The organism is Pedococcus sp. 5OH_020 (assembly GCF_027812955.1).
Lineage (GTDB): Bacteria > Actinomycetota > Actinomycetes > Actinomycetales > Dermatophilaceae > Pedococcus.
This window is the reverse complement of record NZ_JAPYZV010000007.1, coordinates 165,544-223,214: the sequence shown is the minus strand read 5'-3', so window position 1 is coordinate 223,214 and position 57,671 is coordinate 165,544. Positions and strand designations below refer to the sequence as shown.

Sequence of the window (57,671 nt, the reverse complement as noted above, 5' to 3'; positions counted from 1 at the left end):
ACGCCCTCAGTGTCGATCGTGACGCTGGTGCCGATGGCGGCCGCGTCCTTGTCCAGCTGGTAGTGCGTGGCGGCCACGCCCGAGAGGTTGTCGCCGGCGGTGAGCTTGACCGTGACGGCGCTGTTGCTCCAGTCGGAGACGTCCGAGACTGTCGTGGTCGGCGCCGTCCGGTCGATTTTCACCGGGGCGCTCTTCGCGGAGGTCACGTTGCCGGCCAGGTCGCGGACCGAGGTTCCAGCGGTGAGGGCGGTGCCCTCGCCACCGATGGTGCTGTCGGCTGGTGCGGCGCCGCCGTCAAGGCCCGAGAGGGCGTCCGCGGCACTCCACTTGACGGTGACGTCGTCGTTGTACCAGCCGGCCCCGTTGGGGTCGGCGGTGGCGGCGCCGCTCAGTGTCGGGGCCGTCTTGTCGATGTTGATGGGACCCACGGTCGCGTTCTTGCTGTTGCCAGCCGTGTCGGTCGCCGTGCCTGTGACCGACTGTGCCTTGCCCTCGCCGAGGGTGGTAGGCGCGGGGCAGCTGGCGATGCCGGACAAGGTGTCGCGGCAGCGGAAGCCGACCGTCACGTCACCGGCGTACCATCCGTTGGCGTTGGCAGCCCGGTCGGGGCGACCGCCGATCCGCGGTGCCACGGTGTCGATGCTGACCGTGGCGTTGTCGGTGAAGCTGTTGCCAGCGTTGTCCACGGCGGTGCCGGGCACAGCCTGGTCCTGCCCGTCGGTGCTGACCTTCGCGTCGGGCGAGCAGGTCGCCACTCCGGAGAGCTTGTCGTCGCACTGGTAGGCGACGGTGACCGGGGTGTTGTTCCAGCCCTTGGTGTTCGGGGCCGGGGTGACGGTGTGGCCTACGGTCGGCGCGGTGAGGTCGACCTTCACCGTGGCGGTCTGTGCTGCCTCGGTGTTACCGGCCTGGTCCACGCTCCAGTACTTCAGGGTGTGGACGCCCTCGGTGTCGATCGTCAGCGAGGTGCCCTTGACGGCGTCCCCACTGTCGACCGCGTAGTACGTCGCGTCGACCCCGGACAGGCCGTCGGCCGCCTCGAGGCTGACGGTGACCGTGCTGTTGTTCCAGCCGGCCGGCGCGTCGGCGCCGGTCGTCGGGGCAGTGCGGTCGATGTTGACGGCGGCGCTGTCGGCGGTGGTGCTGTTGCCGGCCTTGTCGGTCACTGTGGCGGTGTCCTTCAGGCCGCTGCCCTCGCCCGTGATCGTGCTGTTCGCCGGAGCCGAGGCGATGCCGGAGCGCTCGTCGGCAGCCGTCCAGTCGATCGTGACGTCGCCCTTGTACCAGCCGTTGCCATTAGCGGCGACGGTCGGCCTGCCGCTCAGGGTCGGAGCCGTCTCGTCGACGTTGATGCCATCGACGGTGGCGCTGGCCGAGTTGCCGGCCACGTCCACTGCGGTGCCCTCGAGCGACTGGCTGGTGCCCTCCCCGAACGTCTTGTCGGGGGTGACGCTGTAGATCCCCGAGAGGGTGTCCTTGCCGTCGAAGTGGACGGTGACATCGGTCTTGTTCCAGCCGTAGCTGTTGGCGCCCGGGGTGCGGCTACCGGTGATGGTCGGCTTGGTCTTGTCGAGGTTGACGGTGGCGCTGTCGTCGGCGGTGTTGCCGGCGGTGTCCGTGGCGCTGCCGTCGACTCGCTGAGCGGCACCGTCGATGGCGACTGTCTGCGGCCCCGTGCAGCTGGCGATGCCGGACAGCCCCACCTGGTCGGCGCAGTCGAAGGTGACGGTCACGTCGGCCCTGTTCCAGCCCCTGCCGTTGGGCTCGGGTGCCTGGCTGTGCGTGATGGTGGGCGGAGTGCGGTCGATCCGCACGTCAACCGTCTGCTTCTTCTCGGCATTACCAGCCTTGTCGACGCTCCAGAAGCTGACCGCGTGAGCCCCCTCGGCGGCGAGCGTCACCTCGTTCCCGGTCTGCTGCGCACCCGAGTCGACGGTGAAGTAGGTGTGGTCGACCGTGGACAGGCCGTCGGTCGCCGTCAGCTTCAGCGTGACCTCAGTCCTGCTGACCCAGCCGTCGGGCGCGTCAGCGGTGGTGGTCGGGGCGACCCGGTCGATCTTCACCGTCGGGCTGCTAGTCGTCGTGCTGTTGCCGGCCTTGTCGGCCACCGTCGTCGTGGCCAGCAGCGCGTCGCCCTCACCGGTGATGGTGCTGTTGGCAGGAGCTGAGGCGACGCCGGACCGGTCGTCCGCGGCGGTCCACTCGATGGTGACGTCGCCCTGGTACCAGCCGTTGTCGTTCGCGGGCACGGTGGGCTTGCCACTCAGGGTCGGCGCCGTCTTGTCGACATTGATGCCGCCGACCGTGGCGCTGGCAGAGTTGCCGGCCGCGTCGACCGCGGTGCCCTCGAGCGACTGGTTGTCGCCCTCACCGAAGGTCTTCGGGGCGGTGACGCTGTCGATGCCTGACAGGGTGTCCTTGCCGTCGAACGAGGCTGTGACGTCGGTGTTGTTCCAGCCGTAGCTGTTGGGGGCCGGGGTACGGCTGCCGACGATGGTGGGCTTGGTCTTGTCCAGGCTCACGGTGGCCGGGTCGGACGCCGTGTTGCCAGCATTGTCGGTCGCGGTGCCCTTCACCGGCTGCTTGGCACCCTCGGCGGTGACGGTCTGGGGCGCGGTGCAGCTCTTCACACCCGACAGACCGGGCTGGTCGTCGCAGGTGAAGGTGACGGTGACGTCGGCGTTGTTCCAGCCGTTGACGTTCGCCGCCGGGTTGAGCGTGTGCGTGATGGTGGGGTCGGTCTTGTCGATCTGGACCGTGACGGTCTTGGCGGCCTCGGCGTTACCGGCCTTGTCGGTGCTGCCGTAGGAGATCGTGTGCGTGCCCTCGGTGGTCAGCGTGACCGTGGTGCCCGTCTGGACGTCGCCGCCGTCGACGGCGTAGTGCGTGGTGTCGACGCCGGACAGCGCGTCGTGCGGCGTCAGGGCGACGTCGACGCTGCTGTTGACCCAGCCGCTCGGGGCGGACACGTCGGTGCTCGGCGCGGTCTTGTCGATCTTGACCGGCGCGCTGGTGGCGCTGGTCGTGTTGCCGGCCTTGTCGGTGACCGACGCGGACGCGGTCTGGCCCTCACCCTCGGTCGACAGGACCGAGTCGGCGGGCTTGTCGCCGGCCAGGCCGGACAGGGCGTCGTCAGCGGTCCAGGTCTGCGTGACGTCGGTGTTGTACCAGCCGTTGCCGTTGGGCTTGGTCGTCGGGCCCACGCTCAGCGTCGGCGCGGTCTCGTCGACGTTGATGCCGCTCAGCGTCGTGCTGTCGCTGTTGCCGGCACTGTCGATGGCCGTGCCCGTGACGGTCTGGCCAGCGCCCTCACCGAGGTGCTGGGGGCCGGTGACGGTGTCGATGCCGGACAGGGCGTCCGTGCCGGAGAAGGAGACGGTGACGTCGTGGTCGTACCAGCCGGCCGTGTTGGCCTTCCGGTCCGGGGCGCCGGTGATGACCGGAGCGGTCTTGTCCAGGTTCACCGTGGCGGTGTCCGTGGCCGTGTTGCCCGCCTTGTCGGTCGCCGTGCCGTCGACCTTGTGGCCCTTGCCCTCTGTGGTCACCTTCTGCGGTGCGGTGCAGGTGGCGATGCCCGACAGGTCCGCCTGGTCGGCGCAGGTGAAGGTGACGGTGACGTCGGCGTTGTTCCAGCCGTTGCCGTTCGCAACGGGCGAGAGCTTGTGCGTGATCGTCGGGTTGCTCTTGTCGATCAGTACCACGACCGTCGTGGCGCCTTCGACGTTGCCGGCCTTGTCGGTGCTGGCGTAGGAGATGGTGTGCGTCCCCTCGGCGGTCAGGGTGATCGTGGTGCCGGCCTGCTGGGCGCCGCCGTCGACGCTGAACTGCGTGCTGTCGACACCGGAGAGTGCGTCGTGTGGCGTCAGGGTGACCTCCACGCCGGTGTTGACCCATCCGCTCGGGAGGGCGACGTCGGTGCGTGGGGCGGTCTTGTCGATGTTCACCGGCTCGCTGGTAGCGCTCGTGGTGTTGCCGGCCTTGTCCGTCACCGCAGCAGAGGCGCGCTGGCCCCGGCCCTCGGTCGACAGGACCGAGTCCGCCGGCACCGGACCGGCCAGGCCGGACAGGGCGTCGTCGGCGGCCCAGACCTGGGTGACGTCGGTGGTGTACCAGCCGTTGTTGCCGTTCGGGCCGGCGGTTGGGGCCGCGCTCAGCGTCGGCGCCGTCTTGTCCACGTTGATCCCGCTGACCGACGCGGTGGCGCTGTTGCCGGCGTTGTCGACCGCGGTGCCGGTCGCGCTCTGGTTCGCGCCCTCAGCGAGGTGCTGCGGCCCGGTGACGGTGTCGATGCCGGAGAGGCCGTCCGTGCCGTCGAAGGAGACGGTGATGTCGGCCTTGTACCAGCCGGCAGGGTTGGCGGCCCGGTCGGGAGCGCCGGTGATCGTGGGCGCCGTCTTGTCGAGGTTGACCGTCGCGGTGCCGGTGACGCTGTTGCCAGCGTTGTCGGTCGCGGTGCCGGTCACCTTCTGCGCCTTGCCCTCGGTGCTCACGGTCCGCGGGACCGTGCAGTCCTTCAGGCCGGACAGCGCGGTCTGGTCCTCGCAGGCGAAGCTGACAGCGACGTCGGTGTTGTTCCAGCCGTGCACGTTCTGGTCGGGCGACTGGCTCGGGGTGATGCTCGGCGAGGACAGGTCCACCTTCACGGTGAAGGACTTCGCGGCCTCGGTGTTGCCGGCGTTGTCGACGGAGTAGTAGCTGACGCTGTGGACGCCCTCGGCGCCGACCGTGACGGTGTTGCCCTTGGTCGGCGTGGTGGCGCCGTCGACGGCGTAGTAGGTGCTGTCGACGTCAGAGAGGTTGTCGCTGGCCGACAGGCCGACGCTCACCGGGGCGTTGACCCAGCCGCCGGGGACCCCGCTGGGGGTGGTGGTCGGCGCGGTGCGGTCGATCTTGATGCCGTCGACCGTCGCCGTGGCGGTGTGGCCGGCCTTGTCGCTGATGCTCGCGGAGGCGGAGCGGTCGGAGCCTTCGCCCTTGACGACGGAGTCGGCCGGGCAGGCGACGACGCCGGACAGGTTGTCGGCGCACGTCCAGTGGACGGTCACGTCTCCGGTGAACCAGCCCTTGGCGTTCGGCGTGCCCACGACCTTCCCGGTGAGGGTCGGGGCGGTCTTGTCGACGTTCACGACAGGGGTGGTTACCGAGGCGCTGTTGCCGGCTGTGTCGGTCGCGGTCGCGGTGTCGGTCTGGGTCGCGCCCTCGCCGAACGTGTGGGCCCGATCCTGGGTCTTGACGCCCGACAGTACGTCGGAGGCGGTGTAGGTCGCGGTGACGTCGTCGCCGTACCAGCCGTTGGCGTTCGGGGCCGGGAGCGCGTCCACTGTGATGACCGGCTTCGTCTTGTCAATGCTGACGGCAGCCGGGTCGGTGGCGGTGTTGCCGGCGTTGTCCCTCACCGAGCCGGTGACCGTCTGGGTCCTGCCTTCGGTGGTCACCGTCTGGGGAGCGGTGCAGCTGGCCACCCCGGACAGCGCGTCGGAGCAGTTGAACGTGACCGTGACGTTGCTGTTGTTCCACCCGTCTCCGTTGGCGGCAGGGTTCTGGGTGTGGCCGATCGTCGGCGAGGTCTTGTCGATACCGAAGGAAACGGTGTGGGCCGCTTCGGTGTTGCCTGCGAGGTCAGTGCTCCAGAACTTCAGGCTGTGGTTCCCCTCGGCGGTCACCGGCACGCTGGTGCCGGCGGTCTGCGCGCCGCCGTCGAGCTGGTAGAAGGTCTTGTCCACGCCGGAGAGCCCGTCGTTCGGGACGAGGGTCAGCGTCACGTCGGTCTTGTTCCACGCCGGGGGCGCCGTGACGGTGGTGTTGGGGGCGGTGCGGTCGATCTTGACCGCGGCGGACTGGGCGTTGGTGGTGTTGCCGGCCTTGTCGGTCGCCGTGGCGCTGGACGTCAGGGCCGTGCCCTCACCGGTGATGGTGCTGTTGGGAGGGTTCGTCGTGCCGGAGAGGGCGTCGGCCGCCGTCCAGGCGACGGCGACGTCGCCGTTGTACCAACCGGCTCCATTCGCCGGGGTGGTGGGGCTGCCCGACAGCGTCGGGGCGACCTTGTCGATGCTGATGCCGCTCACGGTGGTGCTGGCGGTGTTGTCCGCGTTGTCGGTGACCGTGCCGGTGACCGACTGGTTTGCTGCGCTCCCCGTGAGGGTGGTGGGGTTGCTCGAGGTCTTCACGCCAGAGGTCGCGTCAGCGGGAGCGAACGAGACCGTCACGTCGGTGTTGTTCCAGCCGTTCGCGTTCGCGGCCGGGGTGCGCGAGCCCGTGATGGTGGGGGCGGTCTTGTCGAGCTTGACGGTGACCGGCGAGCTTGTGGCCGTGTTGCCGACGTTGTCCGTGACCGTTGCCGTCTTCGTCACAGTGCCGTCGATTGTCACGGTGTCGGTGGCGGGGGTGACGGACTTGACGCCCGATCCGCCGGTGTCAGCTCCCGACCACGTGACGATCACATCAGACTTGTTCCAGCCCGCGCCGTTTGGCGCGGGGGTCAGCGCGCCCGTAGCGGTAGGTGCCGTGTTGTCCAGTACATAGGAAGGCTGGCCGGCGTACGTCTCTCCCTGGTTCGCTACGCACTTGTCCTTGCCGTTGCTGTTCTTGAAGCCGATGACACTGGTTACGGGCACCAGTCCATTCCCTGAACCGGCGGTGAATTCAGGTAGACCGCCACTGAAGACAAAGTCGGCAGTCCCGGTGCGAGTTTGTTCCACGACTCCGTTTCCGATGGTCACCCTCACGCAGGAAGTGTTGGCGTCGGCGCGCACAGTAAGAGTCAGCGCCGCTCCCTGCTTGGCGTAGACGACACCGTCTGTGGCTGTGTAGCTTCCGCCGCTGAACACTGCGCTAGTAACCGAGGCTGCTGCGTTGGCTGCGGGGGCCATCACCCCCAGTCCGGTGAGGACCAGGGCGGTGGCGCCGAGCGCCGCCGAGAAGCGGCGACAGCGGCCAGCGACGAACAGTGTGCGAGAGGGACTAGCGACCATGACACAACCTTGGGAAGAGGAAAACGAGTCGTGTCCAAGTGAAGGGCCCGCAGCTGAAGGGGCATAGATCCGGACAAGCGCGACGCCCGAACGGCACGACGCGCGAAGACGAACAGCCCTGCCCTTCTAGGGAGTTCGGTTGATGAACAAAGTGGACTTGCGTCCCAGTAGGACCACTTGCCTTCACCGAGTGGCGAGAACGGGCGCTGAACAGTGCCGACGCGGTTGTTCTACGAAGGACAGTGGCCGCCTCTAGTTGAGCCTGGAACGCGGCTTTGCCGGCGTTGGACGCCGAAAGCGGTCAAATGCCCCGAACAGCCCGGATGGGTGCTTTGTCCCCCCGGATGACGGCAACCATGTCGACTGCGCGCCTCGTGGCGCGCACGTCGTGGGCGCGGAACACCGTCGCCCCGAGCCACGCCGCGACGGCCGTCGCCGCCAGCGTGCCCTCGAGCCGCTGGTCGGCCTCCAGGCCGAGGGACTCGCCGATGAAGTCCTTCCGGGACAGCGCCTGGAGGACGGGGTACCCGAGCGCGGCCACCTCAGAGGTATGCCGCAGCACCTCCAGAGAATGCGTCGTGGTCTTGCCGAAGTCCAGCGTCGGGTCCACGAGGATGCGCTCTCGCGGTATGCCGGCTGCCAACGCCCGCGCCGCCCCTTGAGCAAGGGTCCGGAGCACGTCGCGGACGACGTCGAGCGGGTCGGGACCGTACGTCACCTTGACCGGGTCGGTCCTGGGCGGGAGACCCCCCGTGTGCGAGCACACCACTCCGGCGCCGATCCGTGCGGCGACCGACACCAGCTCGGGGTCGTGCCCCTGCCACGTGTCGTTGACGAGGTCCACGCCATACCTGCCAGCCTCCGCGGCCACGTCGCTGCGCCAGGTGTCCAGACTGAGCACCACGTCCGGGTACGTCTCGCGTGCATGGGCGAGGAAGGGGACGACGCGGTCGATCTCCTCCGCCGCACTGACCTGCTCGCCCTCCTGGCCGGCCCGGACTCCGCCGACGTCGACGATATCGGCCCCACCTTCGACCGCGTCCTCGAGCGCCCGCTTGGCCGAGTCGAGGTCGGCATGCCGGTTGCCCGCGAAGAAGGAGTCCGGTGTGCGGTTGACGATCCCCATCACGGCGGGAGAGGACGCGTCGAAGGTCCTTCCCCGCAGCACCAGCGGCGGGGTCCGCGGGAGGTCGAGGCGCTGCGGCTCAGGGACGGTCACCGCTTCATCCTCGCACCGGGAGCGGCACGTGCTCCGACGGCATACCGCTGGGTAGGGTCGGACGGTGGCCTTCGACTTCACCGTGCCCCCCACCCTCGAACGGCAACGTCAGCGCATCGCCGACTTCGTCGCCGCGGAGGTCATCCCCCTGGAACAGCAGGTTTTCAGGCAGGGCATGACGGACGAGCTGAGACTCCGTCTGCAGGGCAAGGCGAAGGAGGCAGGTGTCTTCGCCCCTCAGGCGCCGGCGCCCTGGGGCGGTGGAGGTTTCGCGTTCGACGAGTCTGCGGTGCTGCTGGAGGAGGCCGGATACTCCCTGCTCGGTCCGCTCGCCCTGAACTGCGCGGCACCCGACGAGGGGAACATCCACCTCCTCCACCTGACCGGTACGCCGGAGCAGCAGGAGCGCTACCTGCGGCCGCTGGCGTCCGGGGAGCTCCGGTCGTGCTTCTCGATGACCGAGCCTCCCCCCGGAGCGGGCTCCGACCCATCGGCGCTGCAGACGCGAGCACGCCGGACAGACGGTGGCTGGGTGCTCGACGGGGAGAAGTGGCTCATCACAGGGGCGGCCGGGGCGGCGTTCTCCATCGTCATGGCGTTGAACGAGGGCGAGGACGTCACGCCCGGCGCCACGATGTTCCTCGTCGACGCCGACAACCCGGGGTTCGTGGTCGGGGAGCATCTCAACACCATCGACGCGACGGGAGTCGGCGGCCACTGTCGGGTGACCCTGAAGGAGTGCTTCGTCGCGGACGACCGCGTGCTGGGCGAGGTGGGCCGCGGCTTCCGGAGCGCCCAGGTGCGCCTGGCACCGGCCAGGCTCACGCACTGCATGCGCTGGCTCGGGGCGGCGCGGCGCGCGCACGACATCGCCGTGGAGCGAGCCGTACGCCGTGAGCTGTTCGGGTCGAGGCTGGCCGACCTCGGGATGGCGCAGTCCCTCATCGCCGAGAACGAGATCGACCTAGCAGCCGCACGTGCTGTCATCTGGCAGGCCTCCTGGACCATCGCACGGGGCAGCCGGAACAGCGAGGAGTCCTCGCGGGCCAAGGTGTTCGCGAGCGAGGCGGTAGGTCGAGTGGTCGACCGCTCGGTCCAGCTGGCCGGGGGCATGGGAACGTCCGAGGAGCTCGTGCTCGGCAGGATCTACCGCGACATCCGCTCGTTCAGGATCTACGACGGCGCCACCGAGGTGCACAAGATGTCCATCGCCAAGCGAGCCGCGAGGCGGGCGACGGAACGGCTCGCCGCCCGGGAGGACGGCGCATGAGTGAGCCGTCCGCCCTACCGGAGGTCCCCGGACTGCCCAGGGACTCTTTCACCGCCTGGGCGGCACAGCATCTGCCGGGCCTCGGCCCCGGCTGGCGAGCGGAGGTCATCTCCGGGGGGCTCTCGAACATCACCTACCGCGTCACCGGAGCCGACGCCACGGTGGTCGTGCGGCGACCGCCTCTGGGCAGGCTGCTGCCGAGCGCCCATGACGTGACCCGGGAGGCGCACGTGCTCTCGGCGCTGCGGCACACCCCCGTGCCGGTCCCGGAGGTGCTGGCCAGCTCCTCGGACCCCGCGGTCCTCGGCGCGCCGTTCTACGTCATGGCGCTGGTCGACGGGGTCGTCTACCGGGAGCCGTCGCAGACCGAGGAGCTGACCGCGTCGCAGCGTGGTCAGCTGACGGACGCGCTCGTGCAGGTGCTCGCGTCGATCCACGCCGTCGACCTCGACGCGACGGGACTGCGGGACTTCGGCAGGGCCGAGGGGTACCTCCAACGCCAGGTGCGGCGCTGGAGCCAGCAGTGGGAGGCCAGCCACACCCGGGACCTTCCTTCGATGGAGCTTCTCATCCGGGCCCTGGAGGACCAGCGCCCGGACGGCGGCGAGGTGACGCTCGTCCATGGGGACTACCGCCTGGACAACACGCTCGTGACCCAGCACGGCGGCGTACCGATGGTGGCCGCGGTCGTCGACTGGGAGCTCAGCACGCTGGGTGACCCGTTGGCCGACCTCGCGACGTGGCTCACCTACTACAGCGGACCGGGTGAGGACGGCAGCGCCGTCCCGGTCGCCGCTGGGCTGACGGCGCATGCGGGCTTCCCGACGACGCAGGACATCGCGCAGCGGTATGCCGACGTGACGGGACGCGATGTGTCGGCGCTCGGGTACTACCGCGCGTTCACCGACTTCCGGCTCGCGGTGATCCTCGAGGGCGTCCACGCGCGGTACCTCGGGGGGCACTCCCTGGGCGAGGGCTACGACCGGGTGGGCGAGTCGGTGCCCCGGCTCGTGGAGCGCGCCCTGGGCCGGCTGCACTGAAGCTCCTGGCCGTCGCCCCCGACGCCAGGCCGCCGACCCCAGGCCCCCGACGCCAGGCCGGCGGCGCCTCCTGCCACCGACCGGCGGCCGCAAGCCCTTCCCTGGAACGCGCCGCAGGAGCACAGTGGGAGGTGTGGAGTGGCTCCCCCGGAGGTGCCGATGAAGGCGAAGACAGGCGACCGCATCATCCTCGCCGGTGAGCAGGTGGACCGGCCGACCCGCGACGGGGAGGTGCTGGAGGTTCGTGGCGACGACGGTGCACCGCCGTACCTCGTCAGGTGGAGCGACGGGCACACCGGTCTGCTGTACCCCGGGCCCGGCTCCGTGCTGCGGGTGACGGAGCCTGGCGGCCAGGGACCGCCACCGGAGACGGGCGGCGCGTCACGCGAGGGCGTGGTCCGGCAGTGGCACGTCAACGTGTCGATCTTCGAAGCGGGCGACGACACCACGGCCACCGTCGCGCTGCTGGCCGACCCGCCGGAGGAGCTGCGCAGCCGAGGCGTCGCCCATCGGAGCGCCGCCGACCACGAGGACCATCGCATCGGGGACGAGGTCGCCGTGGCGCGCGCGCTGCGTCATCTGGCCGACGACCTGCTCGACAGGGCCGCGAAGGACATCGAGGAGGTCACCGGCGAGCCCGACGTGGTCGTCCGGTCGCGCTGAGGCTCGGGAGTACCCGCGCCACCGGGAAGGAGCCCGCGGTGCGCCGGGTGGCAGCTACGCGCCGGTGTAGTACCGGTCAGCCACCTCGAGCGCTTCGTCGAGGATGGCCAGGCCTTCTCGAACCTCCTCGGCGCTCGTCGTGCACGGCGGCACCACGTGGGTCCTGTTGAAGTGCGTGAACGGCCAGAGGCCGCGCTCCTTGCAGGCTGCGCTGAACTCCGTCATGGGTGATGCGTCCGCACCGGTGGCGTTGAAGGGGACCAGCGGTTCACGCGTCTGCCGGTCGCGGACCAGCTCGAGCGCCCAGAAGACACCCAGGCCGCGTACCTCGCCCACGGCCGGGTGCCGCTCGGCGAGCTCACGAAGACCAGGCCCGATCACGTCCTCGCCCAGCGCTCGGGCGTGCTCGACGATGCCTTCCTCCTTGAAGATGGAGATCGAGGCCACTGCCGAGGCGCAGGCCAACGGGTGCCCGGAGTAGGTGAGCCCACCTGGGAACGGCCTCCGGTCGAAGGAGCGAGCCACGCGCTCCGAGATGACCACGCCGCCCAGCGGGACATAACCGCTGTTCACACCCTTGGCGAAGGTGATGAGGTCCGGCGTGACGTCCCAGTGGTCGACCGCGAACCACTCTCCACACCGGCCGAACCCGGCCATGACCTCGTCGGCGATCATGACGATGCCGAACTCGTCGCACAGGTCCCGGACACCTTGGAGGTAGCCGTCCGGCGGCACGAGGATCCCGTTCGTCCCCACGACGGTCTCGAGGATGATCGCGGCCACCGTTGCGGGGCCCTCCACCGTGACGAGGTCGCGCAGGTGCTGCACGGCTCGGGCGGACTCCTCGCGCTCCGTCTGGGAGTGGAACGCCGACCGGTACAGGTAGGGCCCCCAGTACCGCACGACCCCGGGCACCCCCGGCTCGGACGGCCAGCGCCGGGGGTCACCCGTGAGCGCGATGGCGCCCGCGGTGGCCCCGTGGTAGCTCCGGTAGGCGGCCAGCACCTTGTTACGGCCCGTATGGAGCCGGGCCATGCGCACCGCGTTCTCCGTGGCCTCGGCACCGCCGTTGGTGAAGAAGACGCGGTCGAGGTCCCCCGGGGCGAGCTCCGCGATGAGCCGCGCAGCCTCCGAGCGGGCGTCGTTGGCGAAAGCCGGGCTGATGGTCGTCAGCCGTGCTGCCTGCTCCTGGATGGCCGCCACCATCTTCGGGTGCTGGTAGCCGATGTTGACGTTGACGAGCTGGCTGGAGAAGTCGAGGTAGCGGTTGCCGTCGTAGTCCGTGAAGTACGAGCCCTGCGCCGACGCGATGGGGAGCGGGTCGATCAGGCCCTGCGCCGACCACGAGTGGAAGACATGCGCGCGGTCGTCGTGGCGGACCCGCTCCTGCGCCGACGGCTCGGGCCCGGACGGCTCGGGCGCGGACGTCTCCGGCCCGGTCAACTCGCGAGTGGCCTCCGTTGTCATCAGCGGGTCCGGGGGAAGCCGAGGTCCACCGACGAGGTGGCAGGGTCGGGCCAGCGCTGCGTCACGACCTTGCCGCGCGTGTAGAAGCTGATGCCCTCCGGCCCGTACATGTGGGTGTCTCCGAAGAGCGAGTCCTTCCAGCCACCGAAGGAGTAGTAGGCCACAGGGACGGGAATCGGCACGTTGATGCCGACCATGCCGACCTCCACGTCGAACTGGAACTGGCGGGCCGCGCCGCCGTCCCGAGTGAAGATCGTCGTGCCGTTTGCGTACTGGTTGGAGTTGATGAGCGCCAGCCCCTGCTCGTACGTGTCGACGCGCACCACGGACAGGACCGGACCGAAGATCTCGTCGGTGTACACCGTCATCTGCGGCGTGACGTGGTCCAGCAGGGTCGTGCCGAGGAAGAACCCCTCGCTGGGCAGGTCGCCCTCCCGACCGTCGACGACGACGGACGCCCCCGCGGCCTCTCCCGCGTCCACGTAGCCGGCCACCTTGTCGCGGTGCTCGGCGGTGATGAGCGGTCCCATGTCGGTGCCCGGGTCCGCGCCGTTGCCGATGGTGAGCTTGGGGAGCCGGACCGCGATCGCGTCGACGAGCGGCTGGGCGACGTCGCCCACGGCGACGGCCACGGACAGCGCCATGCAGCGTTCGCCGGCTGCCCCGTACGCGGCCGAGACGACCGAGTCGGCGGCCAGGTCGACGTCCGCGTCGGGCAGGACGAGGGCGTGGTTCTTGGCTCCGCCGAGCGCCTGGACCCGCTTGCCAGCCGCCGTGCCGCGCTCGTAGATGTACCGGGCGATCGGGGTGGACCCCACGAAGCTCACAGCCGCGATGTCGTCGTGGTCGAGGATGGCGTCGACGGCGACCTTGTCGCCGTGCACCACGGTGAAGATGCCGTCGGGCAGCCCGGCCTCCTTCCACAGCTCGCCGAGGAAGAGCGCCGCCGAGGGGTCCTTCTCGCTCGGCTTGAGGATGAAGGCGTTGCCGCACGCGATGGCGTTGGCGCACATCCACAGGGGAACCATGGCGGGGAAGTTGAAGGGCGTGATGCCGGCGACGACTCCCAGCGGCTGGCGGATGTTGTACACGTCGACGCCGGTCGCAGCCTGCTCGCTGAAACCGCCCTTGAGCAGGTTCGGGACGCCGGTGGCGAACTCGACGTTCTCCAGGCCCCGGGCGATCTCGCCCGCGGCGTCGGACAGCACCTTGCCGTGCTCCGCCGTGATGATCGCGGCGAGCTCGGTAGTCCGGCGGTGCAGCAGCTCGCGGAAGGCGAACAGGACCGCGGAACGGTGCGACAGTGAGGCCCTTCGCCACTGGCGCGCCGCGGTCACGGCGGAGGCAACGGCGCGGTCGAGCTCCTCGACCGACGCCAGGTCGACCTCCGCGGTCTGCTGACCGGTGGCAGGGTTGAAGACCGGAGCGGTGCGACCGGAGGTCCCCTCCTGAAGGCGTCCGTCGATCCAGTGCGAGATGCGTGTCGTCATGGCCCAACCATACGATCCATTCGCTGGTAATACAATGTCACTATTGCTATGGTACAAAGCGTGACGGACCTTCTTTCAGCGCTCGAGGAGCGACTGGACCAGCCCACCGCCAAGGGGCTGGCTCATGCCGTTTCCGCCGCCATCCGGGACGGGGTGCTCGTGGCCGGGGAGCGGCTGCCCCCCATCAGGACGGTCGCCACCCAGCTTGTCCTCTCGCCCACGACGGTCTCCGCGGCGTGGAGCCTGTTGACCCGCTCCGGTGCCGTGGCGACGGACGGACGCCGCGGCACGCGGGTGCTGGACCAGGGAGCCGTCGGCTCCGGGCGGTACCGGCAGGCCATCGACCACCCGACCGCCTTCGCGCTGGACCTGTCGACCGGAGTGCCGGACCCGGCCCTGCTGCCCGACCTCGGCCGGGTGCTCGCGCGCCTCACGACCGCGCCGACCACCGGCAGCTACCTGGACGACCCGGTGCTTCCCGAGCTCGTGGAGGCGCTTCGCCCGGACTGGCCGTATGACGCCGAGCAGCTCGCCGTCGTCGACGGCGCCATGGACGGGATGGACCTTCTCGTCCGCACGCAGCTGCGCTTCGGGGACCGCGTGGTCGTCGAGGACCCAGGGTTCCCTCCGCTGGTCGATCTCCTGGAGTCCGTGGGCGTCCAGCTCGTCGGCGTCCCGGTCGACGACGAAGGGTTGGACCCGGCGGCGCTCGAGTCGGCTCTGCTGGAGCCCGTGGCGGCAGTCTTCCTCCAGCCGCGCGCTCAGAACCCGACGGGCGTCACGATGTCGAGCGGGCGGGCGCGGGCCATCGCAGATCTCCTGGAAGGCACCCGCACCCTCGTGGTCGAGGACGACTCCGCCGACGGGCTCTCCACGTCACCACTGGCCAGTCTCGGCCAGTGGCGGCCCGAGCACACGGCATACCTCCGGTCGTTCTCGAAGTCGCACGGGCCGGACCTCCGGCTGGCCGCGATGAGCGCTCCCCCCGCCGTCCTGCACGCCGTGACCGCTCGCCGCCTGCTCGGCCAGGGCTGGTCCAGCCGGCTGCTCCAGCAGGTGCTGCTCGGCTTGCTCCTGGACCCCGACGCCCAGCAGCAGGTGAGGACGGCCGCCGCCACGTACGCGGCTCGGCGGGCGCACGTCGTCGACGGTCTGCGGCGACGCGGGGTCGACGTGCCCGGCAGCGAGGGCATCAACATCTGGGTGCCGGTCCACGACGAGACCGCCGCGGTGATGCGGCTGGCCAGCCAGGGCATCGGCGTCGCACCGGGGGCGCCGTTCCGGATCGGGCGGGAGCCCGGCGAGGGCTGGGTCCGCGTCACGGTGGGGCTGGTGGGCGAGGCGGACCTCGACCGGGTGACGGACGCACTGGCGGTGGCGGCGCAGGCCAGCGGGTGGAGCGGCAGGGCCCGCTGACCAGCCGCGGAGCGTCTGCCAGGGCGGGGCAGCACGAAGGCCGGGCTGCAGGGTTGCCCGGCCTTCGGCCCGCCGCCCGAAAGCGGACGCCTCAATTCCCCCGACGATGACGCTAGGTGTGGCTCTACCCCTCAAGGATCGTTCAATTCGCGTACCAGCGCAGTCGATTTCGTCTACTCGCGGAGGGAGGAAGCGCCCAGATCGGGACGACCCTCCCGATCTGGGCGCTCCAGGGTGCTCGCGCGGTCGCCGGTCAGGACTCGGTGGCGGGCACCCCCATGATCTCGCGGACCTCGATGGGCTGCCGGAGGGGCACTCCGCCAGGACCCGGCGCGGCTGACGCCTTCGCGGCGATCTCCAGCGCCCGCTCGGGCGAGTCCACGTCGACGATCCAGTAGCCCGCGAGGAACTCCTTCGTCTCCGGGAACGGGCCGTCGGAGATGACGGGCGCGCCGGTCCCGTCGGCCACGACGATCCGGGCGGACTCCGGACCCGACAGCCCCTGGGCATCGACCAGCTCACCGCTGGCCTGGAGCTCCTGGCCCAGCGAGTGCTGGAACTGGATGTGGGCCGTCACGTCGGCCGGGTCCCAATCGGTCATCGGCACGTCACAGTTCTCGGTGGCGGCGTAGCTCATCGCAAGCAGGTACTTCATGGTGGCTCCTTGGGGGCCTCGGTCGCGCCCAGGTCGGCGCGCTCATCCTTCAGTCGGAGCCAGCCTGCCGCTCTCGACATCGGCGGTCGAAGATCTTCGAGCCAGTCCTGCCGTAGAGGCACGGAGGGTGAGGTAGCGCCGTTCCTGGTCACTGCTGGTCCGCTGGGCCGCCCGCTCGTATGCCGCGTGGGCCCCGGCGTGGTCGCCGGCCAGCTCGAGGAGGTGGGCTCGCACGGCATCCACTCGGTGCGACCGCTTCAGCTGCGGATGGCCGGCGAGGGCCTCCACCTCGGCCAGTCCGGCCAACGGGCCGCGGACCATGGCGAGCGCGACCGCCCGGTTGAGGCGCACCACCGGGTGAGGAGCCACGGTGACAAGAAGGTCGTACAGGTCGAGGATGCGTGGCCAGGGAGTCGCGCCGGCGGACTCGGCGCTGTCGTGCGCGGCGGCAACGGCGGCCTGCAGCAGGTAGTAGCCCGCCGGCCCTCGGGCAAGTGCCATCTCGACGAGGCCGGTGCCCTGGGCGACCAAGGTGCGGTCCCAGAGGCGGCGGTCCTGCGCGTCGAGCGGCACCAGCGAGCCGTCCGGAGCCGTGCGGGCGGGGCGGCGGGCGTCGGTGAGCAGCATGAGCGCCAGGAGGCCCGCCGTCTCGTTCTCCTCGGGCAGGAGACGGTGCAGCAGCCGTGCCAGCCGGATGGCCTCGGCTGTGAGGTCCGTCCGCTGGAGCGAGGCGCCTGCGGAGACCGCGTAACCCTCGCTGAAGACCAGGTACAGCACCTGGAGGACCACCGCCAGCCGGCCGCCGAGCTGGTCAGGGGGCGGCAGCTCGAACGGCCCGCCGGAGTCACGGATGGTCTGCTTCGCCCGGGAGATCCGTTGGGCGAGCGTCGCCTCCGGTACGAAGAGGGCGCTCGCGATCTCCGCTGTAGTCAGACCGCCGACCGCCCGTAGCGTCAGCGCGAGCTGCGACGGGGCGGTCAGGGACGGATGACAGCAGAGGAAGAGCAGCGTCAGCGAGTCGTCCTCCGAGGGCCCGGCCGGTGAACCCGGGTCGAGAGAGGCGACGCGCTGCTCCCGCCGAGCCCGGGCCGACTCGCTGCGGACGGTGTCGACCAGGCGTCGGCTCGCCGCGGTCACGAGCCAGGCCCGCGGGTTCTGCGGCAACCCTTCTTCCGGCCACTGCCGGGCCGCGGCGATCAGCGCCTCCTGCACCGCGTCCTCACAGGCGTCGAACTGGCCATACCGCCGCACCAGTGCGCCGAGGGCCGCGGGTGCGTTCTCGCGCAGGAGGTCCTCGAGCCCGTGGTCGGTCACGAGGGTGACGCTACCCGGGGCACATCTCGTACCTCGCCGGGTGGGACCCGCACGCGGAGGGCGTGGGATTCGAACCCACGATGACGTTGCCGCCATAGCGGTTTTCAAGACCGCCGCACTAGGCCACTATGCGAGCCCTCCTGCACCGATGGTCGCGCAATCCATGCATCGGTGGCGGTGGAAGAGACCGGTCGTGCCCGTACGGAGCACAGCCGGGTCTCACACCACTGCCAGGAGAATGTACAGGCAGGTGCGAACGGGTCAGCGAGCGATCCGGAGCGTGTGGGCCCCGCGCCAGGCCTTGGCAGCCAGGTATCGCGCATTGGCCGGCGAGAGGTGCACGCCCGTGGGGACCCGGTCGGCCACCTGCACGCCGAGCCGCTCCAGCTGCCCGTGCTTGTCCGGGTTGTTGGTCAGCAGGTCGACCGTGGTGACGCCGAGGGCCAGCAGCATCTGGGCCGCTACCGTGTAGTCCCGCTCGTCCGCCGCGTACCCGAGTGCCACGTTGGCGTCGTACGTGTCCAGACCTTCGTCCTGGAGCGCGTACGCGTCGACCTTGGGGTAGAGCCCGATGCCGCGGCCCTCCTGGCGCAGGTAGAGCAGGTACCCGCCCGCCTCGGCGATCCGTTCCACTGCCTCCCGGAGCTGTGGCCCACAGTCGCAGCGCTGGCTTCCGAAGACGTCACCGGTGAGGCACTCGCTGTGGATCCGGACCAACGGGGGCGCGTCGCAGGGGTGGCGACGGTTCGCCGACGGGTGACCGAGCCCGAAGGCGACATGCTCCATACCGTCCAGCAGGCCGTCGAAGGTCACCATGGTGGCCACGGTCGTGAACCCGTCGTTGAGTCGGAGCGGCAAGGTGACCTGTCGACGCACCGTCGCGCTGGGAACCTGCGGAGTCATACTTCCTCCTTGGCCTAGCCGGGGAACCGGGACGAGAGGGCGTAGCGCAGGAGCACCACGTCACCGATCTGGCGGACCTCCTCGAGGGCGGCGCGGCGGCCGGGGTGCCACGGGAACGTCCCTTCCCCGACGAACCGGTGCGCCTGCGCCTTCCCGACGAAGAACGGCGCGACCACCACCTGGAGCTCGTCCGCCAGGTCACCCGTCAGGAACTGCGTATGGATGATGCCGCCACCTTCGACCATCAGTCGCTCCACCCCGCGGCGGTGCAGATCCTCGCTCACCGTGCGTACCTCCACCGGCTCCCCAGCGTCGACCACCAGGGCGGAAGCCCCGAGCCGCTCGCCGGCCGTCGCGACGCAGGAGGTGGCGCAGTAGACGAGCTTCTGGCCGCTGCCAGCGGTGAAGAACTGGGCTCCGGGGTCGAGGTCCGCTCCGCGCGTCAAGGTCACCTTCACCGGCGAGGGCGGGGCGCCGCGCGCGACTCGCTCCGCTCGCAACGCCGCGGCTCGCACGAGCAGCCGGGGGTTGTCCCGCCGCACTGTCGCGGCTCCCACGAGGATCGCGTCACACCCGGCCCGCACGGAGTCGACCCGCTCGAGGTCCTCGGTGTTGGACAGGACCAGACGCTCTTGCGATCCGCCGTCGAGGTACCCGTCGAGCGAGATGCCGCAGCTGAGCAGCGTGTACGGGCGGTCAGCCACGGGAGGCACCTCCCGTCGTGAGTGGCTCCGGGCACGCCGCCGCCTGACTGGACCCCGCCTGACTGGACCCCCGCTTCGCAGGCCACCAGGTCGTCAGCAGCACGACGGCGCCAGGCAGGCTGGCGACCAGGGTCATGAGCCCGTAGACGACGGCCGTCGTGACGCCCTTCCCCGCGCCCAGTCCGGCCGCTGCGAACGACCAGGCGGCCATGCCCTCACGGGGGCCCCAGCCGGCGAGGTTGGTCGGCAGCCCCATGGTGACGAGGACGAGCAGCGCCAAGGGCAGCAGCCGGCTGACCGAGGCCGACACTCCGGCCGCTCGCGCCGCGACGAGGAACGTGGCCAGATGTCCGGCAAGGGCGATGGTCGACGCGACCGCGACATCCAGCCCGAGATGTCGCCCGAGGACACCGCGCCGGGCTTCCTGCCGGGCCGTGGCCATCGCGTGGGCCAACCGTGACCCCGCCACGAGCGGAGGCCGGAGCCAGGACACCCCGAGCAGAACGAGGACCATCCCTGCGGTCACGGTGAGCCCGCGGGGAACCGGCGAGGGAAGGAGCAGCAGGACCACGGCGGCGACTGTGAGCTGCACGACCTGACCCGCGAGGCGCTCCCACAGGACGCCGCGCAGTCCGCGACCCGGGACACCCGAACGCCGACCATGGTCGAGCCCCCGGTGCACGTCGCCCAGCACGCCGCCCGGCAGGGTGGTGTTGAGGAACTGCGACCGGTAGTAGGCGCCGAAAGCGCGCCCCAGCGTGATCTCCGTGCCCAGGCCAGCGGCCACGACCTTCCACCGCCAGGCGCACGCAAGCGTGCTGGCCAGACCGAGGGCCACCCCTGCCCCAAGCGCGCCTGCACCTGTCGCCGTGAGGGCTGCCGCCACCGGCCGCAGCCCGGTGAACCGCAGCACGACGGCCAGCACCACGAGGCCGGCAAGAGGCCGCCACCAGCGCCACAGCTCGCGGCTCACGCGGCCACCGCTTCCAGCACCCGCGCCACGCGGTCGGTCGTCTGGTCCCAGCCGGGCAGCGAGGCGCGACGCTCCCGCGCCGCCCGACGTAGCGTGGTCCGCCAGCCGTCGTCCTCGAGCCACCTGCGCAGCGCAGCGGCGAGGGCGGGTGCGTCCCCGGCCGGGACCAGGAGGCCCGGCCGCCTCCCGTGGCGCGTACTCCCGAGCGCCTCCGGCACTCCGCCGACCTCGCTCGCGATGACCGGGATGCCGCGCGCGAGCGCCTCCCCGACGACCATCCCGTAGGTCTCGAGGCGGGAGGGAAGGACGAGCAGGTCGGCGGCGGCGTACGCCGCGCACAGCGCGCGTGCGGTCCTCGGCCCCGGGAACCCGAGCCGGTCGCCCAGCCCTGCCTGCTCGGCCCGACGCCTGAGGTCCGCGGCGAAGCGTGGTTCGCGACGGGGTCCGACGCAGGAGCAGCGCCAGCCCAGGTCCACAATCTCCGACAAGGCTTCGAGCAGGATGTCGTGGCCCTTCTCGGGAGTCAGCGCGGCGACACAGAGGAGCTCCCCGCCATAAGGGCTCCCCGACGCGAGCTCGGCCCTGTCGGTGCCAGGCGCGGCGACGTGCACCTTCGCCGGGTCGATGCCGTACGTGCGGGCCAGCCAGTCCCGAGTCCATCGGCTGCTCGTGAGCGTGGCGGCGCAGGAGCTCAGCACCGCCTCTTCCCGGCGGCGAACCGTCTCGTCCTCGCAGGCTACGCCCAGCGGCAGATGGAGCAGGGTCGCCAGCCTCAGCCGTCGCCCCGCCGGGACCAGCACCTCGGGGTTCGCACAGGCCACCAGCCCGTCGATGAGCACGAGACCGCCGTCCGGCACCGCGTTCAGGCACCGTGCGAGCCTGTCGAGCGCGCGGGGCCCCGGTTGCGGCCAGGACCCGGGCACCTCGACCTCTTCGACGGACCACCCCGCAGCGCGTAGGCCGTCACAGACCCGGCGGTCGTAGACATTGCCGCCACTGGGAGTCGCGGGGTCGTCGACCCCGGCGGGCAGGATCGCGTGGAGCTTGCGGTGCGCCGTCACAGGGACCGCTCGTAGCTCGCCCATGCGACTGGCGACTCGTGCAACGTCACGACGACGGACGAGACTCCGTGCCGCTCACCGAAGGCGCCCTCGCGCAGCCGCCCGGCCAGGGTGTCGGCCACGTGCCGGGCCAGCACCTCCGTCGTCGTGTTGGTTCCGGCGAACAGGGGCTCGTCGTCGAGGTTGCGGTAGGTCAGCCGCTCGACGACCCGGCGGAGCTCCTGACCGGCCAGGCCGATGTCGAGCAGCACCCCGTCGGCATCGAGGGTCTCGCCTCGGAAGGAGGCGTCAACCACGAAGGTCGCGCCGTGGAGCCGCTGCGCCGGTCCGAACACCTCCCCGCGCAGGCTGTGCGCCACCATGAGGTGGTCGCGCACCGTCACGCTGAACATCAGGCCGCTCCGGGGCGGGGCGCATGGTGCAGGTCCGTGGCGGCGTAGCTCACCGTGTGGCACAGCGCCGGTAGCTCTCCGGAGGCCATCCGCGCCAGCACCTGCGGAAGGTCCGCGAACTCCGACTCACCGCTGAGCAGCGCGTCGAAGGCCGGGTCGCGCAGCAGGTCCAGTGCCAGCCGCAGGCGCTGACCGGTGGTACGACGCCCACGCCGGGAAGCCGCGACCGTCCCCACCTGGCTCGCCTGGATGCCCAGACGACGGGAGTGGAAGGAACCCCCGAGCGACAGCTCGGTCGGCTCGTCGCCGTACCAGCTCAGCTCCAGGACCGAGCCCTCGGCGGCGAGCAGGTCCAACGAGCGCTGGAGCCCCGCCGCGGTGGCACTGGTGTGCACGACGAGGTCGAGCTCGTCGGGGGCGGCGTCGGGAGCGCTGAAGCGCACCTCCAGCGCTGCGGCGATCTCGGCCCGGTCCGGGTCCACGTCCACCAAGGTCACCTCGACGCCCGGGATCCTGGTGAGCAGCCGGGCCACGCAGCACCCCACCATCCCGGCGCCGACGACTGCGATGCGGTCCCCGACCAGGGGTCGGGCATCCCACAGGGCGTTCACCGCCGTCTCCACGGTGCCGGCGAGGACCGCGCGGCGAGCAGGGACGCCTTCGGGCACCACGCTCACCGCGGACGCAGGAACGACATACCTCGTCTGATGGGGGAACAGCGAGAACACCGTCCGGTCCAGCAAGCCCTGCGGTCCCTCCTCGACCACGCCGACGTTGAGGTAGCCGTACTTCACCGGTCCGGGGAAGTCACCGACCTGGAACGGCGCGCGCATCACGTCGTACTGGCTGCGCGGCACCCGACCCCGGAAGACGAGGAGCTCCGTGCCGCGGCTGACCCCGGAGTGCATCGTCCGCACCAGGACCTCGTCCGCAGCCGGCCGGTCCAGCGCCACGGGCCGCAGCTCCCCTGCCCCGGGCTCCCGGACCCAGAAGGCGAGCGCCTCGCTCCCCATGGACCACCTCCTCGACCGCGCCGCCCGGATGAACCGTTCTACCGTCTCCCCCGTCGTGAGGGAAAGCCGGTGCCTGCCGCACCGGCGTTGCCTGGTGAGACGGGGTGAGCGCGCCGCTGGTTCAGCGTGGCTGGTGGGTCCTGCTGATCGGCTCGGCCCGGTGGGCCGGCGCCGAACGGGTAACTCCCTGGCATGACGCTGTTCCCGCGAGGCTCCTCAGGCCCTTCCGCCGCTCCCGGCGCGGGCGACCGCGGACGGTATCGTCGCCCGATGGACAGCTACGACCGCGACGAGGAGTCCCCGGCCGAGCGGATCGACCGCAACTGGGAGGAGCTTCTCCAGGAGCTTCGAGTAGCGCAGACCGGCGTGCAGATCCTGACCGGCTTCCTGCTCACCCTCCCGCTGCAGCCGACGTTCCCCAAGCTGACCGGCTCTGAGCGGTGGTCCTACGTCTTCGCGATCACGATGAGCATCATTGCGACCTGCTTGCTGATCGGTCCAGTGGCGATGCACCGCGCCCTGTTCCGACGGCGCCGTAAGGAGACCCTCGTGGAGGTCGGTCACCGTGTCGCCAGCCTGGGGCTCGGTTTCCTCGCCGCGGCGATCATCGGGGTCGTCGACCTCACCTTCTCGATCGTGTTCGACGGGTTGGTCGGTGCCATGGCCGCCGCGCTGGGCCTGGCGATGTTCCTGGGCGTATGGGTCGTGCTGCCCCTGACGCTTCGGCGGCACCTCACCCAGCCGGAGGAGGCAGTGGGCGGTCAGTAGGCCTGTGAGCAGGTCTTTGTTAGGGTCGAAGACCCGACCAAAGGATGCTGATCATGGCCAAACTGTCCTTCCTTGCCGGCGTCGCCGCCGGGTACGTCCTCGGTGCCAAAGCGGGGCAGAAGAGGTACGAACAGATCAAGAGCCGCGCCGGTCAGGTGTGGTCGAGCGAGCCGGTCCAGACCCGCGTCGGCAGCGTCAAGGAGGCCGTCAAGGAGCAGGCCCCTGTCGTGGCCTCGAAGCTCGGGAGTGTCGCCAAGACCGCGGGCTCCAGCGCGAAGGACCGCCTCACCGGCGAGGACCTGCCGCAGACGCTGCACCGCGGGACGGACGGCCACCTCCACGCCGACACCAGTGGCTTCGGTCCGGGAGCCGACAAGCTCCCCTGACGGCCGGTCCTGCGTTCCCCCGGACGCCGGGTCCTGCGTTTCCCCGACGCCGGGTCCTGGGCTCCACCCTGACGCCGGGTCCCTCGGTCCTCTCGGAGGACCCGGTTGGTCGGTGGCTCGGACGTCGCCGGGTCGGTCGGGCCGGGCGCGTGCCAGGTCCCCCGACCAGCACCTTCCACGACCGGACCTTCCCGGCGACGTGCCCCGCAGGGCTGTCCGACGGCGCGACCCCCCACGTCGGCGGACGTGCAGCTGGCACCCCTGGGCCAGCCTCTCCTCCGGTCGAGCGATCCCGACGCCCCCTGAAAAGCGTCGGTCTGGCTGACCTGAGGTCTCCCTCCTTGCCGTCCCACCCGCTGCCCCGAACGGATGCGACACCGGACAAGAGCGTCCACCCCGGCCAGTGATACCCACCCACCGGAAGTTTTTCAGCGCAACCGCATGCCAGCCCGCGTTGCCGGTCCGAGAACGACGTAACAGCGGACGTATCAGGGCAGCTGTCACAACACTCCTTCATTCGAGCCGAGCACGTCCTACCCTGGTCCCGCAGGGGGGACGCTGGACCCTACTGAGGAGCGCGAATGAATGCGGAACCTGAGAAGCCCGCGCCCGCGGCGGCGCGGGTCACAGCCCCCCGGGCAACGCTGGTGCCGTTCCCCGCGAAGGTGCTCCAGGACGTGGGGGCCCGAACCCTCGACCCCGTGACCGCGCCGAGACTGCGGGACCAGACCGAGCTCCGTCCCACTGCGTATGTGGGCAGCGACCTCCTCATCGCAGGGCTCCCCAGCGGCGCGGCCGCGCCGGTCATCGAGGCCCTGCGCCAGCAGCTGCGCGACCGGCGCACCGGTGAGGAGGTCGTGGCGATCGAGGTCTCGCGACGCGACCTCGAGGCCGAGACCGCCATCAACAGCGTCAAGGTGGCGGCCGTGCGGGAGATGGCAGACCGGATCTGGGTCACCCGGGTGCACCTGGAGCCCGTCGAGGAGACCGGTCCCAAGGTCGACGCCTTCCTGGCGCTGCAGCAGCTCAAGGCACGTCGTGACACCTACGCGAGCCGGGCCTCGCTCAACCACGTCGTCGGCGCCGGGTCGGAGCTTCACGGCACGGCGATCACCGGGGCGGCAGCGATCGGGGGCGAGGGGTTCTGGGGCGGCCACGGCACGGGGGGCGTGGGTTTCTGGGGGGGCCACGGCGGCGGTGTCGGGTTCTGGGGCGGCCACGGCGGACCGACCGAGTACGCCGCACCCGGGTTCGGCGGACGGATGCCGGTGGCCTGGGCGGGCATCGACCCCTGCACCCATGCACCGGCTTTGGACCGTCCCCCGGTGATCGCCGTGCCTGACACGGGCATCGGCACGCATCCGTGGTTCGGACCCACCTCCCGGGCGAAGGTGGGCGCCACCTGGCACGGTCTGTCGCTGTCCGCGCCCGGGGTGGGCAACCCCGACTCGAGCCTGGCCATCGACTCCCTCACCGGAGCGCTGGAGCCCCTCGCCGGACATGGGACGTTCATCGCCGGACTGCTCCGGCAGGGCTGCCCCCAGGCGTCCATCCTGTCCCTGCCCGTCATGCGCGCCTCCGGCGCCGTCGTCGAGGGCGACCTGCACGAGGTCCTGTCGCTGCTGCTCCTGCGACACATCGAAGGCCAGGAGACCAACAACAAGGACCTGGTCGTGGACGTGCTGTCCATGTCGCTCGGGTACTACCACGAGAGCCCCGCCGACGAGATCACCGACCAGCAGTTCAGGGCGCTCATGGCGGCGTTCGTCGAGCGCGGGGTCGTCGTCGTGGCGGCCGCCGGAAACGACAGCACGGACCAGCCGCTCTACCCGGCCGGCTTCACCGCGCCCCTGCTGGGGCAGCCGGGCCTGCCCATGGCAGCCGTCGGGTCGCTGAACGCCGCACCCGGGACCGTCGCGCTGTTCTCGAACGGTGGCACGTGGGTCAACGCCTACCGCCAGGGGGCGGCCGTGGTCAGTACCATGCCGACGAACTTCCAGGGTCCGGGAGGGGCTAGCACGGAGATCCCGGCGGCTACGGGCCGCACCCGGGGGACGATGGATCCCGACGACTTCAGCTCCGGTTTCGGCGTCTGGAGCGGGACGTCGTTCGCCGCACCCATCCTCGCGGCAGAGGTGGCCGCCGCCCTGGTCCGCGAGGACGGCCTCAAGAACGTGGACTGTCGGACGATGACGGCTCGCGCCAGCGGCGTGCTAGCCAGCACCCTGGCGGAGGACGAGCCGTGAGCGCGCCGACGCCCGCCGCTCCGGCATCGCTGGCGACTCGCGCGGCGGAGGCGTTCGCCGCGTACCGCTCAGGCGACGCCGAGCGCATCGGTGAGCTCGTGGACCTGATGACCCCCATCCTCTGGCACACGGCGAGGGCTCAGCGGGCCGACGCGGCGACCGCGGAGGACGTCGTCCAGACGGCCTGGCTCAAGCTCGTCGACAGCGCCGAGAACATCCACGACCCGCAGGCGGTCATGCAGTGGCTCATCACGACCGTGCGGCGCGAGGCCTGGCGCCTGGTCCGTCGGAGCGCGCGGGACCGTCCCGAGGACGAGCTCGGCGAGCTGGCGGACCCGCTGGCCGCCGAGGACCCCGAGGCGGTGAGCATCCTCAGCGAGCGCCAGCGCGTGCTGTGGTGCCACGTGACCGAGCTGCCCGAGCGGTGTCGCGAGCTGCTGAGGGTGATCGCGTTCGCCGACCGCCCCGACTACGCCGCCATCGCGGACGCACTGAACATGCCTGTCGGCAGTATCGGGCCCACCCGGGGCCGCTGCCTGCAGAAGCTGCGCACGGCCCTGCTGGCCGATGCGGGATGGGGAGGCTGAGATGAGCCAGATGCCACTGGACCCGGGACCGCTCGACGACGCGGACGATGCCGTCCTGCGCGACCTGCGGCACCTGTGGGGACGGCTGGACCCGGCCCCCGCCGGGCTCGCCGACCGTGCGAAGTTCGCGCTGACCATGCACTCCCTGGAGGCGGAGCTGGCCGAGCTGACCCGGGACGAGCTCGTGCTGACCCGCCTGGACGACGACGTCGCGCGCGCCGAGTCGGTGACATTCACGAGCTCTCGCGTCAGCATCCTGGTCACCGTGTCGGTGCTGTCGGCCACGACCGCCAGGGTGGAGGGGTGGGTGACGACCAGAGGGGCCACCGTCCGCGCGCAGACGACCGAGGGCGAGCTCAGCGAGACCACGGATGACAACGGCCGGTTCTGCTTCGAGAGCGTCGCCCGGGGGAGCGTGAGGTTCGTCGTGTGGCCCCAGGGAGACGCCGCTGAGCGTCCGGTGGTCACGCCGTCCATCGACGTGTGAGGAGGCCGTAGGACGAGATGACCCAGACCCTGGCTCGGGCCCGCGTCCTCTACGAGCGCGGCATCCGGGCCAACGACGCGGGACAGCCGGTCGTGGCGGCCCGGGCGCTGCGGGGTGCCATCGCGGCGCTGGACCTCCCGGGCCGCCCGCTCGGACTGGAGGAGGACGACGAGTGGCAACGGCTGCGGGGACGGGTCCTGCTGGCGCAGGCGCTGGCGGAGTTCGAGCGGTCCGGGCTCGCGGCCGCACAGGTTCTCCTCGACCAGACGCTCCAGACCGCGCTGGACAACGGCGACCAGGAGCTGGAGGCACTGACCCACTCGCAGCGCGCGATGGCGCTCGGGCGCTCCGGCGACATGCACAGCGCGATGGAGGAGCTCGAACGGGGGGTGCGGCTGCTGAGCCGGCTCAGTGCCCGCGACCAGTGGGTCATGCAGATCAACCGAGGTATGGTCCGCAGCCACCTGCTCGACGTGGAGGGCGCCCGACGCGACTTCGCACGAGCCAGGGAGGTGGCTCACGCGGCTGGACTGGAGGCGCAGGAGTACATGGCCGCGCACAATCTCGGGTTCGCCGCCTATCTCGCCGGGGACATGCCCGACGCCCTGCGGTTGATGGGCGAGGCAGACACGCTGGCCGCGGAGGTCTCCCGAGCGGTCCCGTACCTCGACCGTGGCCGGGTCCTGCTCGAGGCCGGGCTCGAAAGTGAGGCCGAGGCGGTCCTCACCACGGCGTTGCGGCTCTGCACGGACCGGAGGCAGGAACAGGTGCGCGGCGAGATCGAGCTGGACCTCGCGCGGGCGCAGTGGGCGCTCGGCCGCCCGGACGACGCGCTGCGGAGAGTACGTTCGGCGGAGCGGCGCTTCGTGCGTCGGTCCGCACCCCTGTGGGCCCATCGCGCCCGCGTTCTCACGCTGCAGGTCTCGTTGGAGCAGACGAGCTCGCCGGCCCGCGTGGGCGCCGCCGCGATGCGTCTGGCCCACCGCGGCCGGTTGGAACGCGACGCCACTCTGACGGCACATGCCTCGCTGCTCGCGGCACAGGCGTTCCTGCAGGCCGGGCGCAGAGGCTTCGCCCGGCAGTGGCTCGAGGCCGCCCTGCCCCTGCGCCGGACCGCCGCCCTGTCCACCCGCCTGCTGGTGGACCTCGTCGACGCCGGTCTCGCGGCCGAGCTGGGCGACAGCCGCCGTGCAGGGCGGGTCCTCGCGCGAGCGGCGCACGACCTCCACCGGGCGCAGAGCATGTCCGCCAGCCTGGACCTCCGCACGGCCCGGTCCGTGCACGGCAAGGCCCTGGCAGAGCTGGACACCCGGCTGGCGAGCGGCCGCGGTGCCGCACAGGTTCTGGCGCGCACCGAGCGGTGGCGGGCAGCGACCGCCAGCATGCCGGTGATCACTCCCCCGGCCGACCCCGAGCTCGCCCGCCTCCTCACCGAGCTCCGTGGCCTGGAGGAGCAGCTGCGCGCCGCCGAGCCCGACGAGACCGTGCCGCTGCGCGCGGAGGAGGCGAGGGTGCGGCACCGCATCCGCACCAGGGACTGGCAGCTGCGGGTGCACGACGTGACCGAAGGCCCCCGGACGCCCTCGGGAGCCCTGCCGATGGGAGAGCTCCGCGCCGCGCTCGCCGCGCGGCATACGGACTTGGTGTCGTACTACGTGCAGGACGGTTCCCTGCATGCGGTCTGCCTCGTCGGCCGGCGCGCCCGTAGGCAGAGGCTCGGGGACGCGGCGGTCGTCGTTGCGCTGGCGGAGCGGGCTCACCGGCAGCTGCAGACCTGGGCCGTCCATGGGCAGGGGCCGCTGGGAGCCTCGGTGAAGGCGTCGCTCGACGAGTCCGCCGCCGCGCTGGAGGATCTGCTGCTGCCCACCGGGCTGGTCGACCGCGGCAACGCCCTGGTCGTCGTTCCGACCGCAGCGCTCGCCCTGCTGCCCTGGGGTCTGCTGCCCAGCAGGGCCGGGGTGCCGACGACAGTCGCGACCTCGGCCCGCGCGTGGCTGGCGGGAGCGTGCTCGCTCGAGCAGCCGCGGATGCGCATCGCCGTCGGACCGGACCTGCCGGGGGCCCTGGCAGAGGGTCGGGCCGTAGCGAGCATCTGGGGATCGTCGCCACCACAGGGGCCGCAGACGGCGGTGGAGCTCCGCGAAGCCCTTGCGTCGGCCGACCTGGTCCATGTCGCCGCGCATGGGCGGCACGAACCGGAGAGCCCGCTCTTCTCCTCGCTCCGGATGAGCGACGGACCGCTGTTCGCTCACGAGCTGTCGAACTCGGGCATCCGCGCGAGGCACGTGATCCTCTCCGCCTGTGACGTCGGGAGGTCGACCGTCCGGCCCGGCGACGAGCCGCTGGGACTCAGCGCCTGCCTGCTCTACCTGGGCGCTGCTGCCGTGGTGGCACCGGTGTGCCGAGTGCCCGACACCGTCGCGGCGGAGACCATGCAGGCATACCACCGGCACCTGCACACCGGCATGGATGCCGCGGAGGCGCTGGCCGCCGCCGCCGAGTCCGGGCACCCGCTGGGACGGGCCTTCGCCGTCGTCGGGTCACCGGTTCGGATCGCCGGAGCGCGACCGCACTGACGCCGGAGCGCCTAGCCTGCCGGGCCCCGCGACACGTCAGACGAACACCGCGGCACGACCCAACACCGCCCCGACGTCAGATCCAGATGGCGGGGTCCTTGAACATCGCCTCGTACGGGTCCTCGCGGCCCTGGGGGAACCGGATCGTGGCCGGGATCCCGGTGGCGATGGCGCCTGCGGGTACGTCCTTGACCACGACCGAGTTGGCGCCGATCTGGACGTCGTCCCCGATGTAGACCGGTCCAAGCACCCGGGCCCCGGCCCCGATGGTGACCCGGCTTCCGACCGTGGGGTGCCGCTTGACGCGCTCGAGCGACCGTCCTCCCAAGGTGACCCCGTGGTAAAGCATCACGTCGTCGCCTATCTCCGCGGTCTCGCCGATCACGACGCCCATCCCATGGTCGATGAAGAACCGCTGGCCGATGACCGCGGCGGGGTGGATCTCCACCCCAGTCACGGAGCGGACCAGCGTCATCGTGACGCGCGCCACCAGCTTGAGGAGACCGCCGCGCAGCCAGAGGCGGTGCGCGAAGCGGTAGGCCCAGATCGCGTGCAGCCCCGGGGAGTTCAGCGCCACGTCCACCCGTGACGAGGCCGCCGGGTCGCGCTCGATCGCCGCGTCGAGGTCGTCGACGATGCGGTGGCGGTTACGCCGGGTGTAGAGGCCGAGGGTCACGGGGGAACCGCCGCCGATCAGTCGAGGAGGTCGGAGAAGAGGATGGTGGACAGGTAGCGCTCGCCGAAGGAGGGGATCACCACGACGATCGTCTTCCCGGCGTTCTCGGGGCGGCGGGCGACCTGGTCCGCTGCCGCGAGGGCGGCACCTGAGGAGATGCCCACGAGCAGCCCCTCCTCCTTCGCGGCCCTCTGCGCCCACTGCACGGCGGTCTCGGCGTTGACGTCGATGACCTCGTCGTAGATGTCACGGTCGAGGATCTCCGGGACGAAGTTGGCGCCGAGGCCCTGGATCTTGTGCGGGCCGGGCGCGCCACCGTTGAGGATGGGCGACTCGGCCGGCTCCACGGCGATCATCTGCACCTCGGGCTTCCGCGACTTGAGCACCTGGCCCACGCCGGTGATCGTCCCGCCCGTGCCGATCCCCGAGACCACGATGTCGACCTGGCCGTCGGTGTCCTTCCAGATCTCCTCCGCGGTGGTCTTGCGGTGGATCTCCGGGTTGGCCTCGTTCGCGAACTGCCGAGCGAGGATGCCGCCGCGCTCCGCTGCGATCTCCTCCGACTTCGCCACGGCGCCCTTCATGCCGAGGGCGCCCTCGGTGAGCACCAGCTCCGCCCCATACGCCCGCAGGAGCGCCCGCCGCTCCTTGGACATGGTCTCCGGCATGGTGAGCACCACCTTGTAGCCACGGGCTGCCCCCACCATGGCCAGCGCGATCCCCGTGTTGCCGGACGTGGCCTCGACGATGGTGCCGCCGGGCTTCAGGTCACCGGAGGCCTCCGCGGCGTCGATGATCGAGACGCCGATGCGGTCCTTCACCGAGGAGGCGGGGTTGTAGAACTCGAGCTTCGCCGCGACCGTCGCCTCGCTCTGGATGAGGCGGTTGATCCGCACCAGAGGCGTGTTGCCGATGAGCTTGGTGACGTCGTCATAGATGGGCATGCGCGCTTCCTTGCGTTGAGGGTTCCCGGGCTGGCTCCCCGAGGACGCGGGCGTTCGCCATGGTCAGCGAACTGGACGTTATGCATATTCCAACAGATCGTTATGCCTTCTGGCAACGGACGTCCGGTCACCGACACGGGGCTCCAGCGCACGCTCGCCCCGCGCCCTGGCTGTCCCTTGCGGGTGCCTCGGTACGGTGCGGCGCTGGTCACAGAGCCTGGGGGCCTCGTGCACCGATAAGTAGAGTGACGCGCATGTCTGCGCTCCAGATCGTTGCCCTCGTCGTCTGTGTCCCGGTGGCGTTGGCGGGAGTAGCGCTGTTCGCCCGGGTCGTGAACCACTTCGTATCCGTGTTCCGGCTCGGTCAGCCGGACGCGACCCGCACCGGCGACAGGGGCGCGCGGACGGTGACGCTGCTGCGGGAGTTCCTGGGGCATACCCGCATGTCGCGGCTGCCGGTGGTGGCGGTGGCGCACTGGTTCACGATGGTCAGCTTCGCGGTGCTGTTCTTCACGCTGGTGAACGCCTTCGGACAGCTGGTGTCGCCGGAGTGGACGTTGCCGTTGGTCGGGCACTTCCCGCCGTTCGAGTGGGTGACGGAGCTCTTCGCCTGGGCGGGGCTGGCCGGCATCGTCGTGCTGATGGTCATCCGCCAGCGCAACCACCCCCGGTCGGCTGCCGGTGGGGGCGGCCGGCGGTCGAGGTTCTTCGGGTCGACGTTCTGGCAGGCCTACTACGTCGAGCTGACGATCCTGGGCGTGACGGTCTGCATCCTGACGCTGCGCGGTCTGGAGTATGCGCTGGAGAAGGCGGCCGGGGGTGGGCACGCGACCGCCCTTCACTTCCCGATGACGGGGTGGCTGGGCGGGCTGTTCGGCGGGGCCAGCGTCTCGTCGCTGGAGAACGCAGTCGTGGTCGTCGCCGCGGTCAAGATCCTCATCTCGTTCGCCTGGATGATCACCATCTCCCTGCAGCCCACGATGGGCGTGGCGTGGCACCGGTTCCTGGCGTTCTTCAACATCTTCCTCAAGCGGCACGCCGACGGGCGCACCTCCCTGGGGGAGCTGCAGCCACTGATGGTCGGCGGTAAGCCAGTGGACTTCGAGAACATCGAGGACCTCGACGAGGACGCGGCCCTGGGCGTGGGGAAGGTGGAGGACTTCACCTGGAAGGGGTTGCTGGACTTCACCACGTGCACCGAGTGCGGCCGCTGCCAGTCGCAGTGCCCGGCCTGGAACACCGACAAGCCACTGTCACCGAAGCTGCTCGTGATGGCGTTGCGCGACCACGCGCATGCCAAGGCGCCGTGGCTCCTGGCGGCCGAGGAGGACCGGCCCGCGCTGGAGGAGTCGAACGCCGCGCTGGCCTCGCTGGTCGGTGCGCCGCTGGTGGGCGACACCGGCTACGCCGCGCTGGCCAGCACGAGCACCGAGCACGACACCGAGGCCGCCCAGGGCACCCACGGGGCCGGGGAGCGCGCCGGCCTGCTGGCGGCGTACAACCCGCACGGACCCGAGGCGGTCATCGACGCCGACGTGCTGTGGTCGTGTACGACCTGCGGGGCGTGCGTGGAGCAGTGCCCTGTCGACATCGAGCACGTCGACGCCATCGTCGACCTGCGGCGCTATCAGAACCTCATCGAGAGCGCGTTCCCGGCCGAGCTGGGTGGGCTGTTCAAGAACCTGGAGAACAAGGGCAACCCCTGGGGTATGGCGGCCCGGGCGCGGCTGGACTGGGCGAAGGACCTGCGCTTCGAGGTCAAGATCCTCGGTCAGGACGTCGAGTCCGCCGACGAGGTCGACTACCTGTTCTGGGTCGGCTGCGCCGGCGCGTACGAGGACCGTGCCAAGAAGACCACCCGCGCCGTGGCCGAGCTGCTCGACGCCGCCGGGGTGAGCTTCGCAATCCTGGGTGACGGCGAGTCCTGCACGGGTGACTCCGCCCGCCGGGCCGGCAACGAGTTCCTCTTCCAGATGCTCGCGCAGCAGAACGTCGAGACCCTCAACGAGGCCGGCGCCACCAAGATCGTGGTCACCTGCGCGCATTGCTTCAACACCATCAAGAACGAGTACCCCCAGCTCGGCGGCAGGTACGAGGTCGTCCACCACACCCAGCTGCTCAACCGCCTGGTCCGCGAGAAGAAGCTCGTCCCCGTGGCCCGCCCAGCCGATGCCCCCGGGCAGCCGTCCCCGAAGTCCACCGCCAAGAACGTCGCCTCGACCGCGCCCACCGTCACCTACCACGACCCGTGCTACCTCGGCCGCCACAACGGCGTCTACGCCCCGCCACGGGAGCTCATCGGCGCCCTGCCCGGCGTGCAGCTCACCGAGATGGAGCGCACCAAGGAGAAGTCGTTCTGCTGCGGCGCCGGCGGTGCCCGGATGTGGATGGAGGAGAAGCTCGGCACCCGGATCAACACCAACCGCACTGAGGAAGCGATCTCCACCGGCGCCGAACGGATCGCCATCGGCTGCCCGTTCTGCCGGGTGATGATCTCCGACGGCCTCACCGCCGCGCAGTCCGAAGGCCGCGGCGACAACGTCGAGGTGGTGGACGTCGCCCAGATGCTCCTCGCGGCCGTCAAGCGCCCCGGAGGCGAGGCGGCTGGGCCTGAGGCCGGTGAGCCGACGCACCCCAGTCCTGACCCGGAACCCGCGCCCGTCGGCTGACCGCGGGGCGGCTCAGGCCTTGACCCGCGACGCCTGGGTGAGACCGCTCTTGCTCAGGCGAGGCCGCTCTTCGACAAGAAGTCCTTGGCCACGACGCTGGCGTCCTTCTTGTCCACGACGACCTGCGTGAGCAGCGCGGTCAGCGTCGCGGTGTCCAGCTTGGCCGACACGGCGTTCAAGGCACCCTCGATAGTTGGGTTGCTCTTGCTCTTCGTGATGAGCGGTACGACGTTCTGCGCCGCGAACATGCTCTTCGGGTCCTCGAGCGCCACGAAGCCGTTGGCCGGGATGTTCGGGTCGGTGGTGAAGAGGTCACCTGCGTCGATCTGGCCGTTCTTCAGGGCCTGAACGGTAAGGGGCCCACCGGCGTCGAGCGCCCGGAACGTCTTGAACTCCACGCCGTAGATCTTCTTGAAGCCGGGCAGCCCCGTCAGACGCGTCTTCCACTCGGGGGGACCGCCGGCCGTGAGGTTCTTCGACTTGGAGGCGAGGTCGGCGATGGACTTGACCCCGAGCTCGTCCGCCTTGGACTTCTTCATCACCAGGGCGTCCTTGTCCTCGGCAGCCGACTTGTCGAGGACCGTGAGAGTGGCCGGTAGGGCGGCCTTCAGCTCGGCGTAGACGCCGTCGGAGTCAGTCGCCTTGGCGGACTTGTTGAAGTACTGCGTGAGCACCCCGGTGTACTCGGGGATCAGGTCGATGGAGCCGTCCTTCAGTGCGGGGATGTACGCCTCACGGGCACCGATGTTCAGCTTCTTGGCGACCTTGACGCCTTTTGCCTCGAGCGCTCCGGCGTAGATCTCGGCCAGCAGTGCGCTCTCGGGGAAGTCAGCCGACCCGACGGTGAGGCCGCCGGAGGACGAGCCGCCCGAGCTGCTGCTGCTGCTCGTCGACAGGGGGTCGTTACCGGAGTTGCCGCAGGCCGCGGCGCCCATCAAGGCAGCCACAGTGGCAATGCTCAGGGTGATCTTGCTCAGCTTCACGGTCCCGCTCCTCCGAAGGTTCAACTGGCCTGGGGGTCCACCGTACGCCGCAGCGCACCAATCTCTACAACCTTAGGGGTATTTGACCGCCCCCTGGACCTGCCTGTCAGTCCAGGCGACACGGCATACCTCTGCGCCACCGCGAGAAGGAGGTCGACGAGCAGGGCGAGCACTGCCACGAGCAGGGCGCCCGCGACCATCTGGGGGAACTCTCGGATCTTCTGACCGTCGATGAGGAACCGTCCCAGTCCGCCGGTGCCCGCCACCGCCGCGATCGTGGTCGTACCGATGACCTGCAGCGCCGCGGATCGGAAGCCGGAGAAGATCAGGGGCAGGGCGTTCGGGACCTCGACCCTGCCCAGGACCTGCGAGCCGGTCATGCCCATACCCTTGGCTGCGTCGCGCGCCGCGGGGTCCACGCCCTCCACCCCCGCGTAGGCGCCCGCCATGATCGGTGGGATGGCAAGCACGACCAGAACGATGAGGCTGGGCACGAGGAACGCGACGTCGCCGCTGAGCTTGGGAAACAGCCAGAGCACCATGAGGTACAGCAGGCCCAGGCTCGGGATGGCTCGAGCGGCGCCTGCCAGGTTGACCACGAGGAACCGCCCCCGCCCGGTATGTCCGATGGCAAGGCCCGCGGGGATCGCGAGCACTGCGGCGATGGCCAGCGCCAGCCCCGAGTACCACAGGTGCTCGCCCAGCCTGGCCGGGATGCCCTCCGACCCGGACCAGTGCTCGGGGTCGGTGAGCCACCGGACGATGTTCTGGATCATGCGCGTCCTCCAGTGGCCCTGATCCAGGGCGTGAGCACCCGGGTCACGCCGATGATCACCACGTCGAAGAGCAGGGCGAGGACGATGCAGGCCACGATTCCCACGACGATGGGGTCGTAGAAGTCGCGGTTGAAGCCGTCGGTGAAGAACAGGCCGAGCTGCGGGATGCCGATGATGGCAGCGACGCTGACGATCGACACGTTGCTGACTGCGGCAACTCGCAGGCCGGCTGAGATGACCGGCACCGCGAGTGGAAGCTCGACGGCGAAGAACCGCTTGACCCGCGTGTACCCCATGGCGGTCGCGGCCTGCTGCACGTGCTCTGGGACCGCACCAAGCCCGTCCGCGACCGTGCGGACCAGCAGTGCGACGGTGTAGAGGGTCATGGCGACAAGGACGTTGACGGGGTCGAGGATCTGACGGTGGATGATCGCCGGCAGCAACACGAAGAGGGCCAGGCTTGGGATGGTGTACAGCAGCCCGAAACCCGCCGTGAAGGGCGCGTAGAGCGCCTTGTACCGTCGAGCCAGCCAGCCCAGCGGCAGGGCGAGCAGCAGGCCGAGCAGCAGCGGCAGGCCCGCTAGGTAGACGTGCTGCAGGGTGCGGTCCTGCACGTCACCGAGATGGTCCAGGAACCACGTCATGACGACGACGCACCAGGGTGGTCCGCGTCGACCAGCTCCGGGCGTGCGGTCTCCTCGATGGCTGTGAGCACCTCGTGCGCCTTGACCGTCCCGACGAGGGCCCCCGAGTCGTCGACGATGACGCCTCGCCGGCTCGGGCTGGACAGGGCAGCGTCCAGAGCACCGCGCAGGGGACCGCTGGCCCGGGCCACCGTCCCGCCGCGATGCAGCATCTCGGTGGTGACCTCCCCCCGCACGCGCTCCGCCTGCACCCAGCCCAGAGGGTGGTTGTCCCCGTCCACCACCAGGACCCAGCCGTCGTCCCGGTCGCTCACGCGTTCCCCCAGCGACACGGTGCTCTCTGCGGCCAGCGGCAGGTGCGGGGTGGGCTGGAACGACAGCGCGCGGTAGCCGCGGTCCCGGCCGACGAAGTCGGCGACGAAGTCGTTGACAGGGTGGGCGAGCAGGTAGGCGGGGTCGGCCAGCTGCGCGAGATGGCCCCCGACCTGCAGCACGGCCACCTGGTCACCCAGCTTGATGGCCTCGTCGATGTCGTGGGTGACGAAGACGATCGTCTTGCCGAGATCGCCCTGCAGGCGCAGGAACTCGTCCTGGAGCTGCTCTCGGACGACCGGGTCCACCGCGCTGAACGGCTCGTCCATCAGCATCACCGGCGGGTCCGCCGCAAGGGCCCTGGCCACGCCGACGCGCTGCTGCTGCCCACCGGAGAGCTGGGCCGGGTACCGCTTGGCGAACGCGGTGGGCAGGCCGACGCGCTCAAGCAGCTCCAGCGACCGCCTCTCCGTCTCCCGACGGTCCATACCCAGCAGCCGGGGGACGGTGCCGACGTTGTCCAGCACCGTGCGGTGGGGGAAGAGTCCCGCGTGCTGGATCACGTAGCCCATGCCGCGTCGCAGCTCGGACTCCTTCATCCGACCGGTGTCCTTGCCGTCCAGCGTGATGGTCCCCGAGGTCGGGTGGATCATCCGGTTGATCATGCGCAGGGAGGTCGTCTTGCCGCAGCCCGAGGGCCCCACGAGCACCGTGATCTTTCCGCTCGGCGCCTCGAGGCTCAGATGGTCGACGGCTACGGTGCCATCGGGGTACTCCTTGGTGACACCGTCGAAGACGATCATGGCGATCAACCTAACCCAGCGGCCTGACAGCGGGCAGCCCCCTTGCCCCCGGGTCGAGGGTGCCGCGGCGACGGTGGAGCCGTATGTCGCGTGGATACTTGCGCTGTGACTCAGGCGCTGCACCTGGACGGCCACGGACTCGACCTCGACGGGCTCCTGGCCGCCGCTCGTGGGGTCGCGGCCACCGTGTCCCCGGACGCGCTGGCGCGCGCAGAGTCCTCGCACCGTCTTGCCGCGGAGGTCAGCGCCCGGCAGCCCGTGTACGGGCGGACCACGGGAGTGGGCGCAGCGCGGGACGAGAGCACCAGCTCGTCCGTCGAGCATGGGCTGCGGCTGTTGCGCTCCCACGCCGCCGGCTGGGGTGAGGTGATCCCCGGACCGGTCGTGCGGGCGGCTCTTGCCGTCCGGGCCAACCAGTTGCTTGCCGGTGGCTCCGGCGCGAACCCGCAGCTCGCGCAGGCTCTTGCCGAGCTCGTCGGAGGGGACGAGGACAACCTTCCGGTCGTGCACCGGTACGGGTCCCTGGGCACCGGCGACCTCACGGCGCTCGCCGAGGTCGGACTGGCCCTGATCGGTGAGCGGGAGCGGGCCGATGGAGGGCGGCTCACCGACCTCAAACTGACCTCCGCCGACGCCCTGCCCCTGATGTCCTCCAATGCTTTCGCTATCGCCGAGACCGGCCTGCATGCGGCATCTCTGCATGCACTGGCTCGTGCGGCCGACACCGTGTGCGGGCTCAGCTTCGTTGCGCTGCGGGGAAATCCGGAGGCGGTGAGCGAGACCGCCGCTGCCGCCACGCCGTTCCGCGGGGCGCAGGAGGTGGCTCGGGTCCTGCGTGAGCTGCTGGATGGCCAGCCAGGGGAGCCGGCCCATATCCAGGACTTCTTCGGGCTTCGGACGTGGCCCCAGGTGCACGGCCCGGTGCTGGACACGGTCACCGAGCTCAAGTCGGTCGTCGAGGTCGCCGCCAACACCGCCTCCGAGAACCCGCTCTTCACGGTGACGCGGGGCGGCGGCGCGGTGACACACCACGGTGGCTTCCACGCGGCGTACCTGGTGCTGGCCGTGGACTCGACGCTGCTCGCCCTCACCCTGTCGGCCCAAGCCGTCCAGTCGCGGATCAGCCACATCCTCACGGACTCGGCCAGCGGGCTTCCGCTGTTCCTGTCCGATGCGACAGCCGGCTCCTCCGGGGTGCTGATCGCGGAGTACGTCGCGGCGTCCGCACTCTCGACGATCCGCGGAGTGGCCTCCACCCCGTCGAGCGTGCAGACGGCCGGGGTGTCTGCCGGCATCGAGGACGACGCGAGCTTCGCCGGGCAGGCCACGGTGCGGCTGGGCGACGCGACCACCGCCTACCGCAGGATGCTGGCCGTCGAGCTGGTGTGCGCGGTGCGAGCGCTGCGGATGCGGGGCGTCAGTCCGGTCGGCGAGCTCGGTGAGGCGCTGCGGCGTTGTGCGTCGCTTCCCGCCGGGATGGAGGACCGGGACCTGTCGCCGGAGCTCGTCCTGGCCGAGCGGATGGTCGAGGGGTTCGCCGTGACCACCCCGGAGGAACGCTAGGTCGCCCCGCGTCCTGTGCCGCGGGCCGGCCCTTCGGGGAGCAGGTGGCCAGCGAGGAACCGGGCGGACTCCTCGTGCCACCGGCCGGCCTCGCGCAGCATGGCGTGCCCCTCGCCGTCGACGGGCTTGAACGTGACGTCGACGCCCCTGGCGGCCAGCGCCGCTGCGTACCGCTGCGAGCTCCTCGGCGAGGTCATGCGGTCTCTGGTGCCGTGCATGACCAGCAGGTGCAGCCCGTCATGGGACACCGGCCGGTCCCCCGACTCGACCCAGGGGGCCAGCGCCGCGATGGCTCGGACCCGTGCGTCGTCCCCGAGATGCAGCGCGACCCGACCGCCCATGGAGTGACCCAGCAGGCCGATGGGCACCCCCGGGTGACGCGAGCTGAGCTGGTCGAGAGCCAGCCGGGCATCGGCGAGCGGACTGGCGGCCGAGCCGTTCCAGCCGCGCACGGCATACCGCAGGGCTGCGACCGCGACCTCTCGACGGCCCGCTTCGGCGACGGCGAGCTCGAACGGACGCATGCGCCATACCGCCGGCTGCCATCGGCTCACCGGCTGCTGGCTGCGCGCCTTGCCACCGTGGAGCACGAGCACGACTGCGCGCGGGCGCTCCACCGGTACGGGCCAGAGCAGACGAGCCGCGGGCATGCTTCTCCTCAGGGGTGGCGACATCGGATGTTCGAGACCGTGACGCCTTCGGATTGCCGACCCTCCGGCGAGGGCTCCGCGGGCCGAGCGGCTCGCCCTCGGACGTCAGACCTGCGTCGTGTGGAAGCTCTTGAACGACCGGCTCGCGGTCGGTCCGCGTTGTCCCTGGTAGTGCGAGCCGTACTTGGCCGAGCCGTACGGGTTCTCGACCGGGCTGGACAGTCGGAAGAAGCAGAGCTGGCCGATCTTCATCCCGGGCCACAGCTTGATCGGCAGCGTCGCGACGTTGCTCAGCTCCAGGGTCACGTGCCCGGTGAAGCCCGGATCCACGAAGCCGGCCGTGGCATGCGTGAGCAGGCCCAGGCGGCCCAGGCTGGACTTCCCCTCCACCCGGGCGGCCACGTCGTCGGGCAGCGTCACGGTTTCGTAGATGGACCCCAGCACGAACTCCCCGGGGTGCAGGACGAACGGCTCACCTGGGTCCACCTCGACCAGCCGGGTGAGGTCGGGTTGTTCCTCCGCAGGGTCGATGTACGGGTACTTGTGGTTGTCGAACAGCCTGAAGTAGCGGTCGAGACGCACGTCGATGCTCGACGGCTGCACCATCTCGGGATCCCAGGGGTCGAGGATGACCCGTCCGGCCTCGATCTCTGTCTTGATGTCGCGGTCGCTCAGCAGCACGGGGAGAGAGTAACGCGAGGACCCCCACGCCTGCGGGCGTGCGGTCGGCTGCCGTCGTCGTCAGACGTGCGGCACCGCAGCGGAGATGGAGGCAAGCTGGCGCTGCGCCACGATGACGTGCTGGGCGACTGCGCCGGCCGCCGCGAGGCCGATCAACAGGACAGCCAAGGGCATGTCCAGGCCGAGCGAGGCGATGCCGAGGACGACGACGGCGAGGGTGATCGCGGGCACGGCAGTGCGCACGTCGTGGTCCGCGGCGGAATGGAGGACGGCCAGGGTCAGGGCGTACACAGCGATGGGGACGGCCAGCGCAGTCCCAATCGCCCGTGAGGAGCCCGAGGCCTGGTGCTCCACGACATCGACAGCGGATGCTAGGGCCGCCCCGACGGCGGCTACCGAAGCGAAGATCGTGATGTGAGCGTAGGAGAAGGCCCAGGTCATCGTGCGTCCGTGGCCGATGAGGTCGACGTGGTCGCGCTTGAAGTACAGCCACCACAGGGAGAAGACGATGAGCAGACCCCCGACCGCCAGGCCCAGGAGGCCCGGCGTCAGGCCCGATCCCTGACCTGCCCCCTCCGCGGCCGGATTGCCGCCCTGCGCCGCCGGTTTCGCAAGCACGCCCTGGATGGCCTGGACACTGGCGAGAATGACCTCACCCAGAACGATGATGGTGAACAGCCCGTACCGCTCGGCGATGTGGTGCGGGTGGAACGGAGTCGGGCCGCCTCGCTGCTCGGCCATCCAGGGCACCGTCAGCTCCGCGAGGACCAGGAGGGCGAACGTCGCGTACAGGGTGCCGCTGCCGTGCAGGGCCAGCCGGCCGATCCAGAGCAGCTGCACGACGGTGATGCCGACTGCGTACGTCAGGGCGGTGGTCCGATGGTCGGGGTCGCCTGCCGCGACACGCAGCCAGAGCGCCACCATGGCCAGCCGCATCACGGCGTACCCCACGACGACCGCGACGGACTGCCCGTCGTCGAACAGGTCAGGCACGCCGGCGGCCAGGAGCAGCGAGCCGGCCATGATGGCGAAGGTCAGCAGGCGGTAGAGGACGTCGTCGCAGTCGTACGCTGACGCGAACCACGCATAGTTCATCCACGCCCACCAGATCGCGAAGAACACGAGGATGAAGCCGGCGACGGCCTCGTAGTGGGCCGTTGACAGGCCGTGGTGCAGCTGCGCGGCCGCGCTCGAGATGGCGACGACGAAGACGAGGTCGAAGAAGAGCTCGAGCGGCGAGGCGACGCGATGCGGCTCGGTCGGGTCCCGGGGGCCCATCCTGCCAGCCAGGGGGATGAGGTTGATGGCGCTCACGGACGGAGCGTACGGCTGCGTGGCGACAGGGTGGCGTCCGGTGGGGGCGCGGGTCGGTTAGACTTCCTGCCGCATCGCCATCCCAGGCGGTCTTTGCCGGTGTAGCTCAATGGTAGAGCGCCAGCTTCCCAAGCTGGACACGCGAGTTCGATTCTCGTCACCGGCTCAAACGGAGCAGACCCCCGACACGCTTTTCCTCGGGGGTCTGCTCCGTTTATTGAACGCTGCCGAGAATCGGGAGGAGGCAGGGAGCGACGCAGGAGCGACCGCGTCGCTGATGGCGCGCGATGTTGGTGTGCCGGTGCGTGCCCACGTGATGCCGAGGTACACGTCGTAGTCGACGGGGAGATGCTTGTCGATCACATGCTGTGGGGCGTCGCCGCCGACGTCGGGAAAGGCGTGCGTCTCGGGCTGCACCAGCTCGAACCGCATGTCCTACGTCGGCGCCAGGTACTGCACGGTCTCATCGATGTCACGGATGAGGTTCGCGACCTGGGTTCGCTCCTCGACGTCCGACGGGTGCGACAGAAAGGCACGGACGACGCGAGGTACTGACCCTTTGACTTGGTGATGACGGTGTCGCTCGAGGCGCCTGACCCGGCCAGAGTGTGCCACTCGTAGAGTCACGGGTAATACGCTGTTTGCGTGAGCCTCGCTGCACTTGTCCCAGCCATCCTGTGAAGACCGCGTTTGAAACCGATTGATGTGCCTTGATGTCCGAGCGGCTGTGCGGCCTAAGGAGGGAACATGGCACTCACAGAGGTTCTGCGGCCCAAAGAGAAGCGCAAGCTCTTGGCACTCGACGGCGGAGGAATTCGCGGGCTGATCACAATCGAGGTGTTGGCGGCGATCGAGGACCAGCTGCGAGGCGAGCGGGGAAGCGACTTCAGACTTGCCGAGGAGTTCGACTACGTGGCGGGAACGAGTACGGGTGCGGTCATCGCCACCTGCGTCTCGCTCGGCATGAGCGTCGACCAGATCCGCACCTTCTACCTCGATAGCGGCCGCGAGATGTTCGACAAGGCGAGCCTGCTGAGGCGGTTCCGCAACAAGTACGAGGACGATCGTCTTGCCACCAAGCTCCGGGAGGTCATCGGCGGGGGCACCACTTTCGGGAGCGAGAGCCTTCGCACCCTGCTCCTCATCGTGATGCGCAATGCCACCACCGACTCCCCCTGGCCGCTGTCAAACAACCCGCAGGCCAAGTACAACCTCGCCACGCGGCGCGACGAGGGAAGGGCGAACAACCTCGATCTGCCCTTGTGGCAACTGGTCCGGGCGAGCACCGCCGCTCCGACGTACTTTCCCCCGGAGGTCATCGACGCCGGCGGACCGGGGCCCTTCCTCATGGTCGACGGTGGCGTGACGACATACAACAACCCGGCGTTCCTCCTGTTCCTGATGGCCACGGTCGAGCCCTACAACCTGCAGTGGCCCAGTGGCGCCGAAAGGTTGCTGCTCGTCTCGGTCGGGACCGGAACCAGCCCGAAGGCCAACCAGGACCTGGCGCCCGAGGACATGAACCTCCTCTACAACGCCAGCTCGATCCCCTCTGCGCTGATGTTCGCCGCACTCAACGAACAGGACCTGCTCTGCCGCGTCTTTGGCGAATGCCGGCATGGCGACATGCTCGACCGCGAGGTGGGAACCATGGTCGGGGCCCGGGGTCCCGCGGAGCCGAAGCTCTTCACGTATGTCCGCTACAACGCCGAGCTCACTCGTGACTGGCTCGATGCTCAGGGACTGGGTCATATCAACCCCCAGGATGTGCAGGCGCTGGACTCCACATCCCACATGGCCGAGCTGGCCGAGGTCGGCCGCGCGGTCGGCCGACAAGTCCAACCCGAGCACTTTGCCGGTTTCTGACGTGTCAGCCGCCCTTCAGGTGCCCGGGTCAGCGAGCCCGGCGGCGAACCGGTTGGTTTCGGCCAACCGCACGACCGGCAAGAATCGCTCCATGTCCGAACCACGCTGTGGGAGCGCCAGGGGGGCTCTGCAGACATGAGGGCGTTCCCGATCGAGGTCGGCGGCGGAGTCGCGACCTGTGTGCGCGTTCAGCAGCCCGACAGCCTGCCGGCCGCACTTGCCCTGGCTGGTCTCGGCCCACCCCGGCCCGTGGTGGTCGTGGTGGGAGGTGCCAGCGGGCTCGGTGACGCCAACCTGGAGCGGCTTGCTCCGCTCTTCGCGGACGGACTCGTGCCGGCGCTGGAGCGGGCCGGCGCCATCGCGGTCGACGGCGGCACCAATGCGGGGGTCATGCGCCTGCTCGGCGAGGCTCGACTCGCCCAGTCACGATCGTTCCCCTTGGTGGGCGTCACGGCCGAAGGCACCGTCCGCCTACCGGGTGACGCCCAGGCCAAGCGTGATGCGTCAGACCTTGAGCCGCATCACAGCCATTTCATCCTGGTCCCCGGCGCTGAATGGGGGGACGAGTCGGTGTGGATCGCGCTGACCGCTACGCACCTCGCCAACGGTTCGCCATCCATGACGGTCCTGGTCAACGGTGGCGACATCGCCTATGCAGATGCGTTGCGCAGCGTGCAGGCAGGCCGTCCGCTTGTGGTCGTGGCTGGCACGGGCCGGGCCGCCGATGAGATAGCTGCAGCGATCCAAGGGGAGCCCGCTGACCAGAGGGCCGAGGCCATCGCAGCGTCAGACCTCGTCACCACCGTCGCAGCCGACGACCCCTGGATGCTGCTCCGGGCCGTGACCACGGCGTTGGCACCGGCGTCGGCCTGACCTACGTCAAGCTCCTAGGGAGGCGAGATGCCACAACGTCCGCTGTGCTTCGTTCTCATGCCATTCGGAGCGAAGCCCGATCCATCCGGAGGGCCCGACATCGACTTCGACCGCATCTACACCTCCGCTATCCGACCCGGCATCGAGGGCGCGGGGATGCAGCCAATCCGTGCCGACGAAGAGGAGCTTGGGGGGATCATCCACCGAGCGATGTTCGAGCGGCTGCTCGTCTGCAGCTACGCCTTGGCGGACCTCACGACCAGCAACGCAAATGTGCTCTACGAACTCGGCGTGCGGCACACGGCCCGGCCGGGAACAACGCTGACTCTGTATGCCGCGTCCACGCCGCTCCCGTTCGATGTGAAGCTGCTTCGCGCAGTCCCGTACGAGCTCGGTCCGAGGAACGCGTTTACCGATGCCGAGGCCGCGGCACTACGGTCGACAGTGGAGGCCAAGCTGGCGACCCTCCTCACGGCCAACCAGCACAGCACGATCCGCGACAGCCCGCTCTACCAGCTGTTACCCGGCTGGGATCCCCCGGAACTGTCGGGGAGTGCGGCGGAGTCCTGCCGGGCAGAGGCTCGCGAGACCCAGAAGATCAAGGATGAGCTCGACCGTCTCCGGGTGTTGGGCCTCGAGGAGGGCCAGGTCTCGAGCGTCCGCGACGGCCTGCTGGCGATCCGGTCCGGGTTGGTTGACGGCACGCCCGATACTGGCCTTTTCGTCAAGGTCATGCTGGTGCACCGGTCGATCAGCGACTGGTCGGGCATGCTCGAGGTCGGCGAACTCATGCCCGACGATCTCCAGCGGCAGGTACCCATCCGTCAGCAGCGCGCGTTTGCGTACAACCGACGTTCTGAGGCGGCGTTGGACTCCGGCGATTCGGCTGCCGCGGCGCAGGACAGGAGTCGTGCCGTCGCGATCCTGGAGTCGCTCGAAACGGAACAGGGACCGACGTCAGAGACGTCCGGCCTCCTCGGCCGGACCTACAAGAGCCAGTGGTTGCGGGCGCGGGACCAAGGCCATGATGTCCAGGCGATCCAGTTCCTCCACAAGGCCTTGGATGCCTATCGACGGGGCTTCTACGCCGACTGGAGCGACGTCTACCCGGGTGTCAACACCGCGACTCTCCTCGAGGCTCGGGGAGGGCAGGCGGCCCTCGAGGAACAGGCGAGGCTCCTGCCGATCGTCCGGTTTGCGGCTGAACAGCGGCTCCGCGCTGCGAACCCGAGCTACTGGGACCATGCGAGTCTGCTGGAGCTGCTTGTGCTCCTGCGGGCGGATGACGCCGCCGACGCCAAGGCCGACGACGTTCAGGCCGCCCACTCCGAGGGCTGGCAGACGACAACGACGGCCAACAACCTCAGCATCATCGAGAGCATCCGCCGGGACAGGGGCGAAGAGACCGACAGGCTCCGAGCCATTATCTCGAGACTCGGCTGACAATGAACGACGTCGTCGATCCTTATCCTCCATATGTCAAACGGGGGATCCTACACTCGACTCAACGGAGAAGAGTCAAAGTCGCCCTATGTGCAGCATCACCATGTGAATACCATGAAGAGGACGAACATCGGACGATTCGCGAACCCGGGCCCCCCGGATCGGTGGGCCGACCGTGCGCGGTGGAGGGTGAATGGCAACGGTCTTCATCAGCTACAACGCTGAAGCCGACGAGGCAGCCGCTCGCCGGCTTGCCGCGGACCTTCGTGCGGCCGACCTGGACGTCTGGATGGCATCGGAGAGCATTCGCGCAGGTGAGTCGTTCCCCGCGGCCATCGATCGCGGCCTCGAAGGCTCTGAGTTCGTCATCGTCCTCCTGTCGCCCAGCGCCCTGGCGTCCGACTGGGTTCGAGCGGAGGTGTACGCAGCGTTGGACCGCGCCCATCAGGGACTGACCACCCTGATTCCGGCCCGCCTTCAGCCGGTTGCCCTGCCTCCCCTCCTTTCCGGATTCCAGTGGGTCGACTTCTCCCAATATGAGCAGGGTCTGACCGTACTTGGCACCCTTCTCAGGGTTCAGATCCGGCCCGTCAGCGATGTCCCGACGGTCGAGCCGGGCCGGTCCCGCCTCGACGTCTCGCCCCCTGACGCCTTCACCGCGCGCGCACTCGGTGCCTTGGAGGCAGGAGCGATGGGTGCTGGCTACGCGATCCTTCGCACGAACCCGGCGACCGGTGGAAGCCTCGATGCCGTCATCGAGGTGGCCCTCCTGCGTATCGGCGTGATGGTCCAGCGCCGACCCGCGGCGGTCGGCGAGCTCCTGGGGAGAGTGGAGCGCGAGCTCGGCGTCAACCCCCACCGCGTGGCGGCCATCCTCGCTATCGCGCCAGGCGATGAGACGACGTTGCAGGAGTATCAGCTGCGCGAGGCGGCCACGCCCAACGCGGTCGTCATGACCTGGGCGCCCACTACCGGGATGGACGCCGTGCCCGCGGCTGTCCCGCTCGTCGTCGGACTCATGACCGGTGGCGTGCCGGCAGACATCACAGGTTCGCACCAGCCGTTCGGCGACGGTGCGCACGCCCAACACATGGAGTGAAGGGGGGAGTCTCGTGGCGAGGCAGCTGACGTGCTTCATCATCGGCCCGATGGGAGAGTCCGAGGGGATCGGATCGCGGGCTCGACTGACCAGGCTCAAGAACAACATCGTGCGCCCCGTGTTGGAGACGATCACCGCCGGGACGACGGACTCCTATGAGGTGAAGTCGCCCTTCGACCTGGGACTCGAGGGTGGGAACGCGATCATCCGGGACGTGATCTACAACATCGACCGCGCGGACATCGTCGTCGCCGACCTCACGAATGCGAATCCCAACGTCTTCTACGAGCTTGGAATCACGCACGCCCTGGGACGTCCCTGCGTCGCGGTCCTGCAGGAGGGCCAACCGATCCAGTTCGATGTCAATGCGTACCGCGTCTTCAGGATCAACCTCGATATCTCAGACGCCGGATCTGCCGATGATGCCTATGCCCATGGTCAGACTGCGCTCACTCCCGCGCTCAAGGCGGCGCACTCGGCGACGGACGACTGGTCGAGGCTGGAGAACCCGGTGATCGACTACTACCACGCCCCCATGACCTACGTGAGTCCTGCTTCGGCACTGGCGGACGGCTACTTCAGCAATTTCGTTCGCCCCGTCGTCACGTCGCTCACCCAACGCAGGGGCAATGACTACTTCTTCGACGTCAGCGTGGGCGCCGACCTCGCAACGGCCGAGCCGGGCGATGAGGACAGACTGGAGGCGCTGTCCGCGCACCAGCGCACTGGTCTCGACCTGGAGATCGTGGTGCCGGCGCGCATCGAGCTTGCCAAGCATGACTACGCGGACGACCTGCGGGCGATGGCGCGGCCAGCGAGCGTTGAGACGAGCGGCCGTGCCCTCACCCTGTGGGCGTACCCACGAAGCGACGGCCAGCTGTGCCTGGTCGACATCCCCACGACGATGCGCGGGGTGGAGCCCGCTGTCGATCGCCGGATGCGTTTCCGGGGAACCGACCACGACTCGGAGGAGTGGCGCGCGGTCGAGAAGCAGGAGGTCGACCGCTTCGTGCTGGCGCTGCGCACGAATCTCAAGACCCGGTTCGACAGTGACCGCTTCCGCCGCAGAGTGACGGTGACGCGCTCCGACCAGATCGAGAGGACGGACGATCTCGCGTGGATCAGGTCGGTCCTCCCGGCCGGCTGAGGTCGAGAAGCCATGGCCGGGCAGCTCTTCCTGACGCCTGTCCTCGAAGCCCTTGACCTGGGACCGTCGATCGATCTCCCAGCCGCTGCGTTGCGTGAGGCTGCGCCGGCATGGCTCGACCCGCGGTACCCCGCAGCGGATCGCGCGTTGCGCTACGGCCGTGGACGAGGAGGCCTGCCGTATGAGGAGATCGCCGAGCGCACCCTGGCCGCCTCCCCCATTCCTCCCGCCGTGTCCATCAAGACGCGGGCGACCGCGCGTCGCGAGCGCGAGCGGGACGCGGCCCACCGTCGCGATCCCGATGTCGACGCGCTGATCGAACAGATCGCTGAGCTGCGCCATCGAGCGCTCGACCTCCCGACAGAGAGCGGGTCCTTGGACTGGGCCGGCAGCGAGGACTCCATCACGGTGTACGTCGGGCAGCAGGAAGGGCCGGCACAGCCGTGGACGTTCTCGCTGGCGCATCCTCCGGGGCTCATCGCGCGCGACACGGTGGAGGCGCCAGCGGCGACGCTGGTCACGTCATCCCAGAGCCTCTCGCTCCCGGGCGTCTTCTGGCTGCCGTTCACCGTCCTGCTCGAGAAGGGCGCGTTCCCGAAGTTCCAGGATGCCCGCGACCGCCTGCACCCGTCGACCGAGATCAGCGGCGTCCACCTCTTCGTCTCGCACCGCTGGCTCGCGCGGGCGGAACCTGACCCCGAGGCGGTCCAGGCGCGGTTCTTCGCGTGGCAGCTCTTCGCCGCGGTCTGCGAGGCGGTCGAGATCGCAGCCGATCGCGGCCTGTCCACGGCACGACGCGTCAGCCGGTTGTTCGGAACGCCAGTCGGCAGGTTCGGCGGGGACCTCGCCGAGAGCCTGTTCGTCAACCTTCTTCAGCCCAACCTCGATGAAGCCGCGGTCGCAGCTGTCATGGCGGAGGTGGCGAGCAGCGACCCCGACCTCGATGACCGGGGCTCCGCGATGGCAGATCGAGACCACGGCCTTCAGGTTCTCCGCGAACGCCTGAAAGTCATGCCGCAGGTGCGCCGCCTCCTCGATCGCGTGCTCGTCTGGTTCGACTACTCCTGCTTGCCACAGCCGCCGAGGGCGGAGGCAGACGAACTGCTGTTTCGTGATGGTCTCGCCCACCTGAACGCAGTCCAGCTGGTGGGTGGGACGGCGATTCTGCTCGACGAGGTCGATGACTACCTCGGCCGAGCGTGGTGCGTGTTGGAGGCCATCACCGCTGAGAGCCTGACGACCCTGACGTCGATGCCGGCAGTCCATCTGGCCGGTTCGCGCCGTTCGACGAACCGCAAGGGCACGGCGGAGGTGTACAACAAGCTGTTGCTCCGCGACTCGCAGCACCTGGTATGGCGGGCGCTGCTGGACACGGAGCTCTCCGCGGATCAACCGCCCGACCGGTGCTTGGAGCGCCTCCGCCTCGATGTCACGGATCCAGCCGACCTGCCGTTCGTCTACGAGGCCCTGCGCCGCATGCAAGCGCCGGACCCACCCACAGACGACACCGAGATCGTGACCGGCTTCTTCCCACTGCCTCTTGCGGCCGACGGCGCATCCCTGTACTGGCGAACGGGGAGCGACCGCTACGTGGCCGACGAACCGTCGCCGTCGACAACGGTGGACGTCGACTGGACGTCAGCGCTGCGGCTCCCCGAACTCCGCGAGGCCGAGAAGGAACGCCGCCCGCTTGGCGTGCCGCCGCTGCTCAACCTGCTCGAGAGCCAGGACGCACTCCTTGACGCGCCAGGATACGAAGGGGTGCATCTCGCGATAGTCGGTAGCTGCGAGGGCGAGGCGATGCTGATGGCTCGGTGGGCCCGCGACCATCGGGACCAGATCGAGTCCCTGACCGCACGGCGGACGGTGTCGATCTCGTGGCTGGCCACCGACATCCTCCCGGTGGGCAAGATGGCGTTCGGCCGGCTTCAACCCTGGCCATCGCTCAGTCGACAGTGGATCATCATCTCCACCGCACACCGGCTGGCCCACTGCCACGTCACCGGGCACCTGCTCGAGACGATGCGATCGCTCGGTCGCCCGCATGGTGAACTCGCCATCGACAGCGGGCGGCAGAATCTGCGCTGGTTCGAGGCGCATGACATCGAGGAAAGCCCCCGTCAGCTGGCGCGCTATCCGATCGTGGAAGGCGTCCTCCGCACGCATCCGGGCGGGATCTACCGGGGCGCGCTGCTTCCCTTCCTGCTGCCACTGCACGGAAGGGCCGCCGAATGACCGACCCGGATGAGGAGCTCCGCGAGCGGATCGTCACGGCGAACCAGCTCTTCGAGGAGGGCGAGTTCGCGGCGTGTTACGAGGCGGCGCATGCCCTTCTCGACCAGCTCACCGCCGAGGTGATACGTTATGAAGCCTGGCGAGCACAGCTCTTCGGTCTCATCGGCAAGAGCGCACTGCAGCTCTCGCTGTCCGACGAAGCGCTTGCTGCAACCCGCGAGGCGCTTCACCGGGTCGAGGCCTTGAACGACGACGCGCTGTATCCACTCCTCGAGGGCTACCGCGAGAACCTGCTGACAGTCCTTGCCGCGCGAGAGCCTCCTGAAGACCTCGACGATCCGTCGCTGCCCCTGTCCCACCGCACGATTCGCCGCGACATCATTCGTGCCCAGTCGCTCACCGACCGCTTCCGGTTCGTCAGGAGCATCGATGTGCTTGAGCCCCTCCGCGACGGCCTCACGCCTCTTACTGGAGGAATCGGTACCTCATCGTCGGCCGAGCCCGATGACGTGCGCGTGTGCTACCTGCCACGCGTGCTCGGGCTGCTTGGCCTCAACTGGTTTCTTCGCGGCGAACCCGCACAGGCCACGGACCTGACGGCTGCTGCGCTCGAGCTGTCGCGCAGGCTCGGTGACCTGACTGGAGTCCGCGTGTACCAGACGAACCTCACTCAGATGGGTCGCGCAGACGCCCGCAATGGCGCGCCGTTCGGAGTGTCTGGGGCACCTGAAGAATGAGATGGCGGAGGGCCCCTGACCGACGTTTCCGCTGGGACCACCGAAACGTGCTGTTTGACCTGCGCGTATGTGTATGTCTGAAGATCGGAGGTTCAGTCACGCCACGGCGGTCTCCTCGATCTAGGGTTGTTGGGACAGATCCCCGCCAAGCAGGGTGTCGGCGGCGCTCCAATCCTGGTCGGTTTCGGCGCGCCGTCGACAGCGTCGCTATGGCCTCGTTTTCGAGCGTCGTCGACACTCGAGGGAACCGTTGGATAGATGCCCGCCGGGCGGCTTGATAAGACCGTCGAGCCCCATTGGCTGCTGCGGGGCAGGATGCGCCAAGGGCCCGCACATTCGGGCCTTTAGCGGACCACGAGCGCCGGCATCGACGGGGCAATAGGGGGCAGTGTCCGCTTCACCCGGCAGCATGAAATCGACTGCTACGCATACGGGAATGAGATTCCCAAACTGGACACGCGAGGTCGATTCTCGTCACCGGCTCAAACGAAGAGCCGGTTCGTCCTGGCGTCCAGCCCAGTGAGGTTGACGCGTCGATGTCCTGCCGCGCATCCGCGATCTGGAGCTCTCTGCACCTTGCTTGGCGATCGGCCGTGCTCCGGAGATCACGTTCTTGCCGCAACTCTGGACCAGGCCGGGGTGACCTCATCGTAGTGATTGGCACGGCCGCGGCGGCAACGGGTTCGCGCTCGACGGCTGCACGGTCAATGACCTTGGACAGTTCCTTCAGGCGCCCAGACCTGGTGTCGTGTAAGAAGAGAGGCCGGCGACCGTTGTCGCGGCATGTCGCATCGCCGTGGGGAGGTTACTTTGCCCGGCAAGCGACCTCCGGCCCGAGTGGTGCGCGCGCTGCCGCCACGCCGATGTTTCTCGGTCGAACACCGGGATGCGGTTCGGGATCACGCCGACCATGAAGGGTCACCGGGACCGTGGTGACCGTGGTCGCCGACGGGACGCGGTAGGTCGCGGTGGGCAAAAATGTGCTACTAACGCGCCTCGAGCTCCCGCAGGAACCCGACCAGCCCGGCGAAGTAGGTCTCAGCGTCGTCGACCAGGGCGAGGTGGCTGCCGTCGGGGCAGTGGTGGTAGCGACCCCGCGGCAGCTGTTCGGCCATCCAGCGCAGATGGGTGGGGTCCATCGTGTCGTGCTCGGCGCCCATCACCAGCGTGGGCACGTCGATGTCCGGCAGGGCGGGGCCCCGGTCCCAATGCAGCAGCTTGCCGCTGGCGCCGAGCTCGCTGGGACCCTGAAGCGGCACATAGATCGCCGGGTTGATGTGGGCGAAGCTACGGGTCGCCGGCTCCGGCCACTCCTCCAGCGGCAGCCGGCACACGTGGAACACGTAGTGGTGCTCCAGCAGCAGCGTCTGGTAGCGCGGGTCGTCGGTGCGGCCCTCGACCTCCATCCGCTTGATCTCGGCCAGCGCATCCTGGTCCATCCGCGGCATCAGGACGTTCTGGGCGTAAGCGTTGTAGGCCGGGGTGCTGGCCATCATGTTCGAGACGACCAGGCCCTTGAGGTGCTCCTGATGGGCCACGGCATACTCCAAAGCCAGCACGCCTCCCCATGAATGCCCGTAGAGCACGAAGTCGTGGCGGTCGAGCCCGAGCGCCACCCGCACCTGCTCGACCTCGTCGACGAACCGGTCGACCTCCCACAGCTCCGGCTCCTCCGGCTGGTCACTGTAGTGCGAGCCGAGCTGGTCGTAGTAGTAGTACTCGATGCCCTCCTGCGGCAGGAAGCCGTCGAAGGTGATGAGGTACTCGTGGGTCACGCCGGGCCCGCCGTGCAATAGGAGCACCTTCAGCCGCGGGTTGTTGCCGACCCGCTTGGTCCACACCCGGAAGTCGCCCTTCGGGGTCCTGACCGGGATCATCCGCTCGCCGCCGGAGATCCGGTCCGCCCGGCCGGTGTTGTCCAGGTAACGAGCGAGGTCGGTCACCGTGCCTCCCCCTTGATAGTGGGGGCTCCACCCCTGAAGCGGGCGATCACCGCGACCGACGGCTCGCTGGTCGGATTGCTCTCGCGATGCAAGGTGCAGGGCGACACGCGCGGCAAGTCTCCGGCCTCGGCGTCGAGGTATCCATCGCACCCCTCGAACTCGAAAGGCAGCACACCCGAGACGACGTACAGGCTGGAGGCGCTGCTGTCGTGGTGGGGCCAGCCGGAGCACGAGCCCAGTGCGCTCACCAGCTCGGCGGCCCTCACCGCGCGCACGGGGTCCAGCATGCCGACAGTCTGCCAGCCCGGCGCATGCGCTGCCCATGGGCTACCGCGTTGCCTGTCCAGCCGTGCGAAGGTCACTTGTGCGCAGTTGCGGCCTCACGGCTGCCCTGGAGCGAGCGGCTCGGCGCTGTCGTGCCGTGACGGAGCAGCTTCTGCATCTCGGCAGAACACAGATCCTGGAGAAGGCCTCGAGCGTCCGCTCCCTCGCTGCAGCCCACCCACAGCACTGCCGGCCGCGCCACGGCCGGTGAGGGGTTCGGTGATGGCTTGAGCGCGGTTCAAACCGGCCCTGTCGCTTCCCCGGTGGGCATGTCACAGCAGTGGGCGACTTCAGGCAGTCAGAGCACCGTCTGTAGCGCCCTTGGTGCGCTGTCGACGCGCACGGTGGCGCCGGCCGGGAGGTCCATCACTTCGCCGTCGACCTGCAGCGGCAGGGGCTTCACCGTGGTGAAAGCGTAACTGCGGACGCTGGGCTGTTTGCCGAGCCCGGTTGTGCTGGCCTTGACCGCGGTCGCGAGGACTCGCCACTTCGCGGTGTGCCTGAGCGTGATGACCTCGAACCTTCCGTCATCGGGCCGACTTTGATCGTCGCTCAAGGTGGCGACCTTAGCCATCTGCGCGATGTTGGCGAAGACCAGGCTGTCGAAGCGTTGCCGTTCACCGTTGGCCAGCTCGATCTCGAAAGGGCGGAACCGGGCGAACGCGCGCACCACGGTGAGCATCTCTCGCAGGGAGCCCTTGTCCCCCTTCTCAAGATCGACCGCCACCACGGGGGTCAACCCCAACCCGATGTAGGAGTGGGCGTAGCGCACGATGTCGCCCGCGGCGCCGTCCACGGTGAGGCGAAGCAGGTCGATGCGGCTGACCGTGCCCTGGGCAATGGCGTCGGCGATCGGCCGCTCCTTGGTCGTGCGGCGGTGATCGTTGGCGTTGCCCGCCGCCAGAACAGCGCTCACCGCCTGTTCGTTGCCGGCCTGCATCACGCCGTTGACGACTTCGTTGTACCCGCCGTCACCACTGACCGACACCACGAGCGGCCGTCCCACCTCCGCGGCCGCACGAGACAGGTCGGTCGCATGGCCCGCGTGTTCGGTGGGAAGCAGGTCCACCCTCAGTGTCGGCATCCGCTGGGCCAACTCCGCACGCAGGCCCTCCGCTCGTTCTCGCGCCTGACCAGTGCTCTTAGGGTTGAAAATCAGCACTACACGATCAAAGGCGGCCACATCGCCAGCCTAGGCGCAGATGGACGCCCTCTCGACCGCGAGGTTCCCGTCGGCCGGCGTAGGTCGCCCGTGCAGGGCCGAGCCGATGACCTCACCCGAAGTCGCGGGTGCGACGGCCGCGGACTAAGACTGCGCCGTTGGTGGGCCGGGAGGACGGGTACCCGGCGAGCCTGCCGGTTGATCGGCATGGGCGGGGGCCAGGTGGTCAGGGCTCTTGGACGCGAGGACCTGGAGCGCCGAGTGGGCCACCAGGCCCGGGAGCAACAGGCCAAGGAGGTCGACACGCTGCTCGAGGAGATGGCGCCGTTGCCCGGCGTCCGACCGCTCGGCCAGCGGGTACCCGTGACCGTGTTGAACCCCGAGAGCGACCAAGAGCTGCGGCAGGTCGCGCGCGGCCTCTGGTCAAGGACGCGGACCGCGCCGCCTGGTACGAAGCCGGCTACTCGGCAAGGCATCCGACCCAGGCCGCCCGCACCAAAGCGCCGGGGCGATCAACGGCCGCGTGCTGCGAGGCGTGGATCGTCATGATGTTGCCCACTCAGGACACCATCTCGGTGAGACTAGTACTTTCGCCGCTTGCTCCCCGCTGCTCAGTTGCGCTGTCCTTATTTAGGGCTCAGGGAAGGACCGGACATCATGCCGCGAACGAACAAGCGGGTGGGATCCACAGGATCGCTAGCCCCGCGCTGGCGTCGACTGCTGGTGTTCGCCACTGGCGCGATGCTTGCGCTCGGCCTCGTGAAGTACGTGGCGATCCTGGCACAGTCCGGCTTCGACTTCGCGAAGGCACCCAATGGCGTCCTTGTGATCCTTCTCCTGCCGGCCGTCGGAATCGCTCTTATGCCTCGCCAAAGAGCGGTCCTTCTGCTTGGAGTCTTCTCCCTCTTCGTACTCGCTGTGGCAATCCTCGCAGTCGCCACTAAGGGGTTCGCTCAAGAGGGCTGGCAGGACACCCTCGCGGTCTTCGCCGGGCTGCCGGTCTCCCTGCTGGGCGTCGTCGCGGCCAGTTTCTTGCTGGCGGCCAGGACCACGGAGCTAAGCTCACCCGCCCCAGCGAGCCCTTGACCCAACCGCTGTAAGGCCGCTCAGGCCCCGGCTTCTTCAGCTCGGTCGCCCGGGGAAGGTCAAGGGGCCGAAGGCCATACCGAAGGCTCCCCGGGGTCTAGGGAAAGACCGTGGCGAACTAGCCAACGAGAGGCGGGTCCCCGAGTCGACGGTGCGCGGTCGCCTGAACAAGCTCCGGAACCTGGCGTTGCCTTCCGCGACGGCCAGCGGCGCTGGTGGCGCTACCGATTCGACCCGGAGTGGCTCGCCGGCCGGGGAGGGATCGCCTACACGGCCGAGGCCCGGCGACGCTTCCACGTCCATCAACGCCGCCGGTACTACCGGGTCGTGCGCGATCTCGGATTGGGGCCAGAAGGTCGGCGCGGATGGACGGGAACGCAGCGGATCGCGGCATGAGCGGGCTTGTCATCCAGGCATGACTTGGTGTTGGACCCAGCGCTCCAGCTGCGGCACGAGAAGCAACGTGGTGATGCCTGCAACCATGAGCACGTGAACCAAGGCGTTCCAGGCCACGGTCCCGGTGGTTTCACCCCCTTGCGTGCCAGCGAACCAGTAGGGAACTAGCGCCAGTAGGCCAACCGCTGCGGAGCCGATAGCAGTGGTCTCCCACCATGGTTGGCGGGCGAATAGCCCTACGGTCGCCACGCTGAAGCCGACGATGGCCAGCAGGCTCAACGCCCGGGTGGCCGACCAGAGGAATCCCGACGTGGTCACTCCCTTAGTTGCGAACATGGGAGTGAGCCACAGCCAAGTGCTGCCGGCCAGGAACAGGGCGACCCCGCCCATATTTCGAATGGTGAACATCACCATCACCTCCTACGTTGAGCCTGCCCGCGAGCGTCGTCAGCGGCTAGGGGCGAAGGTCCCGGAGCGGTGGGCCCAGGGGCATAAGCTCAGGACCCGCAGCGACCGCATCGCGTGGCCTGTGAGTGCTCTCGGGCCTGCTGGGCATCACGAGCCCCAAAGAGTGGGGCGAATGTAGGTGCCTTCGTCGGGGGATAGGGACCGTAGCCACTTGCCGGCCACCACGACGCTGATCAGGAGGAGCAGGAGGCTGGGTCCCGCGTCAGCGTTCAGCGTCACCTGACCGTGGTCGATAAATGTGACTGCGACCCCGGTCCAGAGCGCTGCGAATAGGGTGACCATCTTGATCAGCGCCACCGTGGCGAGGGGTCCGGCGATGGGCCGATGAAGCAGGAGCAGTCGACCAACCGCGGCGATGCAGGGCAGCACGACCACGAGGTCCAGAATGTAGACGGGGTAGGCAACGCCACCTGGCCCTGGGGGGCGGGGTGCTACACCGCCCAGCGCGAAGGGCAACAGCGCGCTGAGCCACAGTCCGGCAAAGAGCCCGGCCACCACCAGCAGCATCCATCCGGTCCCGCGCTCAAGACGCCGGTTGGCCACACGGGGCCATGCTGTTGGGCGTAGTCGTAGCAACCCGTAGAGGAAGGACGCTCCGGAGGTGATGACCAAGACGACGTAGATGAGGAAGATCCGGTTCATCGGTACACCAATCAAGTAGATGGTGTAGCTGTAGGCGACATAGGCAAGAAGTCCCAACCGGATTAGGTGCGCCCGAGCGGAGGTGCGGCGCGCCAGAATGAGGAGCACGGCCGCGACCACGACGCTGAACACATCCTGGGCGACAGCGGCGAGCGCTGTCTCGTGCGCCAAGCCCCGGTATGGGTCGTCGGCCACGAGCGCGTACAGCGAGGAGGCGACGATGCCCATCGCGACGACAAGCGTGGAGGCGCGGCTCTGGGACGGGAGTGCGGGGCCGCCGCGCCTCGGAGCAGTTGAGGCGTTCGTTTCGCTGATCATCTTCATGCAGCTAGCCTGACCAAGCCAGTGGAGGCCCGATAAGAGGCGAAAGTCCCAGAGCGCTGAGTCCATAGCCGCGGGCCAGTTAGTCGGCGGGTGGGGCATCTTCGCGACGCCGGCTCATCGGGGCAGATCCGGTAAGCAGAGCCGGACGTTCCGTGCCCGCCGGGCAGGGGTGTCTTGCTATGCGGCCCGTCGCGCTTGTGCGCCCATATCAACCATGGCGCCAGTACTTCTGTATGACCAGCCCATCCACGTACGCGCAGCGCGTGGAGGCTGGGCGCACGAGGACCGTGGCCGAGCGGGTGGTAGTCGA

At 69.6% G+C, this 57,671-nt stretch carries 46 protein-coding genes and 2 tRNA genes (1 of these 48 running past the window's edge); 21 read left to right on the top strand and 27 right to left on the bottom strand.

Going from position 1 to position 57,671, the window contains the following annotated elements:
* Positions 1-6,971 carry the 5' portion of an OmpL47-type beta-barrel domain-containing protein gene (locus PHA84_RS14685; RefSeq protein ID WP_270888869.1) on the bottom strand. 1,852 nt of this gene lie to the left of the window's left edge, so only the first 6,971 of its 8,823 coding nucleotides appear in the window; its start codon is at positions 6,969-6,971; its stop codon lies off the left edge, out of view.
* Positions 6,972-7,272: 301 nt separating this feature from the next.
* Positions 7,273-8,190 carry a dihydropteroate synthase gene (gene folP, locus PHA84_RS14680; protein ID WP_270888868.1) on the bottom strand — a complete coding sequence of 306 codons (918 nt, stop codon included), beginning with the start codon at positions 8,188-8,190 and terminating at the stop codon, positions 7,273-7,275.
* Positions 8,191-8,254: 64 nt separating this feature from the next.
* On the opposite strand from folP, the gene PHA84_RS14675 reads away from it, so the two are divergent.
* The 3 genes from PHA84_RS14675 to PHA84_RS14660 all read left to right on the top strand — a co-directional run bounded on the left by PHA84_RS14675 (position 8,255) and on the right by PHA84_RS14660 (position 11,163).
* Positions 8,255-9,460 (top strand): acyl-CoA dehydrogenase family protein, encoded by a 1,206-nt coding sequence (locus PHA84_RS14675; RefSeq protein ID WP_270888867.1) that lies wholly within the window; start codon positions 8,255-8,257, stop codon positions 9,458-9,460.
* Positions 9,457-10,500, top strand: a complete 1,044-nt coding sequence (locus PHA84_RS14670; protein ID WP_270888866.1) for a phosphotransferase family protein — start codon at positions 9,457-9,459, stop codon at positions 10,498-10,500. Before PHA84_RS14675 ends, PHA84_RS14670 begins: the two co-directional genes overlap by 4 nt.
* 159 nt (positions 10,501-10,659) lie before the next feature.
* Entirely contained in the window at positions 10,660-11,163 is a 504-nt protein-coding gene (locus tag PHA84_RS14660) for a dsRBD fold-containing protein (protein ID WP_333742332.1), read from the top strand.
* 54 nt (positions 11,164-11,217) lie between these two features.
* Here the strand turns inward: PHA84_RS14660 and PHA84_RS14655 are convergent, their stop codons facing one another.
* Together PHA84_RS14655 and PHA84_RS14650 are read right to left on the bottom strand one after the other, a co-directional pair.
* Entirely contained in the window at positions 11,218-12,630 is a 1,413-nt protein-coding gene (locus tag PHA84_RS14655) for an aspartate aminotransferase family protein (RefSeq protein ID WP_270888865.1), read from the bottom strand.
* The gene (locus PHA84_RS14650) at positions 12,630-14,120 is read right to left on the bottom strand and encodes a CoA-acylating methylmalonate-semialdehyde dehydrogenase (protein ID WP_270888864.1); all 1,491 of its coding nucleotides are present in this window, start codon (positions 14,118-14,120) and stop codon (positions 12,630-12,632) included. Before PHA84_RS14650 ends, PHA84_RS14655 begins: the two co-directional genes overlap by 1 nt.
* Before the next feature lie 60 nt (positions 14,121-14,180).
* Here PHA84_RS14650 and PHA84_RS14645 point away from each other — a divergent pair, with 60 nt between their 5' ends.
* Complete coding sequence (locus tag PHA84_RS14645) at positions 14,181-15,536, top strand: aminotransferase-like domain-containing protein (RefSeq protein WP_270888863.1); 1,356 nt, start codon at positions 14,181-14,183, stop codon at positions 15,534-15,536.
* A gap of 253 nt (positions 15,537-15,789) precedes the next feature.
* Here PHA84_RS14645 and PHA84_RS14640 read toward each other — a convergent pair whose 3' ends face one another.
* From PHA84_RS14640 to PHA84_RS14600, 9 genes are all read right to left on the bottom strand, one after another.
* Positions 15,790-16,191, bottom strand: coding sequence for a YciI family protein (locus PHA84_RS14640; RefSeq protein WP_270888862.1), 402 nt, complete (start codon positions 16,189-16,191; stop codon positions 15,790-15,792).
* A gap of 42 nt (positions 16,192-16,233) precedes the next feature.
* On the bottom strand, positions 16,234-17,505 hold the full coding sequence (locus PHA84_RS14635) for an RNA polymerase sigma factor (RefSeq protein ID WP_270888861.1): 1,272 nt from the start codon (positions 17,503-17,505) through the stop codon (positions 16,234-16,236).
* A gap of 54 nt (positions 17,506-17,559) precedes the next feature.
* Positions 17,560-17,646 (bottom strand) — tRNA-Ser (locus tag PHA84_RS14630).
* A 120-nt stretch (positions 17,647-17,766) separates the two neighbouring features.
* Entirely contained in the window at positions 17,767-18,408 is a 642-nt protein-coding gene (locus PHA84_RS14625; RefSeq protein WP_270888860.1) for a GTP cyclohydrolase II, read from the bottom strand.
* A gap of 14 nt (positions 18,409-18,422) precedes the next feature.
* Complete coding sequence (locus PHA84_RS14620) at positions 18,423-19,112, bottom strand: RibD family protein (protein WP_270888859.1); 690 nt, start codon at positions 19,110-19,112, stop codon at positions 18,423-18,425.
* On the bottom strand, positions 19,105-20,085 hold the full coding sequence (locus PHA84_RS14615) for a lysylphosphatidylglycerol synthase transmembrane domain-containing protein (protein ID WP_270888858.1): 981 nt from the start codon (positions 20,083-20,085) through the stop codon (positions 19,105-19,107). The genes PHA84_RS14620 and PHA84_RS14615 overlap by 8 nt, the downstream gene beginning before the upstream one ends.
* On the bottom strand, positions 20,082-21,146 hold the full coding sequence (locus PHA84_RS14610; RefSeq protein WP_270888857.1) for a glycosyltransferase family 4 protein: 1,065 nt from the start codon (positions 21,144-21,146) through the stop codon (positions 20,082-20,084). Before PHA84_RS14610 ends, PHA84_RS14615 begins: the two co-directional genes overlap by 4 nt.
* Positions 21,143-21,538: a 6-pyruvoyl trahydropterin synthase family protein gene (locus PHA84_RS14605; protein WP_270888856.1), complete on the bottom strand. Its 396-nt coding sequence runs from the start codon at positions 21,536-21,538 to the stop codon at positions 21,143-21,145. Before PHA84_RS14605 ends, PHA84_RS14610 begins: the two co-directional genes overlap by 4 nt.
* Positions 21,538-22,551: a zinc-dependent alcohol dehydrogenase gene (locus tag PHA84_RS14600; RefSeq protein ID WP_270888855.1), complete on the bottom strand. Its 1,014-nt coding sequence runs from the start codon at positions 22,549-22,551 to the stop codon at positions 21,538-21,540. Before PHA84_RS14600 ends, PHA84_RS14605 begins: the two co-directional genes overlap by 1 nt.
* A 270-nt stretch (positions 22,552-22,821) precedes the next feature.
* Between PHA84_RS14600 and PHA84_RS14595 the strand changes: the two genes are divergently transcribed.
* The 6 genes from PHA84_RS14595 (at position 22,822) to PHA84_RS14570 (ending at position 29,601) form a co-directional block, all read left to right on the top strand.
* Positions 22,822-23,319 (top strand): DUF6328 family protein, encoded by a 498-nt coding sequence (locus PHA84_RS14595; RefSeq protein WP_270888854.1) that lies wholly within the window; start codon positions 22,822-22,824, stop codon positions 23,317-23,319.
* Between the two features lie 53 nt (positions 23,320-23,372).
* Positions 23,373-23,705 (top strand): hypothetical protein, encoded by a 333-nt coding sequence (locus tag PHA84_RS14590; protein ID WP_270888853.1) that lies wholly within the window; start codon positions 23,373-23,375, stop codon positions 23,703-23,705.
* A gap of 581 nt (positions 23,706-24,286) precedes the next feature.
* Positions 24,287-25,951 (top strand): S8/S53 family peptidase, encoded by a 1,665-nt coding sequence (locus tag PHA84_RS14585; protein ID WP_270888852.1) that lies wholly within the window; start codon positions 24,287-24,289, stop codon positions 25,949-25,951.
* Positions 25,948-26,538: an RNA polymerase sigma factor gene (locus PHA84_RS14580; protein ID WP_270888851.1), complete on the top strand. Its 591-nt coding sequence runs from the start codon at positions 25,948-25,950 to the stop codon at positions 26,536-26,538. The genes PHA84_RS14585 and PHA84_RS14580 overlap by 4 nt, the downstream gene beginning before the upstream one ends.
* Before the next feature lies 1 nt (position 26,539).
* Complete coding sequence (locus tag PHA84_RS14575; RefSeq protein ID WP_270888850.1) at positions 26,540-27,025, top strand: hypothetical protein; 486 nt, start codon at positions 26,540-26,542, stop codon at positions 27,023-27,025.
* 17 nt (positions 27,026-27,042) lie between these two features.
* Positions 27,043-29,601: a CHAT domain-containing protein gene (locus PHA84_RS14570; protein ID WP_270888849.1), complete on the top strand. Its 2,559-nt coding sequence runs from the start codon at positions 27,043-27,045 to the stop codon at positions 29,599-29,601.
* A gap of 76 nt (positions 29,602-29,677) precedes the next feature.
* Here the strand turns inward: PHA84_RS14570 and cysE are convergent, their stop codons facing one another.
* Both cysE and cysK read right to left on the bottom strand, forming a co-directional pair.
* On the bottom strand, positions 29,678-30,277 hold the full coding sequence (gene cysE / locus PHA84_RS14565; protein ID WP_270888848.1) for a serine O-acetyltransferase: 600 nt from the start codon (positions 30,275-30,277) through the stop codon (positions 29,678-29,680).
* A gap of 17 nt (positions 30,278-30,294) precedes the next feature.
* The gene (gene cysK / locus PHA84_RS14560; RefSeq protein WP_270888847.1) at positions 30,295-31,221 is read right to left on the bottom strand and encodes a cysteine synthase A; all 927 of its coding nucleotides are present in this window, start codon (positions 31,219-31,221) and stop codon (positions 30,295-30,297) included.
* A 254-nt stretch (positions 31,222-31,475) separates the two neighbouring features.
* Here cysK and PHA84_RS14555 point away from each other — a divergent pair, with 254 nt between their 5' ends.
* Positions 31,476-33,890 (top strand): (Fe-S)-binding protein, encoded by a 2,415-nt coding sequence (locus PHA84_RS14555; RefSeq protein WP_270888846.1) that lies wholly within the window; start codon positions 31,476-31,478, stop codon positions 33,888-33,890.
* A gap of 53 nt (positions 33,891-33,943) precedes the next feature.
* Here PHA84_RS14555 and PHA84_RS14550 read toward each other — a convergent pair whose 3' ends face one another.
* Genes PHA84_RS14550 through PHA84_RS14535 form a run of 4 tightly spaced genes read right to left on the bottom strand, consistent with a single transcriptional unit; the run spans position 33,944 to position 37,408 of the window.
* Entirely contained in the window at positions 33,944-34,873 is a 930-nt protein-coding gene (locus tag PHA84_RS14550; protein ID WP_333742331.1) for an ABC transporter substrate-binding protein, read from the bottom strand.
* A gap of 20 nt (positions 34,874-34,893) precedes the next feature.
* On the bottom strand, positions 34,894-35,649 hold the full coding sequence (locus tag PHA84_RS14545; RefSeq protein WP_270888845.1) for an ABC transporter permease: 756 nt from the start codon (positions 35,647-35,649) through the stop codon (positions 34,894-34,896).
* Positions 35,646-36,293: an ABC transporter permease gene (locus PHA84_RS14540; protein ID WP_270888844.1), complete on the bottom strand. Its 648-nt coding sequence runs from the start codon at positions 36,291-36,293 to the stop codon at positions 35,646-35,648. Before PHA84_RS14540 ends, PHA84_RS14545 begins: the two co-directional genes overlap by 4 nt.
* A complete protein-coding gene (locus PHA84_RS14535; RefSeq protein ID WP_270888843.1) occupies positions 36,290-37,408 on the bottom strand; it encodes an ABC transporter ATP-binding protein in 1,119 nt (372 codons plus the stop codon). Before PHA84_RS14535 ends, PHA84_RS14540 begins: the two co-directional genes overlap by 4 nt.
* Positions 37,409-37,513: 105 nt before the next feature.
* Between PHA84_RS14535 and PHA84_RS14530 the strand changes: the two genes are divergently transcribed.
* The gene (locus PHA84_RS14530; protein ID WP_270888842.1) at positions 37,514-38,971 is read left to right on the top strand and encodes an aromatic amino acid ammonia-lyase; all 1,458 of its coding nucleotides are present in this window, start codon (positions 37,514-37,516) and stop codon (positions 38,969-38,971) included.
* On the opposite strand, the gene PHA84_RS14525 is transcribed toward PHA84_RS14530, so the two are convergent.
* From PHA84_RS14525 to PHA84_RS14515, 3 genes are all read right to left on the bottom strand, one after another.
* Complete coding sequence (locus PHA84_RS14525) at positions 38,968-39,621, bottom strand: alpha/beta hydrolase family protein (protein WP_270888841.1); 654 nt, start codon at positions 39,619-39,621, stop codon at positions 38,968-38,970. The two genes, PHA84_RS14530 and PHA84_RS14525, sit on opposite strands and share 4 nt — an antisense overlap.
* A 105-nt stretch (positions 39,622-39,726) precedes the next feature.
* On the bottom strand, positions 39,727-40,302 hold the full coding sequence (gene dcd / locus PHA84_RS14520) for a dCTP deaminase (protein ID WP_270888840.1): 576 nt from the start codon (positions 40,300-40,302) through the stop codon (positions 39,727-39,729).
* Positions 40,303-40,362: 60 nt separating this feature from the next.
* Complete coding sequence (locus tag PHA84_RS14515; protein ID WP_270888839.1) at positions 40,363-41,616, bottom strand: low temperature requirement protein A; 1,254 nt, start codon at positions 41,614-41,616, stop codon at positions 40,363-40,365.
* A gap of 95 nt (positions 41,617-41,711) precedes the next feature.
* Between PHA84_RS14515 and PHA84_RS14510 the strand changes: the two genes are divergently transcribed.
* From PHA84_RS14510 to PHA84_RS14475, 8 genes are all read left to right on the top strand, one after another.
* Positions 41,712-41,782: transfer RNA gene (locus PHA84_RS14510), tRNA-Gly, on the top strand.
* A gap of 581 nt (positions 41,783-42,363) precedes the next feature.
* Positions 42,364-43,482, top strand: a complete 1,119-nt coding sequence (locus PHA84_RS14505) for a patatin-like phospholipase family protein (RefSeq protein ID WP_270888838.1) — start codon at positions 42,364-42,366, stop codon at positions 43,480-43,482.
* Positions 43,483-43,617: 135 nt separating this feature from the next.
* On the top strand, positions 43,618-44,355 hold the full coding sequence (locus PHA84_RS14500; protein ID WP_270888837.1) for a hypothetical protein: 738 nt from the start codon (positions 43,618-43,620) through the stop codon (positions 44,353-44,355).
* A 27-nt stretch (positions 44,356-44,382) separates the two neighbouring features.
* Entirely contained in the window at positions 44,383-45,798 is a 1,416-nt protein-coding gene (locus PHA84_RS14495; protein ID WP_270888836.1) for a TRAFs-binding domain-containing protein, read from the top strand.
* 193 nt (positions 45,799-45,991) lie between these two features.
* Positions 45,992-46,897 carry a toll/interleukin-1 receptor domain-containing protein gene (locus PHA84_RS14490; protein WP_270888835.1) on the top strand — a complete coding sequence of 302 codons (906 nt, stop codon included), beginning with the start codon at positions 45,992-45,994 and terminating at the stop codon, positions 46,895-46,897.
* 13 nt (positions 46,898-46,910) lie between these two features.
* The gene (locus tag PHA84_RS14485; protein WP_270888834.1) at positions 46,911-48,044 is read left to right on the top strand and encodes an STING domain-containing protein; all 1,134 of its coding nucleotides are present in this window, start codon (positions 46,911-46,913) and stop codon (positions 48,042-48,044) included.
* 12 nt (positions 48,045-48,056) lie between these two features.
* Positions 48,057-50,279, top strand: a complete 2,223-nt coding sequence (locus PHA84_RS14480; RefSeq protein WP_270888833.1) for a hypothetical protein — start codon at positions 48,057-48,059, stop codon at positions 50,277-50,279.
* Positions 50,276-51,016 (top strand): hypothetical protein, encoded by a 741-nt coding sequence (locus PHA84_RS14475; RefSeq protein WP_270888832.1) that lies wholly within the window; start codon positions 50,276-50,278, stop codon positions 51,014-51,016. Before PHA84_RS14480 ends, PHA84_RS14475 begins: the two co-directional genes overlap by 4 nt.
* A 986-nt stretch (positions 51,017-52,002) precedes the next feature.
* Here the strand turns inward: PHA84_RS14475 and PHA84_RS14470 are convergent.
* The 3 genes from PHA84_RS14470 to PHA84_RS14460 form a co-directional block, all read right to left on the bottom strand.
* Positions 52,003-52,959 (bottom strand): proline iminopeptidase-family hydrolase, encoded by a 957-nt coding sequence (locus PHA84_RS14470; RefSeq protein ID WP_270888831.1) that lies wholly within the window; start codon positions 52,957-52,959, stop codon positions 52,003-52,005.
* Entirely contained in the window at positions 52,956-53,246 is a 291-nt protein-coding gene (locus tag PHA84_RS14465) for a hypothetical protein (protein ID WP_270888830.1), read from the bottom strand. The genes PHA84_RS14470 and PHA84_RS14465 overlap by 4 nt, the downstream gene beginning before the upstream one ends.
* A gap of 335 nt (positions 53,247-53,581) precedes the next feature.
* The gene (locus PHA84_RS14460; protein WP_270888829.1) at positions 53,582-54,466 is read right to left on the bottom strand and encodes a diacylglycerol/lipid kinase family protein; all 885 of its coding nucleotides are present in this window, start codon (positions 54,464-54,466) and stop codon (positions 53,582-53,584) included.
* Positions 54,467-55,102: 636 nt separating this feature from the next.
* On the opposite strand from PHA84_RS14460, the gene PHA84_RS14455 reads away from it, so the two are divergent.
* Positions 55,103-55,531, top strand: coding sequence for a hypothetical protein (locus PHA84_RS14455; RefSeq protein WP_270888828.1), 429 nt, complete (start codon positions 55,103-55,105; stop codon positions 55,529-55,531).
* A gap of 405 nt (positions 55,532-55,936) precedes the next feature.
* Here the strand turns inward: PHA84_RS14455 and PHA84_RS14450 are convergent, their stop codons facing one another.
* Together PHA84_RS14450 and PHA84_RS14445 are read right to left on the bottom strand one after the other, a co-directional pair.
* Positions 55,937-56,341, bottom strand: a complete 405-nt coding sequence (locus PHA84_RS14450; protein WP_270888827.1) for a hypothetical protein — start codon at positions 56,339-56,341, stop codon at positions 55,937-55,939.
* 141 nt (positions 56,342-56,482) lie between these two features.
* Positions 56,483-57,361: a hypothetical protein gene (locus PHA84_RS14445; protein ID WP_270888826.1), complete on the bottom strand. Its 879-nt coding sequence runs from the start codon at positions 57,359-57,361 to the stop codon at positions 56,483-56,485.
* Positions 57,362-57,671 lie beyond the last annotated feature (310 nt).

Bases quoted from the DNA above. Each gene is read 5' to 3' on its own strand.
- PHA84_RS14465 (WP_270888830.1), bottom strand. From the start codon at position 53,246: ATGCTGGACCCCGTGCGCGCGGTGAGGGCCGCCGAGCTGGTGAGCGCA.
- PHA84_RS14585 (WP_270888852.1), top strand. From the start codon at position 24,287: ATGAATGCGGAACCTGAGAAGCCCGCGCCCGCGGCGGCGCGGGTCACA.
- PHA84_RS14505 (WP_270888838.1), top strand. From the start codon at position 42,364: ATGGCACTCACAGAGGTTCTGCGGCCCAAAGAGAAGCGCAAGCTCTTG.
- PHA84_RS14590 (WP_270888853.1), top strand. From the start codon at position 23,373: ATGGCCAAACTGTCCTTCCTTGCCGGCGTCGCCGCCGGGTACGTCCTC.
- PHA84_RS14555 (WP_270888846.1), top strand. From the start codon at position 31,476: ATGTCTGCGCTCCAGATCGTTGCCCTCGTCGTCTGTGTCCCGGTGGCG.
- PHA84_RS14500 (WP_270888837.1), top strand. From the start codon at position 43,618: ATGAGGGCGTTCCCGATCGAGGTCGGCGGCGGAGTCGCGACCTGTGTG.
- PHA84_RS14450 (WP_270888827.1), bottom strand. From the start codon at position 56,341: ATGGTGATGTTCACCATTCGAAATATGGGCGGGGTCGCCCTGTTCCTG.
- PHA84_RS14670 (WP_270888866.1), top strand. From the start codon at position 9,457: ATGAGTGAGCCGTCCGCCCTACCGGAGGTCCCCGGACTGCCCAGGGAC.
- PHA84_RS14490 (WP_270888835.1), top strand. From the start codon at position 45,992: ATGGCAACGGTCTTCATCAGCTACAACGCTGAAGCCGACGAGGCAGCC.
- PHA84_RS14650 (WP_270888864.1), bottom strand. From the start codon at position 14,120: ATGACGACACGCATCTCGCACTGGATCGACGGACGCCTTCAGGAGGGG.
- PHA84_RS14640 (WP_270888862.1), bottom strand. From the start codon at position 16,191: ATGAAGTACCTGCTTGCGATGAGCTACGCCGCCACCGAGAACTGTGAC.
- PHA84_RS14475 (WP_270888832.1), top strand. From the start codon at position 50,276: ATGACCGACCCGGATGAGGAGCTCCGCGAGCGGATCGTCACGGCGAAC.
- PHA84_RS14660 (WP_333742332.1), top strand. From the start codon at position 10,660: ATGAAGGCGAAGACAGGCGACCGCATCATCCTCGCCGGTGAGCAGGTG.
- PHA84_RS14605 (WP_270888856.1), bottom strand. From the start codon at position 21,538: ATGTTCAGCGTGACGGTGCGCGACCACCTCATGGTGGCGCACAGCCTG.
- PHA84_RS14455 (WP_270888828.1), top strand. From the start codon at position 55,103: ATGCCGCGAACGAACAAGCGGGTGGGATCCACAGGATCGCTAGCCCCG.
- PHA84_RS14575 (WP_270888850.1), top strand. From the start codon at position 26,540: ATGAGCCAGATGCCACTGGACCCGGGACCGCTCGACGACGCGGACGAT.
- cysK (WP_270888847.1), bottom strand. From the start codon at position 31,221: ATGCCCATCTATGACGACGTCACCAAGCTCATCGGCAACACGCCTCTG.
- PHA84_RS14445 (WP_270888826.1), bottom strand. From the start codon at position 57,361: ATGAAGATGATCAGCGAAACGAACGCCTCAACTGCTCCGAGGCGCGGC.
- PHA84_RS14540 (WP_270888844.1), bottom strand. From the start codon at position 36,293: ATGACGTGGTTCCTGGACCATCTCGGTGACGTGCAGGACCGCACCCTG.
- PHA84_RS14625 (WP_270888860.1), bottom strand. From the start codon at position 18,408: ATGACTCCGCAGGTTCCCAGCGCGACGGTGCGTCGACAGGTCACCTTG.
- PHA84_RS14600 (WP_270888855.1), bottom strand. From the start codon at position 22,551: ATGGGGAGCGAGGCGCTCGCCTTCTGGGTCCGGGAGCCCGGGGCAGGG.
- PHA84_RS14495 (WP_270888836.1), top strand. From the start codon at position 44,383: ATGCCACAACGTCCGCTGTGCTTCGTTCTCATGCCATTCGGAGCGAAG.
- PHA84_RS14480 (WP_270888833.1), top strand. From the start codon at position 48,057: ATGGCCGGGCAGCTCTTCCTGACGCCTGTCCTCGAAGCCCTTGACCTG.
- PHA84_RS14570 (WP_270888849.1), top strand. From the start codon at position 27,043: ATGACCCAGACCCTGGCTCGGGCCCGCGTCCTCTACGAGCGCGGCATC.
- PHA84_RS14655 (WP_270888865.1), bottom strand. From the start codon at position 12,630: ATGACAACGGAGGCCACTCGCGAGTTGACCGGGCCGGAGACGTCCGCG.
- PHA84_RS14595 (WP_270888854.1), top strand. From the start codon at position 22,822: ATGGACAGCTACGACCGCGACGAGGAGTCCCCGGCCGAGCGGATCGAC.
- PHA84_RS14525 (WP_270888841.1), bottom strand. From the start codon at position 39,621: ATGCCCGCGGCTCGTCTGCTCTGGCCCGTACCGGTGGAGCGCCCGCGC.
- PHA84_RS14545 (WP_270888845.1), bottom strand. From the start codon at position 35,649: ATGATCCAGAACATCGTCCGGTGGCTCACCGACCCCGAGCACTGGTCC.
- PHA84_RS14535 (WP_270888843.1), bottom strand. From the start codon at position 37,408: ATGATCGTCTTCGACGGTGTCACCAAGGAGTACCCCGATGGCACCGTA.